The sequence below is a fragment of the Pseudomonas sp. HMSC063H08 genome, from assembly GCF_001813645.1.
GTDB lineage: Bacteria > Pseudomonadota > Gammaproteobacteria > Pseudomonadales > Pseudomonadaceae > Pseudomonas > Pseudomonas aeruginosa.
Genome location: NZ_KV813635.1, coordinates 135,709 through 190,395 on the forward strand (window position 1 = coordinate 135,709; position 54,687 = coordinate 190,395).

The 54,687-nt window shown below is 68.3% G+C and carries 53 protein-coding genes and 1 pseudogene (2 of these 54 cut by a window edge); 27 read left to right on the plus strand and 27 right to left on the minus strand.

Annotated elements, in window-relative coordinates; genetic code table 11:
* Positions 1–354 carry the final stretch of a 1,4-alpha-glucan branching protein GlgB gene (glgB, locus tag HMPREF2924_RS33390; protein WP_003132151.1) on the plus strand. 1,845 nt of this gene lie to the left of the window's left edge, so only the last 354 of its 2,199 coding nucleotides appear in the window; its start codon lies beyond the left edge, outside the window; its stop codon occupies positions 352–354.
* 1 nt (position 355) lies between these two features.
* Here glgB and HMPREF2924_RS33395 read toward each other — a convergent pair whose 3' ends face one another.
* The 12 genes from HMPREF2924_RS33395 to glgA all read right to left on the minus strand — a co-directional run bounded on the left by HMPREF2924_RS33395 (position 356) and on the right by glgA (position 16,633).
* Positions 356–1,351: a lysylphosphatidylglycerol synthase domain-containing protein gene (locus HMPREF2924_RS33395; protein ID WP_003132150.1), complete on the minus strand. Its 996-nt coding sequence runs from the start codon at positions 1,349–1,351 to the stop codon at positions 356–358.
* Positions 1,348–2,553 carry a cardiolipin synthase ClsB gene (clsB, locus tag HMPREF2924_RS33400; protein ID WP_003132149.1) on the minus strand — a complete coding sequence of 402 codons (1,206 nt, stop codon included), beginning with the start codon at positions 2,551–2,553 and terminating at the stop codon, positions 1,348–1,350. The genes HMPREF2924_RS33395 and clsB overlap by 4 nt, the downstream gene beginning before the upstream one ends.
* Positions 2,550–3,287: an endonuclease/exonuclease/phosphatase family protein gene (locus HMPREF2924_RS33405; protein ID WP_003113649.1), complete on the minus strand. Its 738-nt coding sequence runs from the start codon at positions 3,285–3,287 to the stop codon at positions 2,550–2,552. Before HMPREF2924_RS33405 ends, clsB begins: the two co-directional genes overlap by 4 nt.
* The gene (locus tag HMPREF2924_RS33410) at positions 3,284–4,222 is read right to left on the minus strand and encodes a DUF72 domain-containing protein (RefSeq protein ID WP_003132148.1); all 939 of its coding nucleotides are present in this window, start codon (positions 4,220–4,222) and stop codon (positions 3,284–3,286) included. The genes HMPREF2924_RS33405 and HMPREF2924_RS33410 overlap by 4 nt, the downstream gene beginning before the upstream one ends.
* Before the next feature lie 3 nt (positions 4,223–4,225).
* Positions 4,226–5,473 (minus strand): zinc-dependent alcohol dehydrogenase, encoded by a 1,248-nt coding sequence (locus HMPREF2924_RS33415; RefSeq protein WP_003088939.1) that lies wholly within the window; start codon positions 5,471–5,473, stop codon positions 4,226–4,228.
* Between the two features lie 66 nt (positions 5,474–5,539).
* Positions 5,540–5,956: a CBS domain-containing protein gene (locus tag HMPREF2924_RS33420; protein ID WP_003088942.1), complete on the minus strand. Its 417-nt coding sequence runs from the start codon at positions 5,954–5,956 to the stop codon at positions 5,540–5,542.
* 99 nt (positions 5,957–6,055) lie between these two features.
* Positions 6,056–8,206, minus strand: coding sequence for a glycogen debranching protein GlgX (gene glgX / locus HMPREF2924_RS33425; RefSeq protein ID WP_003132147.1), 2,151 nt, complete (start codon positions 8,204–8,206; stop codon positions 6,056–6,058).
* Between the two features lie 12 nt (positions 8,207–8,218).
* Positions 8,219–8,524, minus strand: a complete 306-nt coding sequence (locus HMPREF2924_RS33430) for a DUF2934 domain-containing protein (protein WP_003132146.1) — start codon at positions 8,522–8,524, stop codon at positions 8,219–8,221.
* Entirely contained in the window at positions 8,521–11,301 is a 2,781-nt protein-coding gene (locus HMPREF2924_RS33435; RefSeq protein ID WP_023094743.1) for a malto-oligosyltrehalose synthase, read from the minus strand. The genes HMPREF2924_RS33430 and HMPREF2924_RS33435 overlap by 4 nt, the downstream gene beginning before the upstream one ends.
* On the minus strand, positions 11,294–13,348 hold the full coding sequence (gene malQ, locus HMPREF2924_RS33440; protein ID WP_003132141.1) for a 4-alpha-glucanotransferase: 2,055 nt from the start codon (positions 13,346–13,348) through the stop codon (positions 11,294–11,296). The genes HMPREF2924_RS33435 and malQ overlap by 8 nt, the downstream gene beginning before the upstream one ends.
* Positions 13,341–15,092, minus strand: a complete 1,752-nt coding sequence (gene treZ, locus HMPREF2924_RS33445) for a malto-oligosyltrehalose trehalohydrolase (protein WP_003132140.1) — start codon at positions 15,090–15,092, stop codon at positions 13,341–13,343. The genes malQ and treZ overlap by 8 nt, the downstream gene beginning before the upstream one ends.
* Positions 15,092–16,633 carry a glycogen synthase GlgA gene (gene glgA / locus HMPREF2924_RS33450; protein WP_009877798.1) on the minus strand — a complete coding sequence of 514 codons (1,542 nt, stop codon included), beginning with the start codon at positions 16,631–16,633 and terminating at the stop codon, positions 15,092–15,094. Before glgA ends, treZ begins: the two co-directional genes overlap by 1 nt.
* A gap of 367 nt (positions 16,634–17,000) precedes the next feature.
* On the opposite strand from glgA, the gene HMPREF2924_RS33455 reads away from it, so the two are divergent.
* From HMPREF2924_RS33455 to HMPREF2924_RS33490, 8 genes are all read left to right on the plus strand, one after another.
* Positions 17,001–17,366 carry a DUF3509 domain-containing protein gene (locus tag HMPREF2924_RS33455; protein WP_003110773.1) on the plus strand — a complete coding sequence of 122 codons (366 nt, stop codon included), beginning with the start codon at positions 17,001–17,003 and terminating at the stop codon, positions 17,364–17,366.
* Between the two features lie 328 nt (positions 17,367–17,694).
* On the plus strand, positions 17,695–18,792 hold the full coding sequence (locus HMPREF2924_RS33460; RefSeq protein ID WP_003132135.1) for a DUF3182 family protein: 1,098 nt from the start codon (positions 17,695–17,697) through the stop codon (positions 18,790–18,792).
* Positions 18,789–19,565: an alpha/beta hydrolase family protein gene (locus HMPREF2924_RS33465; protein WP_003110771.1), complete on the plus strand. Its 777-nt coding sequence runs from the start codon at positions 18,789–18,791 to the stop codon at positions 19,563–19,565. The genes HMPREF2924_RS33460 and HMPREF2924_RS33465 overlap by 4 nt, the downstream gene beginning before the upstream one ends.
* A 125-nt stretch (positions 19,566–19,690) precedes the next feature.
* A complete protein-coding gene (locus HMPREF2924_RS33470; RefSeq protein ID WP_003088965.1) occupies positions 19,691–20,143 on the plus strand; it encodes a ferritin-like domain-containing protein in 453 nt (150 codons plus the stop codon).
* Positions 20,144–20,344: 201 nt separating this feature from the next.
* The gene (locus HMPREF2924_RS33475; RefSeq protein ID WP_003088967.1) at positions 20,345–20,815 is read left to right on the plus strand and encodes a hemerythrin domain-containing protein; all 471 of its coding nucleotides are present in this window, start codon (positions 20,345–20,347) and stop codon (positions 20,813–20,815) included.
* 3 nt (positions 20,816–20,818) lie between these two features.
* On the plus strand, positions 20,819–21,895 hold the full coding sequence (locus tag HMPREF2924_RS33480) for a M42 family metallopeptidase (RefSeq protein WP_003088971.1): 1,077 nt from the start codon (positions 20,819–20,821) through the stop codon (positions 21,893–21,895).
* A gap of 26 nt (positions 21,896–21,921) precedes the next feature.
* Positions 21,922–22,272 (plus strand): YgaP family membrane protein, encoded by a 351-nt coding sequence (locus tag HMPREF2924_RS33485; RefSeq protein ID WP_003088973.1) that lies wholly within the window; start codon positions 21,922–21,924, stop codon positions 22,270–22,272.
* Between the two features lie 55 nt (positions 22,273–22,327).
* On the plus strand, positions 22,328–22,549 hold the full coding sequence (locus HMPREF2924_RS33490) for a hypothetical protein (protein ID WP_003088976.1): 222 nt from the start codon (positions 22,328–22,330) through the stop codon (positions 22,547–22,549).
* 30 nt (positions 22,550–22,579) lie between these two features.
* On the opposite strand, the gene HMPREF2924_RS33495 is transcribed toward HMPREF2924_RS33490, so the two are convergent.
* From HMPREF2924_RS33495 to HMPREF2924_RS33505, 3 genes are all read right to left on the minus strand, one after another.
* Positions 22,580–22,888, minus strand: coding sequence for a hypothetical protein (locus HMPREF2924_RS33495; protein WP_003132124.1), 309 nt, complete (start codon positions 22,886–22,888; stop codon positions 22,580–22,582).
* Positions 22,889–23,172: 284 nt separating this feature from the next.
* On the minus strand, positions 23,173–23,520 hold the full coding sequence (locus tag HMPREF2924_RS33500) for a hypothetical protein (protein ID WP_003110770.1): 348 nt from the start codon (positions 23,518–23,520) through the stop codon (positions 23,173–23,175).
* Positions 23,521–23,532: 12 nt separating this feature from the next.
* Positions 23,533–24,123, minus strand: a complete 591-nt coding sequence (locus HMPREF2924_RS33505; protein WP_003088985.1) for an NAD(P)-dependent oxidoreductase — start codon at positions 24,121–24,123, stop codon at positions 23,533–23,535.
* A 229-nt stretch (positions 24,124–24,352) separates the two neighbouring features.
* Here HMPREF2924_RS33505 and HMPREF2924_RS33510 point away from each other — a divergent pair, with 229 nt between their 5' ends.
* Positions 24,353–26,305: a hybrid sensor histidine kinase/response regulator gene (locus HMPREF2924_RS33510; RefSeq protein WP_016254172.1), complete on the plus strand. Its 1,953-nt coding sequence runs from the start codon at positions 24,353–24,355 to the stop codon at positions 26,303–26,305.
* Positions 26,306–26,308: 3 nt separating this feature from the next.
* On the opposite strand, the gene HMPREF2924_RS33515 is transcribed toward HMPREF2924_RS33510, so the two are convergent.
* On the minus strand, positions 26,309–26,917 hold the full coding sequence (locus HMPREF2924_RS33515; RefSeq protein WP_003110768.1) for a Yip1 family protein: 609 nt from the start codon (positions 26,915–26,917) through the stop codon (positions 26,309–26,311).
* A gap of 161 nt (positions 26,918–27,078) precedes the next feature.
* Between HMPREF2924_RS33515 and HMPREF2924_RS33520 the strand changes: the two genes are divergently transcribed.
* Positions 27,079–27,300: a hypothetical protein gene (locus tag HMPREF2924_RS33520; protein ID WP_023094741.1), complete on the plus strand. Its 222-nt coding sequence runs from the start codon at positions 27,079–27,081 to the stop codon at positions 27,298–27,300.
* On the opposite strand, the gene HMPREF2924_RS33525 is transcribed toward HMPREF2924_RS33520, so the two are convergent.
* Positions 27,284–28,234, minus strand: coding sequence for a methyltransferase (locus tag HMPREF2924_RS33525; protein WP_003132117.1), 951 nt, complete (start codon positions 28,232–28,234; stop codon positions 27,284–27,286). The two genes, HMPREF2924_RS33520 and HMPREF2924_RS33525, sit on opposite strands and share 17 nt — an antisense overlap.
* The gene (locus tag HMPREF2924_RS33530; RefSeq protein WP_003132115.1) at positions 28,218–29,594 is read right to left on the minus strand and encodes an iron-containing redox enzyme family protein; all 1,377 of its coding nucleotides are present in this window, start codon (positions 29,592–29,594) and stop codon (positions 28,218–28,220) included. The genes HMPREF2924_RS33525 and HMPREF2924_RS33530 overlap by 17 nt, the downstream gene beginning before the upstream one ends.
* Positions 29,595–29,779: 185 nt before the next feature.
* Here HMPREF2924_RS33530 and HMPREF2924_RS33535 point away from each other — a divergent pair, with 185 nt between their 5' ends.
* The 3 genes from HMPREF2924_RS33535 to HMPREF2924_RS33545 all read left to right on the plus strand — a co-directional run bounded on the left by HMPREF2924_RS33535 (position 29,780) and on the right by HMPREF2924_RS33545 (position 32,155).
* Positions 29,780–30,994 (plus strand): carboxylate-amine ligase, encoded by a 1,215-nt coding sequence (locus HMPREF2924_RS33535; protein ID WP_003132111.1) that lies wholly within the window; start codon positions 29,780–29,782, stop codon positions 30,992–30,994.
* Between the two features lie 27 nt (positions 30,995–31,021).
* Complete coding sequence (locus HMPREF2924_RS33540; protein WP_003089012.1) at positions 31,022–31,444, plus strand: low affinity iron permease family protein; 423 nt, start codon at positions 31,022–31,024, stop codon at positions 31,442–31,444.
* Between the two features lie 156 nt (positions 31,445–31,600).
* Positions 31,601–32,155 carry a ClpP family protease gene (locus HMPREF2924_RS33545; RefSeq protein ID WP_003089015.1) on the plus strand — a complete coding sequence of 185 codons (555 nt, stop codon included), beginning with the start codon at positions 31,601–31,603 and terminating at the stop codon, positions 32,153–32,155.
* A gap of 105 nt (positions 32,156–32,260) precedes the next feature.
* Here the strand turns inward: HMPREF2924_RS33545 and exoY are convergent.
* Positions 32,261–33,384, minus strand: a pseudogene (exoY, locus tag HMPREF2924_RS33550) (type III secretion system adenylate cyclase effector ExoY).
* 381 nt (positions 33,385–33,765) lie between these two features.
* On the opposite strand from exoY, the gene hcnA reads away from it, so the two are divergent.
* The 9 genes from hcnA (at position 33,766) to HMPREF2924_RS33595 (ending at position 42,548) form a co-directional block, all read left to right on the plus strand.
* Positions 33,766–34,080, plus strand: a complete 315-nt coding sequence (gene hcnA / locus HMPREF2924_RS33555) for a cyanide-forming glycine dehydrogenase subunit HcnA (protein WP_003132108.1) — start codon at positions 33,766–33,768, stop codon at positions 34,078–34,080.
* A complete protein-coding gene (gene hcnB / locus HMPREF2924_RS33560; protein ID WP_003089027.1) occupies positions 34,077–35,471 on the plus strand; it encodes a cyanide-forming glycine dehydrogenase subunit HcnB in 1,395 nt (464 codons plus the stop codon). The genes hcnA and hcnB overlap by 4 nt, the downstream gene beginning before the upstream one ends.
* Before the next feature lie 2 nt (positions 35,472–35,473).
* Positions 35,474–36,727, plus strand: coding sequence for a cyanide-forming glycine dehydrogenase subunit HcnC (gene hcnC, locus HMPREF2924_RS33565; protein WP_003132105.1), 1,254 nt, complete (start codon positions 35,474–35,476; stop codon positions 36,725–36,727).
* Positions 36,728–36,879: 152 nt separating this feature from the next.
* Positions 36,880–37,464, plus strand: coding sequence for a TetR/AcrR family transcriptional regulator (locus HMPREF2924_RS33570; RefSeq protein ID WP_003132102.1), 585 nt, complete (start codon positions 36,880–36,882; stop codon positions 37,462–37,464).
* Positions 37,465–37,594: 130 nt separating this feature from the next.
* Positions 37,595–38,632, plus strand: coding sequence for an NADP-dependent oxidoreductase (locus HMPREF2924_RS33575; protein ID WP_003132100.1), 1,038 nt, complete (start codon positions 37,595–37,597; stop codon positions 38,630–38,632).
* The gene (locus HMPREF2924_RS33580; protein ID WP_003089035.1) at positions 38,629–38,973 is read left to right on the plus strand and encodes a putative quinol monooxygenase; all 345 of its coding nucleotides are present in this window, start codon (positions 38,629–38,631) and stop codon (positions 38,971–38,973) included. Before HMPREF2924_RS33575 ends, HMPREF2924_RS33580 begins: the two co-directional genes overlap by 4 nt.
* Before the next feature lie 5 nt (positions 38,974–38,978).
* The gene (locus tag HMPREF2924_RS33585; protein WP_003089038.1) at positions 38,979–39,854 is read left to right on the plus strand and encodes an NAD(P)-dependent oxidoreductase; all 876 of its coding nucleotides are present in this window, start codon (positions 38,979–38,981) and stop codon (positions 39,852–39,854) included.
* Between the two features lie 88 nt (positions 39,855–39,942).
* A complete protein-coding gene (locus HMPREF2924_RS33590) occupies positions 39,943–41,538 on the plus strand; it encodes an EAL domain-containing protein (RefSeq protein ID WP_003132096.1) in 1,596 nt (531 codons plus the stop codon).
* A gap of 125 nt (positions 41,539–41,663) precedes the next feature.
* A complete protein-coding gene (locus tag HMPREF2924_RS33595) occupies positions 41,664–42,548 on the plus strand; it encodes a DUF1911 domain-containing protein (RefSeq protein WP_003132094.1) in 885 nt (294 codons plus the stop codon).
* Between the two features lie 15 nt (positions 42,549–42,563).
* Here the strand turns inward: HMPREF2924_RS33595 and HMPREF2924_RS33600 are convergent, their stop codons facing one another.
* The 8 genes from HMPREF2924_RS33600 to HMPREF2924_RS33635 form a co-directional block, all read right to left on the minus strand.
* A complete protein-coding gene (locus HMPREF2924_RS33600; protein WP_003113694.1) occupies positions 42,564–43,241 on the minus strand; it encodes an amino acid ABC transporter permease in 678 nt (225 codons plus the stop codon).
* 1 nt (position 43,242) lies between these two features.
* Positions 43,243–43,959 (minus strand): amino acid ABC transporter permease, encoded by a 717-nt coding sequence (locus HMPREF2924_RS33605; protein ID WP_003089046.1) that lies wholly within the window; start codon positions 43,957–43,959, stop codon positions 43,243–43,245.
* An 80-nt stretch (positions 43,960–44,039) separates the two neighbouring features.
* Entirely contained in the window at positions 44,040–44,846 is an 807-nt protein-coding gene (locus tag HMPREF2924_RS33610) for an ABC transporter substrate-binding protein (RefSeq protein ID WP_003124678.1), read from the minus strand.
* A 297-nt stretch (positions 44,847–45,143) separates the two neighbouring features.
* Entirely contained in the window at positions 45,144–45,620 is a 477-nt protein-coding gene (locus HMPREF2924_RS33615; protein WP_003132071.1) for a hypothetical protein, read from the minus strand.
* 81 nt (positions 45,621–45,701) lie between these two features.
* Positions 45,702–46,649, minus strand: a complete 948-nt coding sequence (locus HMPREF2924_RS33620; protein WP_003089050.1) for a LysR family transcriptional regulator — start codon at positions 46,647–46,649, stop codon at positions 45,702–45,704.
* A 67-nt stretch (positions 46,650–46,716) separates the two neighbouring features.
* The gene (locus HMPREF2924_RS33625) at positions 46,717–48,237 is read right to left on the minus strand and encodes a tripartite tricarboxylate transporter permease (protein ID WP_003089051.1); all 1,521 of its coding nucleotides are present in this window, start codon (positions 48,235–48,237) and stop codon (positions 46,717–46,719) included.
* Entirely contained in the window at positions 48,234–48,764 is a 531-nt protein-coding gene (locus HMPREF2924_RS33630) for a tripartite tricarboxylate transporter TctB family protein (RefSeq protein WP_003110999.1), read from the minus strand. Before HMPREF2924_RS33630 ends, HMPREF2924_RS33625 begins: the two co-directional genes overlap by 4 nt.
* Positions 48,765–48,791: 27 nt before the next feature.
* Positions 48,792–49,805: a Bug family tripartite tricarboxylate transporter substrate binding protein gene (locus tag HMPREF2924_RS33635; protein WP_003111000.1), complete on the minus strand. Its 1,014-nt coding sequence runs from the start codon at positions 49,803–49,805 to the stop codon at positions 48,792–48,794.
* 266 nt (positions 49,806–50,071) lie between these two features.
* Here HMPREF2924_RS33635 and HMPREF2924_RS33640 point away from each other — a divergent pair, with 266 nt between their 5' ends.
* The 4 genes from HMPREF2924_RS33640 to HMPREF2924_RS33655 form a co-directional block, all read left to right on the plus strand.
* Positions 50,072–51,397 carry an MFS transporter gene (locus tag HMPREF2924_RS33640; RefSeq protein WP_003132068.1) on the plus strand — a complete coding sequence of 442 codons (1,326 nt, stop codon included), beginning with the start codon at positions 50,072–50,074 and terminating at the stop codon, positions 51,395–51,397.
* Positions 51,390–52,349, plus strand: a complete 960-nt coding sequence (locus tag HMPREF2924_RS33645; RefSeq protein ID WP_003113699.1) for an amidohydrolase family protein — start codon at positions 51,390–51,392, stop codon at positions 52,347–52,349. Before HMPREF2924_RS33640 ends, HMPREF2924_RS33645 begins: the two co-directional genes overlap by 8 nt.
* Entirely contained in the window at positions 52,346–53,359 is a 1,014-nt protein-coding gene (locus HMPREF2924_RS33650) for a 4-hydroxythreonine-4-phosphate dehydrogenase PdxA (protein WP_003123450.1), read from the plus strand. Before HMPREF2924_RS33645 ends, HMPREF2924_RS33650 begins: the two co-directional genes overlap by 4 nt.
* Positions 53,360–53,531: 172 nt before the next feature.
* Positions 53,532–54,687: the 5' portion of an OprD family porin gene (locus HMPREF2924_RS33655; RefSeq protein ID WP_003132065.1), read on the plus strand. 95 nt of this gene lie beyond the right edge of the window; only the first 1,156 of its 1,251 coding nucleotides appear in the window; its start codon is at positions 53,532–53,534; its stop codon lies off the right edge, out of view.

A 54,687-nucleotide genomic window follows, 5' to 3' on the forward strand; every position in this document is an offset into this window, starting at 1 on the left:
CGCGAACTCCCCGCACTGCATGCGCGCGACGGCGAGGCGCTCGGCTTCGAATGGCTGATCGGCGACGACCAGGCGAACAGTGTCTACGCCTGGCTGCGCCACGCGGCCGGCGAGCCATCGCTGCTGGCGGTACACAATTTCACCCCGGTGCCGCGCCAGGGCTATCGGATCGGCGTAGCGCAAGGCGGCGACTGGGACGTGCTGCTCAATAGCGACGCCCAGGCGTTCGCCGGTTCCGGCTCAGGCAGCCAGGGCCGCGTCTCCAGCGAGTCGTGCGGCGCCCATGGCCAGGCGCAGTCGCTGCTGCTCGACCTGCCGCCGCTGGGCACGCTGCTGCTGCGTCCGGCCGGCTGATTCAGGCCTGGCCCTGGCGCAGGCGGCGCTGTTTGCGGCGCAGGCGGATCGCCCGGCGCTCCAACAGCAGGTAGACCACGCAGGCCAGCGCCAGGGGTAGGAGGAAATACAGCACCCGGTAGCCGATCAACGCGGCCAGCAGCACGCCCTGGGACAGGCGCCCCTGGAGCAGGGCGATGAACACCGCTTCGAGCACCCCGAGCCCGGCCGGGATATGGGTGATGACCCCGGCGATGCTGCTGATCAGGAGGATCGCCAGGACGCTCGGGTAATCCACGCCGTGCGGCAGCAGGCTGTACAGCAGCAGCGCCATCAGCGACCAGTTGCTCGCTCCGAGCAGGCCTTGAAGGGCCGCCAGCCGCCAGGACGGCAGGGTCAGCCGATGCTCGCGCCAGCCCCAGGCGCGGCGTCGGGCGAAACGGCAGGCCAGCAGGTAGCCGGCGGCCAGCGCCAGGAGCAGCGCGCCGATCAGGCGCAGGCCGTCGCTGCCGAGCTTCCAGCCCGGCGGCAAGGCCGGCAGGCCGCAGCTGAACAGGATGCCGGCGAGCAGCAGGTAGCCGAACCAATTGGTCACCAGGCTGAAGGTGAGGATCCGGGTGATGTCGGCGATGCCCAGGCCGAGCCGGCTGTACAGGCGATAGCGCAGCGCCACGGCGCCGACCCAGGAACTCAGGTTGAGGTTGAACGCATTGCACACGAAGGCCACGGTGAAGACCCGCCGCTTGGGCAGCGAGTGGCCGATGTAGTAGCGGCTGAGCAGGTCGAAACTGCTGAACACCGTATAGCCGGCGGCCGCCAGCAGCAGTCCGAGGAACAGGGTCGCGGGGCGATACTCGCCGAGGGCGTGGCGGACTTCCTGCCAGTCGAGATTCTTCACCAGGAGGAACAGCAGCACCGGGACCAGCACGAAGAACGCCAGGGTCAGCAGCCTGCGCAGCCAGCGCCAGTGAGCGCGGCGTGGCGCCGCCGAGGCAGTTGCGTGACCGCCGCCGTTCATGGGTTGCCCCGCTGGCCCTGGCGTTCCTGCCAGCGCCGCGACGGACGCGGCTCCAGCGATTTCAGGCGCGGCAGATGGGCGGGTACCCAACCGGCGATGGCCGGGAAATGCCGGGAAAAGTGGAAGCCGAGGAAGATCAGCGGCGCCCGCCACCAGTAACCGCGCCTGGCGTGGCGGCGGCTGATGCGCCGGCAGTGGCGGCGCGCCAGTTCGCGCAGGTGCTGGTAGAGCTGGCCGTTGAAGGCGACGTCGTGGATCACCAGGTTGGCCTCCAGGTTCAGCGACAGGCTGAGGGGATCGAGATTGCTCGAACCGATGGTCGACCAGTCGTCGTCGATCACCGCGACCTTGCCGTGCAGCGGACGCTGGCAGTATTCGTGGATACGCACGCCCTCGCGCAGCAGGTAGTCGTAGAGCAGCCGGCTGCACAGGCGCACCAGCGGCATGTCCGGCATGCCCTGTAGTACCAGGTCGACGCGCACGCCGCGGCGCGCCGCATCGCGCAGCTCGCGAAGCAGGCGGTAGCCGGGGAAGAAATAGGCGTTGGCGATCAGCAGGCGCCGCCGCGCCTGGCGGATCGCTTGCAGGTACTCGCGCTCGATGTCGTCGCTGGACTGGTCGTTGTCGCGGATCACCAGGCGCACCCGCGCCGGCTGCCCGGCGCCCGACGGCCGCAACGGCGGGTAGTCGGCGTCCGGTTCGAGCAACGCCAGGCAGGCCTGGCGGATATCGCGCACCACCGGACCCTCGACGCGCACCGCGTAGTCCTGCTTGGCCATGTTGCCGCGACGCACCAGGTGGTCCTCGCCGTAGTTGATGCCGCCGACGAAGGCCTGCTGGCGATCGATCACCACCAGCTTGCGGTGCAACCGGCGAAACAGGTTGGTACGCATGCCGAGCAGGCGCGGGCGCGGGTCGAACAGGTGCACGCGAACCCCGGCGGCGGTCAGCCTGGCCAGGTAGTCCGGGCTGAGCGAGGCGGTGCCGTAGCCGTCCACCGTGACCTGTACCTCGACACCGCGCTCGGCGGCGGCGCTGAGGGCTTCCTGCAACTGCCGGCCGACCTCGTCCTCGAAGATGATGAAGGTTTCCAGGAGGATCTCCCGGCGCGCCTCGGCGATGCACTGGAACAGGCGCGGAAAGTACTCTTCGCCGTTGATCAGCAGTTCTACGCGGTTGCCGTCGCGCCAGGGGAAGTTCATGGCTCCACCTCCACCGCCAGCGGCAGGTGGTCGGACAGGTGCGACCAGGGCCGCCGCGAGAGGATGCGCGGCTGGCGCCCGCGGGCATTGCGCAGGTAGATGCGGTCCAGCGGCAGCACCGGCCAGCGCGCCGGGAAGCTGCGCGCCGGCCGGCCCTGGGCGCCGACGAAGACTTCGCGCAGGCCGCAACCAGCGAGCAGGCGGTCGGCGCGCTGGCGCCAGTCGTTGAAGTCGCCGGCGACCACCACCGGCTCGCGCTCCGGCAGGCCCGCCACCAGCTCGCAGAGCAGTTGCAACTGGCGCTGGCGCTGCGCCTCGCGCAATCCCAGGTGCACGCAGACCGCGTGCAGCGGACGGCCGATGTCGATCACCGCATGCAACAGGCCGCGTTCCTCGTTGCCCGCCACCGAGACGTCGAGGTTGCGGTGGGCGAGGATCGGATGCTTGGAGAGCACGGCATTGCCATGGTGGCCTTCGGGATACACCGCGTTGCGCCCGTAGGCGAACTGCGGCCACATGCTGTCGGCCAGATACTCGTATTGCGGCGCCGGCGGCCAGGACGGCAGGCGCGCGGCGTGCAGGCTATGGGAGCCGAGGACCTCCTGGAGGAACACCAGGTCGGCACCGACGCTGCGCACCGCTTCGCGCAACTCCGGCAGGATGAAGCGCCGATTGAACGGGTTGAAACCCTTGTGGGTGTTCACCGTCAGCACCTGCAGGCGCGGCAGGATCATGCGGCACTCTCCCGCAGGTCATCGGGCAACTGTCCGGGCACCGTGCGCAGGCTGCCGTCGAGTTCCAGCAGCTGCAGGAGGCGCCGGGCGTCGTAAGGTGCGCGCACCTTGACGTCGTTGTCGAAGTAGCAGTACAGGTCGCGCGCCGTCGCCTTCGCCGGTGCGTCCTGGCTGGCCCGGCGCAGGTCGTCGGCCTGGCCGCCGCCGGCCCAGGCGTGGATCCGTGCCTGCCACTGGCCCAGGGCCGCTTCCGAGTAGCCGCTGCGGTACAGCTCCTTGTCGCCATGCAGGCGCAGGTAGAGGAAGTCCGCGCAGACGTCGCCGAGCAGCGGCCACTTGCCGGCGGTATCGGCCACCACCAGGGCCACCCGGTATTCGCGCAGCAGCTCGATGAACGTCGGGTCGACGAAGCTCTCATGGCGGATTTCCACGGCATGCCGCAGGCGCTGCGCCGGATCGCCGTCGAGGTAGCCCTCGCGGTGCAGGCGCGCGGCGCTGTGCCGGGCGAGCTTCTGCGCGGCGGCGCCGTCGCGCGGCAGGCGGGCGAGGAAATCGGCGAACAGCTCGCGGTCGAAGCGCATGCTCGGCGGGAACTGCCAGAGGAACGGGCCGAGGCGCTGGCGCAGGGCGAGGGGGCCGGAGGCGAAGAAGTTCGCCAGCGGCTCGTCGATCTCGCGCAGGCGCCGCACGTGGGTGATGTAACGCGGGGCCTTGACGCTGAAAACGAAGTCCTCGGGGGTGTCCTCGGCCCAGCCGCGGAAGCGCTCGGGCGTCTGCAGGGCGTAGAAGGTGCCGTTGATCTCGATGCTGTTCACCGCCCGCGAGGCGAAGCGCAGTTCGTCCTTCTGGCGCAGCCCCTCGGGATAGAAGTCACCTCTCCAGGGGGCGTAGCGCCAGCCGGAAATGCCGATGCGCAGGCGTGCCGGTGCGCTCATGCATCACCCCCGGGCGCCGCTTTCCGGCGTCGGCCGGCGCGCCAGTTCGTCCACCGCGCGTTCGTCGAGGCGTTCCTCGCTGCCCTCGACCTGGCGCTTCTGCGGCACCAGTTCGACCTTGATCCAGCCGGTCTCGCGGCGGTCGAAGGCTTCGAAGGCCTCGATGGCGTCGCCGATCGGCTTCACCTGGGTGAGGATCTTCGCCGGGTCGATGCGTCCGCTGAGCACATGTTCGAGCAGCAGCGGAATGTACTTGCGGTGGTGGCAGTTGCCCATGCGGATGGTCAGGTTGCGGTTCATCGCCAGGCCGATGGGAAACTGCCGCGAGTCTTCGGCGTAGACGCCGATGATCGACAGGGTGCCGGCCTTGGCCAGGCCCTGCACCGCCCACTCCAGGGCCTGTGCGGGGGCGTTGCCGGGACTCCAGCTGGTGCCCTCCTGGCGCGGCGCCGGGGTGGCGGTGCCATGGCTGTGCTCGGCGTCCACGCCGACGGCGTCGATGGCGCGGTCCACGCCGATCCCGGCGGTCAGCCAGCGCAGGGCCTGGACCGGATCCTCGCGCTCGAAGTCGATCACTTCGGCGCCTTGCTGGCGGGCCATGTGCAGGCGGTCCGGGTGGCGGTCGATGGCGAACACCCGGGCGGCGCCGAGGAGCAACGCGCTGGCGATGGCGAACTGGCCGACCGGACCGCAGCCGAACACGGCGACGGTGTTGCCGGGGGCGATACCGGCCAGTTCGGCGCCGAAGTAACCGGTGGGGAAGATGTCCGACAGGAGTATCGCCTGGTCGTCGCTGATGCTGCTGGGCAGGCGGATCAGGCCGATGTTGGCATAGGGAATCCGCGCTTTCTCGGCTTGCAGCCCATGGAAGCCGCCGTTGGCCCGGGGACCGCCGAAGAACGCGGTGCCGGCCTGGCTGCCGCCGGGGTTGGCGACGTCGCACTGGGCGTAGTAGCCGGCTCGGCAATACACGCAATTGCCGCAGGCGATGGTCGAGGGAATCACCACCCGGTCGCCGACCTGCAGGTTGCGCACTTCGTCGCCGAGCGCCTCGACGATGCCCACGCCCTCATGGCCGAGGATGGTTCCCGGACGCATGCCGCCGACGCTGCCACGGACGAAGTGCAGGTCGGTGCCGCAGATCGCCGAGGCGGTCAGCCGCACGATGGCGTCGGTGGGTTCCTGCAGGCGCGGCTCCGCCACGTCTTCCAGGCGGATGTCGCCGATGTCATGGAATACCACGGCTTTCATGGCGTTCTCCCGGTTGGGGCCCGGCCTCGGCCGGAACGGCAAAGGCGGGCCGGGTGGAAGAAAGGCTCAGTAGTGGGCCTGGGCGACGCCCTGCAGGACGGTGGCGCTGGAGGCCTGGTCGCGGCAGCTGGCGATGTTGCCCAGGGAAACCACGCCGACCAGCCGCTTCTCGCGGTTGAGCACCGGCAGGCGGCGCATCTGGATGTCGGCCATGTTGCGGGCCACGTGCTGGACGTCTTCGTCTTCGAAGCAATAGTGGATGTCGCCGCTCATGATGCGGCCCAGCGGGGTATCCCCGGACAGGCCGCCGGCCACCGCGCGGATGGCGATGTCGCGATCGGTGATCATCCCGACCAGGCGGTCGCCTTCGCCGACCAGCAGGGCGCCGCTGTCGATCCTCGCCATGGTGGCGGCCGCCTCGCGGATGCTCTGCTGCGGGTCGGCGACCTGGACGTTGCGGGTCATGATGTCGCTGATCTTCATGCTGTCCTCCTGTGTAGGGTGGATGTGCGGGCGCCGCGTGCGGCACCTACAGGTTCCGACTGGAGGTGCCGGGGGCGGTTCAGCTTTTTTCCCCGCCGTTCATCCTTCCGCTCCGGCGCCCGGCGGTTGTAGCTCGAACAGCAGGAAACTGCGGCCGCCGACCAGGAACTCGCTGGCGAACGGGTAGCGTTCGCCGAGCGGGTCCTCCGGCCGCTGGGTATCCAGCAGGCAGGACCAGCCGCTGCCTTCGGCCACCTCGGGAAGACGGAAGGACACCGCGTCGTGGTAGGCATTGAGGATCAGCAGCAGGGTGGCATCCTCACCGCTGCGCAGGATCCCGGTGGGTTGCGCGCGGCCATCGAGGAGCACGCCGAGACAGCGGGCGTGCTCGTCGTGCCAGTGTTCCTCGGTCATCTCCTCGCCGCCGGGCGCCAGCCAGGTGACGTCCTTGACCCCCAGCGCCTCGTTGTACTCGCCGACCAGGAAGCGCCCCCTGCGCAGGATCGGATAGCGTTGGCGCAGGGCCAGCAGGCGCTGGGTGAAGGCCAGCAGCGAACGGCCCTCGTCGTCCAGCCGCCAGTCGATCCAGCCCAGTTCGTTGTCCTGGCAATAGACATTGTTGTTGCCCTGCTGGGTGCGGCTGAACTCGTCGCCGGCGACCAGCATCGGGGTGCCCTGGGACAGCAGCAGGGTGGACAGCAGGTTGCGCATCTGGCGCAGGCGCAGGGCGCGGATCTCCGGGTCGTCGGTGGGGCCCTCGCAGCCGTGGTTCCAGGACAGGTTGTGGTCGCTGCCGTCGGCGTTGTTCTCGCCGTTGGCCTCGTTGTGCTTGTGATCGTAGGAAACCACGTCGCGCAGGGTGAAACCGTCGTGGGCGGTGACGAAGTTCACCGACGCGTAGGGCCGCCGTCCACGCTGGTCGTAGAGATCGCCGGAGGCGGTTAGGCGCCGCGCCAGTTCCGGCAGCATGCCGTCGTCGCCGCGCCAGTAGGCACGCACGCAATCGCGGAAACGGTCGTTCCATTCCGCCCAGCCGGGCGGGAAGCCGCCTACCTGGTAGCCGCCGGGGCCGCAATCCCAGGGTTCGGCGATCAGCTTGCACTTGCTCAGCACCGGGTCCTGGCGGCAGGCGACGAGGAAGCCGTGGCGCTCGTCGAAACCGTCCGGATGGCGGCCGAGGATGGTCGCCAGGTCGAAGCGGAAGCCGTCCACGCGCATCTCCGTGGCCCAGTAGCGCAGCGAGTCGGTGACCATCTGCAACACGCAGGGGTGGCTGAGGTCGAGGGTGTTGCCGGTGCCGGAATCGTTGATGTAGTAGCGGCGCTGGTCGGGCATCAGGCGGTAGTACGAGGCGTTGTCGATGCCGCGCATGCACAGGGTCGGACCCAGCTCGTTGCCTTCCGCGGTGTGGTTGTAGACCACGTCGAGGATCAGCTCCAGTCCGGCGTCGTGGAGGTGCGCGACCATCTCCTTGAACTCGTTGACCTGGCCGCTGGCGAGGTAGGCCGGGTGCGGGGCGAAGAAGGCGATGCTGTTGTAGCCCCAGTAGTTGCTCATGCCGTTTTCCAGCAGGTGCTTGTCGTCGACGAAGCCGTGGATCGGCAGCAGCTCGACGCTGGTCACCCCGAGCCGGCGGATGTGCGCCAGCAGGTCGGCGTTCATCAGTCCGGCGAAGGTCCCGCGAACCGCCTCCGGAACCTGCGGATGGCGCATGCTGAGGCCGCGCAGGTGGGCTTCGTAGATCACCGTGCGGTCCCAGGGGACGCGTACCGGCGGGCGCTCGGCCCAGGTGAAGGCCGGATCGATGACCTTCGACTTGGGCACGAAGGGCGCGCTGTCGCGCTCGTCGAAGCTGAGGTCGGCGTCGGCCGAGCCGATGGTGTAGCCGAACAGCGCCTCAGACCAGCGCAGGCGGCCGACCAACTGCTTGGCGTAGGGATCGAGGAGCAATTTGTTGGGATTGAAGCGGTGGCCGGCATCCGGCTCGTAGGGACCGTGCACCCGGTAGCCGTAGATCTGCCCCGGGTGGGCGTCGGGCAGGTAGCCGTGCCAGATCTCGTCGGTGTACTCGGGCAATTCGATGCGCTCGATCTCCTTTTCCCCGCGCGCGTCGAACAGGCACAGCTCGACCTTGGTCGCGTGGGCCGAGAACAGCGCGAAATTGACGCCGAGGCCGTCCCAGGTGGCGCCAAGGGGGAAGGGGTGCCCTTCGCTGATCCGCGAAGGGGCGGGGCTACGCTTTCTGCTCATGCACTGGACTCCTCATTCGCCCGCTTCGGGCTTGCGGCGGCTGCGCGGCTTGGCCGCCGCCGGTTCTTCGCTGGCGGGCCGCGCCGGGGACGTGGCCCTCGGCTTGCGCGGCTTGGCGGCCGGCGCTTGCAGCAGGGCCGGGGTTTCCTTGGCGGCCTTGGCCCGACCGCGGGTCTTCTTCGGTGCCGCCGCGGCGGCTTCCGCTTCGGCCAGTTGCCGGGCCATGGCCCAGTGGCGTTCGGCCTGGCCGTCGGGGCAGCCCTCGGATTCCCAGATCTGGTAGGCGAACTCTCGTATGCGTTTTTCGTCGGCGCTCATGGGGTCTCCTCCTGGGCGAGGCGGTAAAGCAGGTTGACGGGAAAGTCGGCGAGCACTTCGGACAGGCTCAGGTGCCCGTCGCTGGGCAGCGGCATGGTGGAAAACAGGCCGCTGTAGGTGCATTCGGAGAGACTCGGCGGCAGCAGCAGGCAGGTGTCGCCCCAGGCCTCGGCCGGCACCTGCGGCTGCGTGGCGTGGCCGAGCAGGGCGCAGGCCAGGCGCGGGACCACCACCAGCAGGCAACCGTGACGACTGCGCCGGGCGAAGGCCAGGACCCGCTCGGCATGCTCGCCGCTGACCTCCAGGGGCAGGTAGTCGCCGTCGCGGAACAGGCCCGGCTGCATCCGCCGCAGCCCCAGCACGCGGGCGATCAGGGTCTGCTTGATGCGACCGTCGCGCCAGTGCTCCAGCAGTTCCGGGAAGGGCGTCGGCGCGGCCAGGGCGGCGGCGTGCCGGGCGAAGTCCACCGGCCTCCGGTTGTCCGGGTCGACCAGGCTGAAGTCCCAGTCCTCGCGCCCCTGGTAGAGATCGGGGATACCCGGGCAGGTCAGGCGCAGCAGGCATTGGGCGAGGCCATTCAGGGCCCCGGCCGGCATCAGTCGCGCCGCCGCGTTGCCCAGCGACTGGCGCAGGGCCTGGGCCGGTGGCGCGCGCAGGAGTTGTTCCAGATAGTCGGCGCAGGCGCGCTCGTAGTCTTCGTCGGGCGCGGTCCAGCGCGTGCGCAGCTTGGCTTCGCGCAAGGCCTTGCATTGCCATTCGCGCATCCGCGCGAGGAACGCTTGGTCCAGGGCGGCGCCGTCGCAAGGCGCGTCGAGCGGCCAACTGCCGAGCAGGGCCTGGAACAGGATCAGCTCGTCGCCGGGACTCGGCGCCGGCCCCTCGGCGAGGTCGCGGCGTAACGGCGTGGCCAGGCTTTGCCAGTGCTCGACGTTACGCGCGAACCAGGGCGCCAGTTCACTGAGCGCCGCAAGACGGGCGCGGGCGTCCTCGCCGCGCTTGTGGTCATGGCTGGCGGTGGCCAGCAGGGCCCGCGGGCTGGCCAGGCGCCTGGCTTCGCAGGCGGCATGGAATTCCTCGGCGGAAGCGGCGAAGCGCTGCGGGTCGAAGCCGACGTCGTTGCGCGAGAGCAGGGCCGCCGAGCGATAGCAGGCGGTATCCTCCACGGCCTTGGCGGCGGTCGGCGAACTCAACTGCTGGAAGCGCGCCAGCAACTCGCCGCGCAGGCGCCGCAGCGGACCGGGCGGCAGCTCGCGCAGCGGCTGCCCGCCGAGCCAGCGTTCGAGATGGTCGAGGACCGCCCGGTCGGCTTCGTCGAGATCCTCGCGGGCCGCCTCTGCGGCATAGCGGAACACCTCGCGATCCTGCACCGAGCGACCGCAGGCCCCGGCGTAGGTACGGTAGACCGGAAAGCGCGCGAGCAACTGGAACAGCGCGCGGCGGATACCGCCCAGGGTCAGGTCGCGGCTGGCCAGGTCGGCCCGCGCCACCCGCAAAAGACCCTGGGCGAGGTTCTCCAGGTCACCGGCGAGGCTTCCCGCCAGGACCAGTTGGCGAGCCTGGTAGACCTCGTCGAGAAACGCCTCCGGGCGTCCGCTGACCCGCTGCCAGAGTTCGCGCAACGGTCGTTCGCCGCGCGGATCGTGCTGCAACAGGCTGACCTGGTTCATGAAGTCGTAGCCGGTGGTGCCGTCGCACAGCCAATCCTCGGGCAGGCGCTCCTCGCCACCGAGGATCTTCTCAACGTACAGCAGCATCGGCGCGCCGCCGCGACGGGCGCGGATCCGCTCGCTGCGGCGGCGCAGGCGTCGGCAATAGCCGCGCGGATCGGCCAGGCCGTCGACGTGATCGATGCGCAGGCCATCGAGCAGACCGTCCTCGAGCAACTGGAAGACCTTGCCGTGCACGGCCTCGAACACCTCGCCGCGCTCGACCCGCAGGCCGACCAGTTCGCTGATGTCGAAGAAACGGCGCCAGTTGATGTCGTCCGCCGCGGTGCGCCAGCTGGCCAGGCGGTAGTGCTGCGCCTCGAGCAGGCGGTGCAGGCGTTGGCGAGCCTCCTCGTGGCGTTCCTGGAGCTTGCCCAGCGTGCGCTCCAGGGCGGCGCGCGGAGCGCTCTCGGCGAGCGCAGCCGCCAGTCGACGCTGCATCTCGCGCAAGGCCTCGCGGTCCTGCCGGCACTCGCGGAAACCGCCGGCCAGGTCTGACAGGCGCGGCTCGCCGCTGTCTTCCAGCAGCTCCGGGTAGCTGCCCGGCCAGAGGGGGAAGCGCTGCTCGCCGTGGCTCGCCAGCAGGCGGCCGGCCTCGCGGTCCAGGCTCAGGCCGATCTCCCCGGCAGCCAGGACCTCGCCGTAGTCGCTGCGCAGGAACGGCAGCAGCACCTGGCCGCGCAACGCGGCGTCGTGGGATTCCCACTGGATGTCGAAGAAACTCGCGTAGGGACTCTCGCGCCCCCATTCGAGCACGTCCTGCCACCAGGGATTGGCGCCGCCGCCGATGCCCATGTGGTTCGGCACTATGTCCATGAGCAGGCCCATGCCGCGTTGCCGCAGCCCCTGGATCAGGCGCAGCAGCGCCGGCTCGCCGCCCAGTTCCGGATTGATCCGGGTCGGGTCGACCACGTCGTAGCCGTGGCTGGAGCCGGGCCGCGCGCGGAACAGCGGCGAGGCGTAGAGATGGCTGATGCCCAGGTCGGCGAAATAATCCAGCCAGGGCAGGGCATCGTCGAGGGTGAAGCCGGCGTGGAATTGCAGGCGCAGGGTAGCGCGGGGCTCAATCATGGGCGGCCTCCTCGGCATCCCGGCGGCTGCGTTCGAGCAGGCGCAGGCGCCGGTCGACCTGCGGCGTTCCGAGCATCTGCGCGGCGTTTTCCGGCCAGCGCCGCCGCCAGTTCGGGTGGGCGTCGCCGGGGCCGGGCAGGTTCGGCTGCTCCAGGCTGCCCAGGGCGTCCTCCAGGGGCAGTAGCACCAACGGCGCGGGGGTTGCCCCGACATAGCCGATGCAGGCGTCCAGCGGCACTTCGGCGGCGGGGTCGGGATCGACCGGCGGTTCGAGGCTGGCGGCCAGCGCCCGGCGCTCCTCGGCGCGCAGTTCCAGGTCGGCCGCGCATTCCTCGGCGCTGCGGTGTCCGGCGCGGCCGCGCCAGTGGATGTCCTGGCCCCGCCACCAGCCGGACAGGCTCGGCAGGTCGTGGGTGCTGGTGGTGGCCATGGCGTCCGCCGGCCATTGCGCCGGGGGCACGAAGCGTTCGCCGCGCCGCTCGAAGAGCAGCACGCGGGTACCCAGCACCTGGCGGCGTGCCAGTTCCTCGCGCAGGCCTTCGGGCACGGTGCCGAGGTCCTCGCCGATGACCAGCGCCGAGGCGCGGCTGGCCTCCAGCGCCAGCAGGCGCAGCAGCTCGCGCTGCGGGTAGCGCAGGTAGGCGCCGGCGTGGGGCGGCTGGCCGCGCGGGATCAGCCAGAGACGTTGCAGGCCCATCACATGGTCGATGCGTAGCCCTCCGGGCCAGGCCAGGTTGGCCCGCAGCATCTCGCGGAATGCCCGGTAGCCGTGGCGGCGCAGGCCTTCGGGATTGAACGCGGAAACGCCCCAGTCCTGTCCGGACTGGTTGAGGATGTCCGGCGGCGCGCCGACATTCACTTCGGCGAGCAGCTCTTCCTGCCGCGACCAGGCCTGGCTGCCGCCGCCATCGGCGCCCACCGCCAGGTCGGCGACCAGACCGATGGCCATCCCGGCCTCGCGCGCCTGACGCTGGGCATGTTGCAGGCAACGTTGGGTCAGCCACTGGCCGAAGGCGCGGAAGTCCACTTCCTCGGCGTGATCGGCGCAGAACGCGGCCACCGCCGGCTCGCCGGGGCGGCGCAGCGGCTCCGGCCAGCGTCGCCAGTCGGGGCCGGCGCCCAGGTGCGCCTGCAGGGTCTCGAAGCGGCAGTGGTGCAGCAGCGCCTCGCCGGCTTCGCGGCGGAATTCGGCGAGGTCGTGGCGCAAGGGACTGGCGCGCTCGATGAAGTCGCGGTGGAGTTGGCGCAGCAGGCGCATGCGCAGGTCCGCCGCCGCTGTCCAGTCGATCAGCTCCAGGCTCTCCAGGCGGGCCATCTCCGCGGCCAGGCCGGCGCGACGGATCGCCTGTTCCACCGCCGCCGCGCCGAGAATGGTCGCTGGCGCGGCGTGCAGGACATTGAAGAACAGCCGGCTGGACGGCGAGTAGGGGCTGTAGGCATGTCCGTTGGCCTCGGCGAGGGCGTGCAGCGGGCTGATCGCCAGCGCGTCGGCGCCATGCCGCGCGGCGCTGCGCAGCAGGTCCTCGAGGGCAGCGCTGTCGCCCAGGCCGCCGTCGCCGGGGCGGCGCAGGGCATAGACCTGGGCGGCCAGACCCCAGCGACGCGAGCGACCCGGGGCGAGGCTGGCCAGGGACGGACAGCTCGGCGGCGCCATCGCCACCGCCCATTCCCGCTGCTCCAGCGACAGCTGCGCATAGCCACTGCGGGCCTGCGCCGGCAGGCGGCCTTCGGCGTCCAGGCGCAGGGCGATCCGCGTGCCGTCCTCGTAGACCAGTTCGCCCGGGGTGCCGGCGGGGCCGAGCGCTTGCTCCAGCGGCTGGCCGCATTCGCCGACCAGCAGTCCGAGGTTGGCGCTGTCCTCGCGCAGCCGGGCCAGCGCGGCCAGGCTCTGTTCGATCTGTTGCGGACTCTGCGCCGGATAGCCGAGTGCTTCCAGCAGGCCGCGCTGGACCTCCGGGTCGACCCGCTGCGGCCGTCCGTTGGCGTCCTGCCAGTCGAGTTGCAGGCCCACGGCGGCGGCCAGTTCGGCCAGGCGTGCGTCACTCATGGGCGGGCTCCAGGCTGACCGCGATGCTGCGGGGACTTAGGCGGCCGCGGCGATACTCGGCACAGGCGAGGTTGTCGAGGAACAGCACCTGGGTGGCGGCCGCCGGCGGCTCGACTTCCGCTTCGAGCGGAGAAGGGTTGAAGTCGATTCGCCAGTCACTGCCGTCACCGAGTCGCCAGCGCGCCGACAGCGCGGCGCCGGCGATGGTGGTCACGCCCAGCGAACGGGCGCCGCGCAGGCGCGGGATCAGGTGTTCGTGACGGATTTCCAGCAGTTGCCGGTAGAAGCCGCGCCAGGCCGGGTCGCAATCGGCCAGGCCGGGACGCGAGCGCTCGAAGGTCTCCACCGCGTTGGGATCGGGGAGCGAAGCCAGGGTGGCGCCGTCGCCGAAGCGGCCGAACTCGCCGAACTCCTTGCGTCGTCCCTCGCGGACCGCGTCCGCCAGTTCGCCCTGGTGATCGGTGAAATACAGGAACGGTTCGCGCGCGGCGCATTCCTCGCCCATGAACAGCAGCGGGATCATCGGCGCGAGCAGTTGCAGCGCTATCGCCAGGCGCAACGCCTGGGGTTCGGCGAGAACGCTGAGACGCTCGCCGAAGGCGCGGTTGCCGACCTGGTCGTGGTTTTGCAGGAACAGCACGAAGGCGTCCGGCGCCAGGTCGGCACTCGGTTCGCCGCGCGGCCGGCCGTGGCGGTTGGCTTCGCCCTGGTAGACGAAGCCTTCGGCCAGGCAGCGCGCCAGGCACCGCAGCGGCTCGGGGTAGTCCTGGTAGTAGCCGTCGTTCTCGCCGGTGAGCAGGACGTGCAGCGCATGGTGGCCATCGTCGTTCCACTGTGCGTCGTAGCCCTGGCGCAGCAGGCTGGCGCGGTTGTCGTCGTTCTCCAGGACCAGGTGCAGATGGCGCTCGGGGCCGGCGGCGCCGCGCAGGCGGCGGGCCATCTCGACGAGGAACGCGCTATCGGGAATCGCGTGCACGGCATCGAAGCGCAGGCCGTCGATGCGATAGTCGAGCAGCCACATCAGGGCGTTTTCATAGAAGAACTCGCGGACTTCGCCGCGACGGAAATCGATGGCCTGGCCCCAGGGCGTCTGCCGGTCGTCGCGAAAGAACGCAGCGGCGTACTGGGCGAGGTAGTTGCCGTCCGGGCCGAAGTGGTTGTAGATCACGTCGACGAAGACCATCAGGCCCATGCCGTGTGCGCTGTCGATCAGATGCTTGAGCTGCTCGGGCGTGCCGTAGGCCGACGCCGGGGCGAACGGCAGCACGCCGTCGTAGCCCCAGTTGCGGCGACCGGGAAACTCGCCCAGCGGCATCAGCTCCACGGCGGTCACGCCCAGTTCCACCAAGCGCGGAAGGAAGCGCTCGACCTCGGCGTAGGAGCCGAACAGGCCGACGTGCAGCTCGTAGATCACCGCTTCGTGCCAGGGCCGCCCGCGCCACTCGTCGACGCGCCAGGCGTAGGCGTCATGGTCCAGCACCTGGCTGTGGCCATGCACGCCGTCGGGCTGGAACTGCGAGGCCGGGTCCGGCACCCCGGGGCGGCCATCGATGCGGTAGCGGTAGCGGGTGCCGGGCGGACAGGGCAGGGTCGCCTCGAACCAGCCGCTGTCGCTGCCTTCCAGCGGCCAGTCGCGGCCGTCGGCGGTCTCGACCCGGACCTCGCGGGCGTCCGGAGCCCAGAGGCCGAAGCAGGTTCGGCCGTTGCCTTGGAACTGGGCGCCGAAGCGGCGCCGGATCGCCATCATTGGCGTACCCCGCGCAGGGCCGGAGCGGTATTCCTCAACAGGCGCCGGTACAGGCGGTTGTAAGGCTCCACCGAGTCGCTCCAGAACATCGGCGCGGCCATCGCCTTGCAGCGCATGGCGTTGAGCAGCGAGGGACAGTGGTAGACGTTGATCGCGCGCATCACCGCGTCGAGGTAGCTCTGCGCGGTTTCCTCACGGAACAGGAAGCCGGTGACCCCGTCGACGATGGTATCGGCGAGGCCGCCGGTGCAGCGCGCGATCGGCAGCGAGCCGAAACATTGCGCATAGAGCTGACTGAGCCCGCAGGGCTCGTAGCGCGAGGGCATGAGCAGGAAGTCGCTGCCGGCGTAGATACGGCGGGCCTCGGTCTCGTCGAAACCGATATGCACGCCGACCTGGCCGGGATGACGCCGGGCGAGCTCGAGCATGGCCTTCTCCAGGTTCGGCTCGCCACGGCCGATGCTGACCAGGCGGCCGCCGGCCTGGAGCAGGGCATCGCTGATCTCCAGGGTCAGGTCGATGCCTTTCTGCTGCACCAGGCGCGAGACCACCGCGAACAGCGGCCCCTTGCCCGGCTCCAGGCCGAAACGCTCCTCCACGTAGCGCGTGTTGGCGCGCTTGCCGGCCCATTGGCGGGCGCTGAAGCCGGCCACCAGGTGTGGATCGCAGTGCGGCTGCCAGCTATCGTCGATACCGTTGACGATGCCGCTGAGCTGACGCTTCTCGACCTTGCACTTGAGGATGCCGTGCAGGCCGCAGCCGTATTCCGGGGTAGTGATTTCCTGGGCGTAGGTCTCGCTCACCGTGGTGATGTGGTGGGCATGGGCGATGCCGGCCTTGAGGAACGACAGGCGCCCGTGGAATTCCATGCTTTCGTGGCTCAGCGCTTCGTCGGGAAGACCCAGCTCGGCGCTGCATTGCAGGTCGCAGAGGCCCTGGTAGGCGAGGTTGTGGATGGTGAACAGGCTCGGCGTGCGCACGCCGTTCCAGGCCATGTAGGCCGGGGTCAGCGCCGACGGCCAGTCATTGGCGTGCACCAGGCCCGGCTGCCAGCCCTGGGCGCCGCGGCCGCCGGCGATCTCGGCGGCGGCCAGGCACAGGCGGGCGAAGCGCAGGTGGTTGTCCGGCCAGTCATTGCCCTGGTCGTCCATGTATGGCGTGCCCTCGCGCTCGTAGAGCAGCGGGCAGAGCACCAGCATGACTTCCAGGCCGTCGTCGAGGGTCACCAGGCCGATCTCGCAGGGCGGGATCGCCGCCCGGCCGGGCAGGCTGCCGATGATCCGCAGGTCGCGGCAGCGCTCCAGCACCTGGCGGTAGCCGGGCAGCAGGACCCGCACCGAATGCTCGCGCTTGAGGACCCGCGGCAGCGCGGCGGAAAAGTCGCCGAGTCCGCCGACCTTGACGAAGTCGCTTAGCTCGGCGGTGACGAAGAGTATCCGATCCCTCTGTTGCGGCGGGTCCTGCGGGTGCAGCAGCGACGGAAAAGCGGTCAGTACCGCGGGTTCTTCCAGGCAAGCGCCTGCAACAGAATGTCCCATGTCATCCTCCGGTCGTACGTTGTCCTTGGCGTTGGTCGGTCGGACTCCGTCGCGCCGTGGCATGGGCGAAGTCCTTGCTAGGGGTGACCGGAGGGGAGCGGCGGAAGTTTAGTTTTTTTTACCGGCGGCTCGGCTTGCGAGAGGCCTCGCCAGGGGGTTGCAGGCGAGACGACGGGCGCGGCGGGTTGCCGAATGCAAGGCTTGCCGGGGGTTTTCTTGCAAAGTGCAAATATCAATTCGCCGGCTTGTTTTTCAACTTATTGATTTATAAGAATTTTATTTTCCAGAGAAATTGGTACGCCTTCTGCTCGACAGAGATACGCCTGATTACCGGCGTCAAAGAATCTGATGAGACAGGAGGCCAGCAATGCTAGAGACCGATGAAAACCTGGTTGAGTACCTGGAAGAGCATTTCAAGGATGTGCGCGTCAGTTGCCAACCTCGGCCTGACGGCGCGTTGCTGGTGACCTTGCGTAACGACCAGGGCAAGCGCCTGGTGAGCCGGGCGATCTCCGGCCAGGAGCAGAGCAACCCGCTGTTGCTGAACCAGGTGCTGGAGCGCATCCGCCGGGACCTGATCATCGACCAGGGGCCGCTGCAGATCCGCGACAGCGACTATTTCCGCAAGCGTATCGACCTGCTCACGTTCCGCGATAGCGACAACCAGCATCTCACCCACCGCAAGGTCCTGGTCGCCGGCGGCAAGCTGCGCACCATGAGCCTGGCTCGCTGAGCCGGCTGTTTCAGCGCCGGGGCGGCCAGGCGCCGACCCGGCCTTCCGACGCATGGTCCGAACCAAATCCGCTCTCGTACCCTCCATCTAGAACTCATACCAACGATGGAGGCGGACATGCGTTTTTCCATTTCTGCATCATCGGGTGCGCCAGCGACGAGTCCACGCAACCCATCCGGGGACCCGGACGAATACCCGGTTCCTGACCACGAAAGCCACGTCCCCCAGGAGTTCCCGGAAGAAGTTCCGATGGAACGGCCCGACGAAGAGTCCCTCTCGCCCATACCGGAGCCCTGAACGCCGGGTCTCCATCCAGGAGGAGCGGAACATGAGCGCAGACCCTCGGCAGAGACTGGTGGTGGCCCATAGCGTCGATCCCGCGGCCGCCGAACATGAAGTGCAGGGCAACCTGGCCCTGGCGCGCTGGCTGGCGGAAGTCCAGAAGCTGGAGTTCGGCGGCCGCTACGAACCCGAATTGCACCAGCGAGGCCCCCTCTACCTGGTCCCGACCCGCACCCTGGTCGGCAGGGAGACCGCCGTGCGCCTGGGCGTGAACAGTGACGAAGATCTGCTCGGCGGTTTCGTCGAGCACGCGTTCATCGCCGGCAAGGCCATCGTCCATCCGCTGCCGCGCGGCGGCGTGGCGCCGGAAGGCTGGAACCCGCTGTTCGCGGAGAAGGTCCGCGACGTCGTGCTCAACGGCGTCAGCGTCTTCAGCCTGGCCGACGCACACCGCGCCGGCGCCCGCCTGCTCGCCGAAGGACCGGTGCGGGCCAAGCTGGCGGAGGCCTGTGGCGGCCTCGGCCAGTACGTGGCGCACGACCTCGACGAACTGGACGGCTGGCTCGGCGGGCTGGAGGAGCGCCAGTTGGCGCAGGGCCTGGTACTGGAAGCCAACCTGGACGGGGTCGTTACCCATAGCGTCGGCCAGCTCCGGGTCAACGGCTTCCTGCTGAGCTACCACGGTCAGCAGCACCAGACCCGCAACGCGCGCGGCGAACTGGTCTACGCCGGCTCTGACTTGCTGGTGGCGCGCGGTGGCTATGCCGAGCTGCTGACCCTGGACCTGGCCCGCGAGGTGCGCCAGGCCATCGAGTACGCGCGGATCTTCGACACCGCCGCGGCGATCTTCTTCCCCGGCTGCTTCGCCTCGCGGCGCAACTACGACATTGCCCAGGGCCGGGACGGCAACGGTCGGGAGCGCTTCGGCGTGCTCGAGCAGTCCTGGCGGGTCGGCGGCGCGAGCAGCGCCGAGATCGCCGCGCTGGAGGCCTTCCGCGCCGACCCGGGACTGCCCGCGGTGCGCGCCGCGTCGTTCGAGATCCACGAAGACAAGCGCCTGCCGGACAACAGCCGGGTGATCTACCGCGGTCCCGACGAACACGGCGACTTCCTGCTCAAATATGCGATGACGGGGGAGGCATGACGGCGAACAGCGAACGCATCCGCATCGGGGTCGGCGACGACCGGATCGAAGGCACCTTCCTCAGCCCCCGGGCGAAGGTCCCCGGCGTGCTCTTCGTGCACGGCTGGGGCGGCAGCCAGCAGCGCGACCTGAAGCGCGCCCAGGGCATCGCCGGGCTCGGCTGCGTGTGCCTGACCTTCGACCTGCGCGGCCACGGCGCGGAAAGCGGGCGCCAGGCGCTGGTGACGCGCGAGGACAACCTGCAGGACCTGCTCGCCGCCTACGACCGGCTGGTGGCCCACCCGGCCATCGACAGCCAGGCGATCGCGGTGGTCGGCACCAGCTATGGCGGCTACCTGGCGGCGATCCTCAGCCAGTTGCGCGCGGTGCGCTGGCTGGCCTTGCGGGTACCGGCGATCTACCGCGACGAGGACTGGCTGACGCCCAAGCTGCTGCTCGACCGCGAGGACCTCATCGAGTACCGCGGCAGCCTGATCCCGGCCGCCAGCAACCGAGCCCTGCAGGCCTGCGCGGGATTCCGCGGCGATGTGCTGCTGGTGGAGTCGGAGTTCGACAGCTATGTGCCGCACTCGACCATCATGAGTTTCCGCGCCGCCTTCCAGCAGACCCATTCGCTGACCCACCGGATCATCGACCACGCCGACCATGCGCTCAGCAGCGAGGCGGCGCAGGACGCCTATACCTCGATCCTGGTGGACTGGATCACCGAGATGGTGGTCGGCGAACGTCTCAGCATCACCCCGGCCTACGCCACCATCCATCCGGCTTTCTGAACGCTCCGCGACGGCGGGCCTCCCACCTTCCGTGGGCGCTGGTTGCTGCCCACGTCCCGTGCCGGCAGGCGCCGGCGTCGACAGACGCGAGAACTCCCGGACAGCTCCGGGCCAAGGAGAGCGAAATGAACCAGACCAACCTCGACGACACCCTCGACGTACTCAACGACCTGCTGCAAACCAGCAAGGATGGCGAGGCCGGCTTCCAGGCCTGCGCCGAAGACCTGCGCGATCCGCAGTTGAAGGCGGCGATGCTGGAGCAGAGCCGCGACTGCGCCGCGGCTGCCGACGAGCTGGAGCGGATCGTCCTGGAACTGGGTGGCAAACCCAAGGACAGCACCAGTTTCGCCGGTGACCTGCATCGGCGCTGGGTCGACCTGAAGTCACTGGTCACCGGCAAGGACGAAGAGGCGGTGCTCAACGAATGCGAGCGCGGCGAGGATGTCGCCAAGCAGCGTTACCAGGCGGCGCTGGAAAAACCGCTGCCGGCGGAGATCCACCAGGTGATCGAGCGCCAGTACCAGGGCGTGCTCCGTCACCACGACCGGGTCCGCGCCCTGCGCGACGCCCGCGCCTGAGGCCCGGTGCCGCGAGGGGAATGCCATGAGGCGGTCCCGGGCCTTGCTGCGCGACGGCCAGGAACCGCGCTCATTGCGGATCTCCGCGTTTCCGCTGATCGAGGCGACCGCCCGTCCTCGTGACTGAACTCGGCGGAGGAGCGCGCGCTCAGCCAGAGAGAGTGCCGGAGCACTCGGATAACAAACCGATGAGGAGCGACCATGAACGCCATCGAATTGCTGGTCCATGACCACGAGACCGTGAAGAAACTGCTCAATGAACTCAGCGAGACCACCGAACGGGCGCTGAAGAAGCGCAGCGAGCTGCTGGGCAGACTGGAGCTGGAACTGGTGCTGCACACCGCCATCGAGGAAGACATCCTCTATCCGGCGATCAGGGACAGCGGCGGCAAGGAAGAGCTGAAGATGTACTACGAGGCCAAGGAGGAACACCGCACGGTGGACTCCCTGGTCCTTCCCGACCTCAAGCGCACCCGCCCGGACACCGTGCAGTTCGCCGGCCGGGTCAAGGTGCTCAAGGAACTCCTGGAGCACCACATCGAGGAGGAGGAGGGCGAGCTGTTCCCGCGCGCCCGGCAATTGCTCGACGCCGCCGCCCTCAAGCAACTCGGCCAGGCCATGCAGCAGCACAAGAAAGAGCTGAAGGCGCGCCTGGAAAAACGGGCGGCCTGAGGCATGCGCGAAGAAGACCGCGCCTTGCTCGAGGAACTCCTGCTGGCACGTGGCCCCGGTGGCCAGGAAGACGAGGTCAGGGCCATCTGCCAGCGGGAACTCGAGGGCTGTTGCGACGAGGTCGGCAGCGATGCCGCCGGCAACCTGGTCGCGCGCATCAGCCCGCCGCACCTGCCGCGCGAGCAGGCGCGGCGGGCCGCGGTGCGGCTGCTCGCGCACCTCGACGAGATCGCCATGATCGTCAAGCGCGTCGAGGCCGACGGTACCCTGCGCGTAGTGGCGCTCGGCGGCGCCCAGCCGGTGAGCTTCGGCGTCTGTCCGGTACAGATCCTGGCCGGCGAGGCGGTACTCGACGGCGTGCTGTCCTACGGCAGCATGCATGCTACCGGCGAGTCGCCGCAGGGCTCCGACGTGCTCTCGGGCGCGGTGCACTGGCGCGACGTACACGTGGTCACCCGGCGCAGCGCCGAGGAACTGGCGAATCTGGGCGTGCGACCGGGTACCCGCGTGGTGCTCAACCGTCTGTGGCGGCGCCCGTTGTACTTCCAGGATTGCGTCGCCGCGCACTTCCTCGACGACCGCGCACCGCTGCTCGCCGTGCTCGGCGTGGCTCGCGAGATCGCCCGGCGCCGCGACGAGTTGCACGGCGACCTCTACCTGGTGCTCACCACCATGGAGGAGGAGAGTAACGCCGGCGCGCTGTTCGCCGCGCGCCGACTGCCGGGCGACATCAGCATCGCGGTGGAAGTCGGCCCAACGGTAGCCGAATACGGCACCCGGCTGTGCCGCGACCCGATCGTCAACAGCGGCGACTCCAAGGGTTATTACAGCCGCCATGTCACCGACCGCCTGTTGCGGGCCGCCGAACGCTGCCAGTACCAGCCGCAGGCGGCGCTGCTGGTGGACTTCGCCTCGGACGCCAGCGCCCTGCTGAGCCACGGCGAGGCCGCGCAGGTCGGCTGCATCGGCATTCCGACCGAGAACACCCACGGTTTCGAGATCGTCCTGGAAGAGGGCATCGAGGCTTGCCGGCGGACGCTGGTCGAGTTCCTCGTGCAACCGCCGGACGACGAAGCCTGACCGATAACCGAAGCAAGGAGAATTCCATGAACGAATACCTGCCGACTTCGACGGCCAATGGCCTGCCGCACAACCTGCAGCGCGGCGAGCGACTCGCTTCCATCGGCGCCGGACTGGTCCTGGCCGGCTTCGGCCTGGCCCGCGGTGGCTTGCCCGGCGCCTGCAAGGCGGTCGCCGGCGGCCTGCTGGTCAGCCGCGGGTTGAGTGGGCATTGCCATGTCAAGGGCCTGCTCAATGAACCGCGGGAAGAGTTGCAGTTGCTGCGCGAAGAGGTGCAGCACCTGACCCGCCGCCTGCAGCGCCTGCAGGAGCGCCAGCGCGACGACTCGCGGCAGGACGCTGCGCTGGACGCCGAGCTGCCGCCGAACCTGCCGTGATAGCCATGGGCCCTGCGCCTGGCGCAGGGCCCACCGAAGAGAGGAGGGCGAGACGATGGCCAGCCAGCTGTTCCTGATCAGCTACATCCTCGACGACCAGCCGATGACCTGCGAATTGCACAGCGAGGCGGAAACCCTCAGCCGCGAGGAGGCCCGCCGCCACTTGGAGGCACTGCATCGACCGCACGACGCCGAGGCGATCAGCGATATCCAGGTCAGCAAGGTGGAACGTACCCATGAACCGGGCACCACGCCGGGACACTACCAGCAGCCCTGACGGCGGGAGGGAAAAAGAAGGGGGAGGGGCTCAGCCGGTGCCGGTCTGGAGTTCCGCCTCGAACTCGCCGAAGCGCCTGATTTCCTCGCGCAGGTTGAGGATGAAGGCGCTGAGGTCGCTGAAGCTGCTGCTCTTCAGGAAGTCACTGTTGGGCACGATGTAGAGCGCGCCGTGGGGACCACCCACGCGGCAACTGATGGTCACCGTGAAGTCGGGGTTCAGTTGGCACTGGCAGTCGTGGTCGCGCAGTTCCTCCTCGAGGATCTTCTTCAGGTACAGGTAGGAAAGGTTCATCTGGCCAGCTCTCCCCGGTTTGCGCAACGCAAGAAAAAAATCCACTCCGTCCCTGGAGCGGGATTAGCCTGAATCAGAGAGAAACCGTCGATACATGCCAACGGTACGGATAACTATAGGTGCCGCGAGGCCGAAATGCCGGCAACATCCAGAATCTGCGGGATAAGCTGCATCCCGCATGGCGCGCGGGATGCAGAATGCAAGAGATCGTGCAGAACGCTGATGCCGGAATGCAATCATCGCGGGTGAAAAGCCCGTTCGGCACTCCTTATAAGCATCTGGAGAATTCGCAACGCCATCGGGTTATATGTGTTTTCTCGATATCTCCGCTACGAACCTCGCCGATTCACCGGCGAAGAAGCCGATCTTTTTTGCCGGGTTTCCCGCATCGCCCGCCGCAATCCCCTTGCCACCCCGTAACCGAGCAGGCAGCCGAGCAGGGTAGCGCCGACCTGCAAGACCAACCCCAGGGCATTGGCCAGGCTCGGCGAGCGTGCGAGTACGCCGGCTTCGGGCCAGAACGCCAGCCATACCGCGACGAAGGCGAGCACCAGGTCGTACCAGGCGCCGCTGACCCCGCCCGGGCGGTAGCCGCGAACGAAAACGATGAAGGCGCTGAAGGCCAGGGCCAGCAGCAAGGTGCCGAAGGCCTGGCTGAGGGTATCGGGGCCGGACATGGCGGGTTCTCCTCAGGGCGCCAGGCGCAGGCACTGGCGCTTGTGCAGGCCGAGACGGACTTCGTCGAGCAGCGCTTCGGCGCAGGCGAATACCCTGGCGGCCTCCACTTCCGCGACGTCGCCGGCGCGGCTGAAATCGTCGATGCGCAGGCCGGCGGGCAGGCTCGGGACCTCCACCAGCGTCCAGTCCAGGCCGCTGACCGTGAGGCTGCGCTCGAGCCCGGCACCCAGTTGCTCCTCGCCGGCGTCGCGCGGCGCCACCAGCCATTGCCAATGGCCAAGCAGGAACAGGCGCGGTACCTCGGCGCGCAGGGCGCCATCGATCAGCGCGGCGCAGATCGGCGGCAAGGCTTCGGCGGCGTAGTCGGACAACGGCGCGAACAGCAGGTCGAGACCGGCAGCCGCCTGGCTGACCTCGATCGACGACGCCAGGCTGGCTGGCTTGCAGCGCAGCCCGGGGCGCGCCTGCAGGCTGTTGAGATCGGCTTGCAAGGCGCTGACTTCGATCTGTCGCTGCAAGGCGGCGGCGATCAGCGCCTGGCTCAGGCTGTCGTGGGGATGGAATATCCCCAGCTTCAGGGTTGCGGTTTCCAGATTGCGCATGGGAACTCCGGGGTCGGTGCGGTGGAAAGGAGATGTCCCTACCTGCATATCGAAAGCCATACTCCGCACAAGGTTCCGGCGAATGGAATTCGCCGGCCGCGCCGGGGTCTTCCGAAAGGTCGGCCAAGTTCCTGGGGCGAGCCAGCGAGCGGCCGGAAGACGTTCTTCGTACTACCTTGCTGGGTGTGCCTTGCAGCCCGGGTCGAGCAGCCGACGAGTGAACACGTCCATGAAAACCACAAGAAAACCGAAAGTCCCCTTGAACCAGGCCACGCGCAACCGCCTGCTCGACGAAGCGGTCGACGACTACGCGATCCACACGCTGGACAGCGCTGGCCGTATCGCCAGCTGGAGCGCCGGCGCGGCGCGCCTGTTCGGCCACGACGCGAGCGAGATCCTCGGCTGCGACTACGCCTGCTTTCATACCCGCAAGGACCGCGACGCCGGCGTTCCGCAACAGGCGCTGCGCCAGGCGGATGCCGAGGGCCGCTTCGAGACCGAGGGCTGGCGGGTGCGCAGCAACGGCAAGCGCTTCTGGGCGCAGGTGGTGATCGACGCCATCCGCGACAGCCAGGGCCAGTTGCTCGGCTTCGCCCAGCTGATCCACGACCTCAGCGAAGGGCGCGCGGCCAAGGAGGCGCTGCGGCGCAGCCAGGAGCAGTTCCGCCTGCTGGTGCAGAGCGTTACCGACTACGCCATCTACATGCTCGACCACCGCGGGCGGATCACCAACTGGAACCTCGGCGCCCAGCGGATCAAGGGCTACCTGCCGGAAGAGGTGATCGGCCGGCACTTCTCCTGCTTCTACACCCCCGAAGACCGCGAGGCCGGCGAACCGGCCCGCGGCCTGGCCGCCGCCGAACGCGAAGGGCGTTTCGAGAAGGAGGGCTGGCGGGTGCGCAAGGACGGCAGTCGCTTCTGGGCCAACGTGGTGATCGATCCGATCCGCGACAGCGATGGCCGGCTGATCGGCTTCGCCAAGGTAACCCGTGACATCACCCACCGGATCGAAGCCGAACGCGAACTGGAACGGGCCCGCCAGGAACTCTTCCAGGCCCAGAAGATGGAGTCCCTGGGGCACCTCACCGGCGGCGTGGCCCACGACTTCAACAACCTGCTGACGGTGATCATCGGCAGCCTCGGGCTGCTGAAGAAACGCCTGCCCGGCGACCAGCGCACCGCCGACCTCTTGCAGAACGCCCTGGAGGCCGCCCAGCGCGGCGCCAACCTGACCCAGCGGATGCTTTCCTTCGCCCGCAAGCAGCGTCTCGATCCGCAGCCCTGCGCGATCCCCGACCTGCTGCGCGGGATGACCGACCTGCTGATCCATTCCCTGGGACCGAGCGTATCGATCGAGACGCGCTTTCCCCTGGATCTCGACCTCGGCCTGACCGACGCCAACCAGCTCGAACTGTCCATCATCAACCTTGCCACCAACGCCCGCGACGCCATGCCCAACGGCGGGCGCATCGTCTTTTCCGCGAGCAACCAGCGGGTGCCGGCGGACAATCCCCATCGCCTCGCACCGGGCAACTATATCTGCCTGAGCATCAGCGACACCGGCAGCGGCATGGACGAGGAAACCCTGCGCCGTGCGGTGGAACCCTTCTACACCACCAAGGGGGTGGGGCGTGGCACCGGGCTGGGCCTGTCGATCGTCGACGGCCTCGCCGAGCAGCTCGGCGGCCGGCTCACCCTGGAGAGCCAGCCGGGCGTCGGCACCACCGCGAACATCTGGATACCCGCCGTCCCGCGAACCCCGGAAAGCGCCCGTACGGGCAATGGCGCGACGCCGCAGGCGCCCAGCGAAAGCGAGCGGGTGCGCTTGTCCTGTCGAGTACTGGTGGTGGACGACGACCCGCTGGTGTTGAACAACACCGCGGCGATGCTGGAGGACCTCGGTTGCTCGGTACTCAAGGCCGACTCCGGCAGCCTGGCCCTGGAGATTCTCACGGCGACGCCGGAACTGGACATCCTCCTGACCGACCAGGCGATGCCACGGATGAACGGCAGCCAGTTGGTGGAGCGGGTCATGGCCCAGGGCCGGCCGCTGAAGATGGCCCTGGCCACCGGCTTCGCGGAAAAGATCGAAGGCGCGGCGGCACAGTTGCCCAAGCTGGCCAAGCCCTTCGGCCAGGAAGAGTTGTACCTGTTCCTGACCGGCACGCTGAAGGCCGGCTGAGCCTCAGCGCAGGTACTCGCCGCTGCCGGCCAGGCTTTGCCCCCAGAACTCGATGAAGATGAAGGCGGTGGTCAGCAGGGTCAGGAAGCCGACGCCGAGGATGCAGAAGGCGTAGAACAATGTCTGCCGCTCCTGCATGCGCATGAACAGCGGCAGGCCGGTGAACAGCAGGCGTACCGAGTAGGCGCAGGCAGCCGCCGCGGCCAGCAGCAGGAGGACCCGCCAGGGCACCAGGGCGACGATCCCGGCGAGCATCAAGGGCACGGCGATCGCCGTGGTGAAGGTCAGGCTGCCCGGTACGCTGGGGCGCGACGGCGTGCGGAACAGCACCCAGCGTACGAAGAAGCCCATGATCACCACGCCGGCGACGAAGCCCAGGTAACACATCGTCGCCAGCAGCAGGGCGCTGCCGCTGGAGAGGTGTTGCACGCTGTCGTTGCCCGGCAGCGACCAGCCGACCTGGGTCGTGCCGATGAACAGGCAGGCCGCCGGCAGCAGCGGCAACAGCAACAGCGGAACGAGGAAGGCGAAAGGGTGATGGTCGTAGTCCTGGCGCAGACGAGGCCAGGCATTGGTGGGACTGATCAGTAGCCGAGCCATTTCGCGGGTCATGACGGGCACCTCTTTTCTGTGGCGTTCAGGAGTCTGGACCGGCCCGGCGCGAGGGGGTTCAGGTGGCGTGCCGGGCGGTCCGCGACCACCCATCCAGGGCCTTGAACCGGAAGACGCGGGGAGCGCCGAAAGACAAACGTCCCTGTCTTCCGGAGGAGGCCATGACCACCTACGAAATCCAGCACATGCGCGGCTGGCGGCGTTTCGCCCGCACCGTGCGCGCCGCCAGCCGGGCCGAGGCGGAACGCCTGTGCCTGCCCTGGGAGTGGGTGGATGGCGAGGTCCTCGCGGTGATTCCGGCCGAGGCCGAGGTGGCCGAGCACTGGCAGCGCCTGAACGAGGACCTGGTGGAAGGCCTGGAGCGCCTCAGGCGCGACGAGTGACCCGCAGGCCGACCACGGCGATCCGCTCGGCTTCGCGGTAGGCGGGGCTGTCCAACTCTTCGGCGAACACGTCCGGGTCCAGTTCCTGGTAGTCCCACTCCCACTCCCGAGACGCCAGGCGTTCGCGGATGCGGGCGAGGAACGGATCGCCGCCTTCGACCATCGCCACGCCGGTATACAGCAGCAGGCTGCCGCCGGCTTCCAGGCGCTCGAGGGCGGCATCGACGATTGCCAGCGAGAGCCCGGCGCCGAGCATCCCGCCACCATGCCGGTAGGCGCGCTCCGAGGCATCCAGGAGATAGGGCGGGTTGGCCACGATCAGGTCGAAGCGACCGGGCGCCTGGCTCAGCAGGTCGCTACGCGCCAGGGTCAGGTTACCGACCCCCGCCAGCGCCGCGTTGACCCGCGCCAGGTCGAGCGCCGCCGGATTGATATCCAGCCCGTGTACTTCGGCGTCCGGGCAGGCCATGGCGATGCGGATCGCGCCGGGGCCGGCGCCGCAGCCGATATCCGCCGCACGGCGGATGCGTGCCGGATCGGACGATGCCAGGTGGCTGCGGATCAGCCGGTCGAAGCGGTAGGTGTCGGGTCCGAAGAACACCGCGTCGGCGGCCAGGGTAGGGAAGGCCGAATGGACGAACAGTTGCTCGCCGAGGCTGGAGACGCGCACCTGGCTGCGCCAGCCGTCCGCCTCGCGGCGGATCAGGTCGGCGCCGGCAAGAAGGGTCAGCCAGTCGGCCGGCAGGCTTTCCCCGGCGAATGCCCGGCTCCAGCCGAAGATGCCGGCCAGGTCCCGGGCCATGCGGTTTTCCGGGCGGGCGTTGACGCGCTCATGGGTAGCCGGGGTGACGGTGACGAAACGGTAGTCCTGGCCTCGCAACCAGTTGCCGAGGCTGACCAGGACGTCCAGGCGCGGATCATTCAGGCTGGGCATGGGCGGCCCTCCAGCGCTGGCTGAACATCCGCGTGGCAAGGAGACCGGCGGGTCCGTGGTGGAGGTGCGGGGCCATCAGTTCGAGAAGGCGTGCGACGCCCTGCTCGGGGGATAGCCGCAGCAGCTCGCGTCGCAGCGCGACCTGCTCGGCGTCCACGTCGCTGCCCGCCGTCGCCGGCTCCGCCAGCGGCGCAAGCGGGTCCCTGTCCGCCGGAGCGGGGGCTTGCCAGTCGCCAGCGATCCAGTCGTACAGCAACTGCCGCTCGTAGGGAGTGAAGACTCCGAACATCGCCGCCCGGTCGCCCTCGATCAGGTTCCAGAAACGGCTGCCGCGCGGATCGGCATGGCGCCGGATCCAGCCCTCTTCCTCCAGGCAGGCGAGAAACGCCGGGAACCGCCCGGGCACCGCCAGCCACTGGTTCACCGTGCGCCCGCCGATCCGGCAACGATCCGAATGCATGCCGGCGGCGTAGGGGCGCTTGCGCTCGAACATGGCCAGCAATTCTTCCTCGAGATCGAAGCCGTCGATCACCTGCTCGGTGCTCAGGCCGACCTCGTTCAGGCGGTAGCCGTTCCTCACCCGTTCGAGGAAGGCCGCGCGCCCGCCAAGCTGCGGCAGGTTGTCGTAGAGCGCGCGCAGGGCCTTGCGCGCATGTCCGCTGGCGGCGTTGTCGATGGTCACGTGCAACTGGAAGTAGTAGGAGTCGAAGCCCAGCTCGCGCAGCTCCTGAGTGGTGATCAACAGGTGCAGCGGCGGTTGCTCGTAGCCGAGGTTGTAGCCGATCACTTCGGGCAGGTAGTCCGTGGCGAGGTGGCCGAGGGCGAGTTGCTGGGTGCCCTGCAGGTAGTGCAGGTCGCTGAGGCCTTCGACTTCCTCGCTGCCGATGCTGGCCAGCAGGCGCCGGTAGAGCAGGACGTGGTTGCGTGCCGGGACGCCGTCGCCGAGTTCTTCGAGGAAGGTCTCCAGCAGCGGCCGCAGGCGTTCCTCGCCATGATGCGGCAACAGCCCATAGAGCCAGGCGCCATCGACCAGCTTGGTCGGGGCCACGCTGCGAATGAAGTGCATCGCCTGGGAGGGAACCTGGAAGTAGCGTCGCCCTTCGCCGCGCCGACGTGCCCGGAGGTATTCGGCATGCGCCTCGGCGGTGCGCCGGGCCCCGGCATCGAGCCAGGCCGGCCAATCGGCGGGGTCCTCCGGCAGGTCGTCGTCATGGGTGGCGGCCAGGCTCAATTGCTGGTCGAGGAACTCGCCGGCGGCTTCGAGGTGCTCGCGGGGCTCGTCGAGCAGGGCGTGGTACAGGTCGCGGACCCTGGGCGAAGGGCTTGCACTGGAGGCAGGGAGGGGCGAAGACAGGCTCATGTCGCGTTCCTTGTCGTGGGTTTGCGGGGGCGGCCGGGGCGACCACACATATGGGTGCGAGTGATCCCAGGGGAAAAAGGTTTCACTGGCAGGATCGGTGGCGCGCCGGGGAACCTCACGGCGGAAAAAACGAACCTCGACGGCACTCCGGCGTCTTCCCGAGACAAACCCCGGGAGCTGCGCCGATGACCCACGACCTGGCCGCCAGCGGCCTTCGCTTCGGCATCGAGGAAGAATTCTTCCTGCTCGATGCCTCCGACCTGGACATCGTCCGCTCCGCACCCGCCGGATTCGTCGCGGCCTGCCGTGACACGCTCGGCGAGCATTTCGCCGAGGAGATGTTCGAATGCCAGGTCGAGGTGGCCAGCCCGGTGTTCTCCACCCTGGCCGAGGCCGCGCGCTTCCACGGTCAGGCCCGGCAACGCCTGGCGCATCTGGCCATGGAATTCGGCCTGCGCTCGCTCTGCGTCGGCACCCACCCCTTCGCCGACTGGCGGCGGGCGCGAAGCAACCCGGCGGCGCACTTCGCCCGCCTGTTCGAGGACCAGGGGCGGGTGGCCCGGCGCAGCCTGGTCTGCGGCCTGCACGTGCATGTGGAGATACCGCCGAGCCACGACCGCATGGCCGTGCTCCAGCGCGTGTTGCCGTGGCTGCCGCTGCTGCTGGCGTTGAGCGCATCCTCGCCGTTCCGCGGCGGCCGGCGCAGCGGTCTGGCGAGCTATCGACGGGCACTCTGCGGCGAGTGGCCGAGGATGAACATTCCTCCGGCCTTGCCCGACGAGGACGCCTATCGCCGCCACCTGGCGCTGCTGCGCGAGGCCGGCTGCATCCGCGAGGATGGCCAGGTCTGGTGGATGATCCGGCCGTCTTCCCATGTGCCGACCCTGGAGCTGCGTATCTGCGACGCCTGCCCGCGCCTGGCCGACGCGCTGAGCCTGGCCGGGCTGTTCAGGGCGCTGGTGGGCGAAGCGCTGGGCGCGGGCCCGCGTGCGTTGCCGGTCGCGCGCGACGCCTGCCTGGAGGAAAACTATTGGCAGGCGCTGCGTTACGGTTGCGCCGGCCGCTATCTCGTCGACGGCCGCTGCGTAGGTGCCGGGGACTGGCTGGAAATGGCCTGGCGACAGTGCCGGCCGCAGGCCCGCCAGGGCAACGAATGGGCCTACGAGCATGCCCGTGGATTGCTCGGAGAGACCTCCGCCAGTCGCCAGTTGCGGCGCTACCAGACATTGCGCGCAGCGGGCCAGGAACGGCACGTGGCGCTGCGCCGGCTGGTGGAAGAACTGCTGGAGGAGAATCTCCAGCCGGCCTTGGCCGGTCCGGCCGGCAAGCGCGCCCACGAAGGCGGCCGGTCATTCCGTCCGGCCGCTGGAGCGCCGATGTCAATCCGCGGTCAGGAGTAGGGAGAACGTCACAGGGGGTTCGCCACCATGAGCTTTTCCCGATTCGCCCAACGCCTGTCCAACTGGAGCGGCCGGCCGCCGACCTTCGTCATCGCCCTCGGATTGATCCTGGCATGGGCGATCAGCGGGCCGTTCTTCGACTTCAACGATACCTGGCAACTGGTGATCAATACCTCGACCACCATCGTTACCTTCCTCATGGTCTTCCTCATCCAGAACACCCAGAACCGCGATACCGATGCGCTGCACATCAAGATCGACGAACTGCTGCGCAGCACCCGGCGCGCCCACAACGCGCTGCTCGGACTCGACGACCTGGACGCCGACACCTTGCGCGAACTGCGTGAGCGCTACCAGCGGATGGGTGAGCGGGATGGAGATACGCCGCAGGGCGTAGCCAGCGAAGAAGCCCGCGAATGCGCCTGCGAGGAACGACAGCGCGACGCCTGAAGCCTCCCTGCGTAAGGCAGCCGCGTGCTCATCGTGCCTGGTTCCTGGCCGGCACTGCCATTCGTCGCGCCGATGGCTCGCGGCGCAGGCGCGACAATCCTCTGTAGGGAAACCCGTGCAGACCGTCGAGGAACCGATACGGAAAGAGAGGCGAGCATGTCCAAGCAGCACATCATCCATTTCACCGGGCCGATCAATTCGTCCACCTGCGGCAATCTGATCAACACTTGCGCCAAGGTCCTGCAACAGGAGGCCGAGGAGTTGCGGATCAACATCGCCACCATGGGCGGGGAATGCAGCTACGGCTTTACCCTGTACAACTTCCTGCGCGCGCTGCCGGTGCCGATACATACCCACAACCTGGGTACCGTCGAGTCGATGGGCAACATCCTGTTCCTCGCCGGCGAGCGACGCAGCGCCAGTGCCCACAGCAAGTTCCTGTTCCATCCTTTCCACTGGACCCTGCATGGCGCGGTGGACCATGCGCGGATGGCGGAATATGCGATGAGCCTCGACTACGACCTGGAGCTTTACGCCCGGATCGTCGCCGAGAACACCCGTGATGCGCCGGAACGCCTGGACATCCCGAGCTACCTGATGGCCTATCCGCGCATCCTCGGTCCGGAAGACGCCCTGGCTTGCGGACTGATCCATACGGTGGACGATTCGCCTATACCCGCTTCCGCCTGCCAGTGGAGTATCCATTCCTAGCTTCCCCGCGCCGCCCAGCATATTCCGGCAAGCGGAAGGCCTTGGACAGGCGGCAGGATGCCCATGCCGCCGGGGAAAGCGGGCTTTGCCAACGACCTTCGCGCATCAGACCTTACGTTGGAAAAGTCGAGCGCCTCCTGGAAGCTGGGCCGCAGCGGCACGTTCCAGTCGGGATGGGCGGTGAAGTGATAGCCGTTGCCCTTGATGCACTCGACCAGCAAGGAAAAGCTCTTCCGATCCGCCACCACGCAGACCTCATCGAAGCGAACGGACTCTTCTCCGAGCCGATGCTCCATGGCCCGGGGAAGGTAGAAGGTGGCCGGGAAGTTGTCACCCATATGGGAGCCTGGGTTGCCCGCATCGTCGCTGTGGTGAAACATCTCCCTGTGCTCCCCCCGGCCCAGGCAGTCATTGAGGGCGTCCACCAGTTGCCGCGTGCGCGGAGTGATGTTTCCCCTGGCCATATCCTCCCTGCCATAGAATCCGTCCTCGCTCAGGGGATCCTTTGCACCGAGAGGGGTGTATTTGACCGCGGTATTCCTTCTTGCATCGAGACCACCACTGCCATGCGCCTCGATCGAGGGCGCTACCAGGAAGAGGTCATAATCGGCGGTCATCGCCAGCCCGCAAGCCGGGCTGGCCAGTACCTGCACCGCTTCCGACCGCCCCAGGCGGCTGATCCTGTAGAGACCGTCCGGCTGCTGGCGGGCCTCGAACTCATAGCGCTTGCCGCTGGGGCCCTGCGCAGTCAGGAGGCGAACCGGCCCGACACCGTCTGCCACCAGGCCGAAATTCCGCACCAGCTCCGCAAGGCGTTGCTGAGAGATCCGCAGGTCGGTCTGGGTATAGGCTCCGCCATCCATTCCCTTCGCTACAGCCAGGTTCAGCTTGCGTATTTCCGCCGTGTCGCGGTTTTCCCGCTTGCTGAGATGCTGGTCGACACAGATGAACCCCGCCTGCGGACCCCAGTTCGAGCTTTTCCCCTTCACCGAGAAGCCCTTGGTCGGGAAACCCTCTTCGATCAGCGTAGTGACGATTCTTTCAACCGGGCGAATGCCAAAGACGGTATTCGTCTGCCTGGCCACCGCCTGCATGCGCAAGGCATGTTCGACGGGAACCCCCACCCCCTGCGCATCGAACAGGTCCTGTAGAGCCCGTGCCTGCATATCCGCAGGGCGCAGTTGTGCCGTTGCGTTAGAAACCACCTGACGATGACCGTCGATACGCATGGTTCGTTTTCCCGCATATGCCAAAGAAGGAGTCGAGAATAAGAATCCGGGCAGCGGCGAGATATCAGAAAACGCGGACAAATTTTTTGTTTTCCGCACGCTGCCCGCGCGAGCGCTAGGTAGATGATTGCGACGCCGGGAAGAAACTTCGAATTCCCCGCGCGCAATTCAGGGAGAACCACATGGGGCCTCCACGGGTGAGCCGGCTTTGCTGCTTGGCACCCTGGGGTAGGCGCGGGTTCGACTTTTCCGCGCGAACGCCTGCACCCCACCTACCAGAATTGGCAGGGGAAGATACCCACCTGTCATGGATCAATGTCCGCGCCCGGCCCGACTCCTAGTGTCGCCGGCTCCCGACTCTCTCTCACGGATGAAAGGGCAATGCACCTTCTTGAACGTCAACACGATATCCAGCCCCTCTCGCGGGCAGACATGACCATCCACCTCAATGGCCAGCCCGTCGCGGCGGCTGCCGGTGAGACCGTGCTCAACGTGCTCAATGCCGTGGGCCTGCGCCGGCTCGCGCGCAACGACCATGGCCAGGCCAGCGGCGCCTTCTGCGGCATGGGCGTATGCCACTGCTGCCTGGTCGCCATTGACGGCCGGCCCAAGCGCCGCGCCTGCCAGACCGTCGTCCGGCCGGGCATGCGGGTGGAAACCGAATGCAACCGCTTCGACCGGGAGGAACGGCCATGAACCTGCGCCCGGTGATCGTCGGCGGCGGCTCGGCCGGCATGGCCGCAGCCATCGAGCTGGCCAGGCGCGGGGTCCCCTGCGTCCTCTTCGACGAGGCCTCGCGTCCCGGCGGGGTGGTCTATCGCGGCCCCTTGCGGGCCGGCGTCGATCCGGCCTACCTCGGCGCGCGCTACACCCGGATGCTGGAAAAACTGCGGCGCGATTTCTCCGCCTGCGCCGGGCACATCGACCTGCGCCTGAACAGCCGCGTGGTCGGCGGCGACGGCCAGCGCCTGATGGTCCTCGACGAGGCGGAACGGCTGCACGAGGTGGAGTATTCGCACCTGCTCCTGGCCACCGGCTGCCATGAGCGCAGCGTGCCGTTCCCCGGCTGGACCCTGCCCGGGGTGATGCTCCTCGGCGGCCTGCAATTGCAGATCAAGAGCGGCGTGGTGAAGCCCCTGGGCGATACCCTGATCGCCGGCAGCGGCCCGCTGCTGCCACTGGTGGCCTGCCAGCTGCATGCGGCCGGGGTACGTGTCGCCGGGGTCTACGAGGCCTGCGCGTTCGGCCGCATGGCCAGGGAAAGCCTGGCGCTGCTGAACAAGCCGCAACTGTTCCTCGACGGCCTGAGCATGCTCGGCTATCTCAAGCTCAACGGCATTCCGCTGCACTATGGCTGGGGCGTGGTGGAGGCCAGCGGCGAGGGGGAACTGACGGAAGTGACGGTAGCGCCCTACGACGAAGAGTGGCGGCCCGACCTGGAAAACGCGCGACCGGTGAAGGCCAGCACCCTGGCGGTCGGCTATGGCTTCATCCCGCGCACCCAGCTCAGCCAGCAGTTGGGCCTGGAGCACGGCTTCAGCGACGACGGATACCTGCGCGCGGAATGCAACGTCTGGCAGCAGAGCAGCCAACCGCACATCCACCTGGCCGGCGACATGGCGGGTATCCGCGGCGGCGAGGCGGCGATGATCGGCGGGCGCATCGCGGCCTTGTCGATCCTCCTGCAACGCGAGGCCATCGCGCCCGCCGAGGCCATCGAACGCCGAGAATCCCATCTCGCCCGCCTGGAGGCGATCAAGCGCTTCCGCGCCGGAGTCGAGCGCTACACCCAGCGCGGCGCCCGCCAGGTCGAACTGGCGCGGGCCGATACGGTTATCTGCCGCTGCGAACAGGTCACCCGCGGCGACATCGAGCGCGCGCTCGAACAGGGCGTGCAGGACATCGCCGGGCTGAAGATGCGCACCCGCGCCGGCATGGGCGACTGCCAGGGGCGGATGTGCATCGGCTACTGCAGCGATCGCCTGCGCCGCGCCACCGGACGCCACGACGTCGGCTGGCTGCGACCGCGTTTCCCGATCGATCCGATCCCGTTTTCCGCATTCCAGAACCTCGGTACGGAAGCCTGAACATGAACAGAACCTATGACATCGTGATTGCCGGCGGCGGCGTGATCGGCGCGTCCTGCGCCTACCAACTGTCCAGGCGCGGCAACCTGCGCATCGCCGTGGTCGACGACAAGCGACCGGGCAACGCCACCCGCGCCTCGGCCGGCGGCCTCTGGGCCATCGGCGAATCGGTGGGGCTGGGCTGCGGGGTGATCTTCTTCCGCATGATGTCCTCCCGCAACCGGCGCGAGGCCCAGGGCGCGGCGGTGGCGGTGGACGCGAGCACGCCGCACATCCTGCCGCCGGCGTTCTTCGACCTCGCCCTGCAATCCAACGCGCTGTACCCGGAACTGCATCGGGAACTGATCGAACGCCACGGGATGGACTTCAAGTTCGAGCGCACCGGCCTGAAATACGTGATCCAGGACGACGAGGATCGCCAGTACGCCGAGCACATCGTGGCGCAGATCCCGCATCTGGCCGAGCAGGTACGCTGGCTGGACCGCGAAGAACTGCGTCGTGCCGAGCCGGCGGTCAGCCACGCGGCCCATGGCGCGCTGGAATTCCTCTGCGACCACCAGGTCAGCCCGTTCCGCCTGGCCGACGCCTACCTGGAGGCGGCGCGCCAGAACGGCGTCGAGCTGTTGCTGGGAACCAACGTCACCGGCGTGCTGCGCCAGGGCCGGCGGATCAGCGGAGTGCGCACGGACAATGCCGGGGTGCTGCATTGCCGGACCCTGATCAACGCCGCCGGCGCCTGGGCCGCCGAACTCAGCGAAATGGCCACCGGCCGGCGCATCCCGGTGAAGCCGGTGAAGGGCCAGATCGTCCTCACCGAGCGCATGCCGCGACTGCTGAACGGTTGCCTGACCACCAGCGACTGCTACATGGCGCAGAAGGACAACGGCGAGATACTGATCGGCAGCACCACCGAGGACAAGGGCTTCGACGTCAGCAACACCTTCCCGGAAATCGCCGGCCTGGTGCAGGGCGCGGTGCGTTGCGTGCCGGAGCTGCAACAGGTCAACCTCAAGCGCACCTGGGCCGGCCTGCGCCCGGGCTCGCCGGACGAACTGCCGATTCTCGGTCCGGTGGCGGAGGTGGAGGGCTACCTGAACGCCTGCGGGCATTTCCGCACCGGCATCCTCACCTCGGCGATCACCGGGGTGCTGCTCGACCGGCTGGTCCACGAAGAGACGCTGCCGCTGGACATCGCGCCGTTCCTCGCCGCGCGCTTCCAGCCGGAGCCTGCCGCCGTGGCGGTCGCGGCCTGCTAGGTCCGCGAGGGGTAAATCCGCGGAGCGGGGCGGGCGCCGGACCGGCGTCCGTTCCGCACGGTTCCCGACAGCGGCGCAGTTGCCGTCGGCGCTATACTCATGGCTTCGAATTATTTCTAGACGACTGGTCTAATTCAGGCTACCGTGCGTCCATGAAACCCAGCTACGACGACACCCGCCAGCATCTGCTCGATACCGGATACCGGATCATGGCGGTCAAAGGCTTCTCCGGCGTCGGCCTCAACGAAATCCTGCAGACCGCGGGCGTTCCCAAGGGCTCGTTCTACCATTACTTCAAATCCAAGGAACAGTTCGGCCAGGCCCTGCTGGAGGACTACTTCCGCGTCTACCTGGCGGACATGGACCAGCGCTTCGCCGCGCCAGGGCTGAATGCCCGCGAACGGCTGATGAGCTACTGGCAGAAGTGGCTGGACAATGCCTGCCCGCCCTGCGACGAGCAGCGCTGCCTGGTGGTCAAGCTCAGCGCCGAGGTGGCGGACCTTTCGGAAAGCATGCGCATCACCCTGCGCGACGGCTCCGACGGGATCATCGAACGCCTGGTCGGCTGCCTCGGGCAGGGCCGCGACGACGGCTCCCTCGCGCCCTGCGATGCCCGGCACATGGCCAGCGCGCTGTACCAGTTGTGGCTCGGCGCGAGCTTGCTGAGCAAGCTACACCGCAGCCCGGGACCGCTGGAAACAGCCATGCAGACCACCCGCAGCCTGCTGGAAATCTGAGGTTCCGCCAGGAAATACCCGCCCCGCAAGAGGCGGGTATTTTTTCGACCCGTCAGTAGTTGACTGGTCTAATTTGCCCGGCGCACGGTATGAACCGTTCGCCACATGCGTCAGACAGAGGAGTCTGGATATGTCCCAATCCACGCAGGTCAACCGCCGCATCGTCCTCGCCTCGCGCCCCCACGGCGCCCCGACCCGGGATAACTTCCGCATCGAGCAGGTTCCGCTTCCTGAGCCCGGCGCGGGCCAGGTGCTGCTGCGCACCGTCTACCTGTCGCTCGATCCCTACATGCGCGGACGGATGAGCGACGCGCCGTCCTACGCGCCGCCGGTGGAACTCGGCGCGGTCATGGTCGGCGGCACGGTCAGCCGGGTGGAAGCCTCGAACCATCCCGGGTTCAAGGTCGGCGACTGGGTACTCTCGGCCAACGGCTGGCAGGACTACGCGCTTTCCGACGGCAGCGGCCTGGCGCGCCTGGGCGAGTCGCCGGAGCATCCGTCCTACGCCCTGGGCCTGCTCGGCATGCCCGGCTTCACCGCCTACATGGGCCTGCTCGACATCGGCAAGCCCCAGGCCGGCGAGACCCTGGTGGTGGGCGCCGCCACCGGGCCGGTCGGCGCCACCGTCGGACAGATCGGCAAGCTCAAGGGCTGCCGGGTGGTCGGCGTCGCCGGCGGTGCGGAAAAATGCCGCCACGCCGTGCAGGTGCTCGGCTTCGATGCCTGCCTCGACCACCATGCCGCGGACTTCGCCGAACGACTGGCCGAGGCCTGCCCGGACGGCATCGACATCTATTACGAGAACGTCGGCGGCAAGGTCTTCGACGCCGTCTTTCCGCTGCTCAACGCCAAGGCCCGGATCCCGGTCTGCGGCATCGTCGCCCACTACAACGACACCGACCTGCCGCCCGGGCCGGACCGCTTGCCGGCGCTGATGGGCACGATCCTGCGCAAGCGCATCAAGGTGCAGGGCTTCATCATCTTCGACGACTACGGCCATCGCTACGATGAATTCCAGCGCGACATGTCGAAGTGGTTCGCCGACGGCCTCATCCAGTACCGCGAAGAGCGGGTCGACGGCCTGGAGAATGCCCCCGAGGCCTTCTTCGGCCTGCTCCAGGGACGCAATTTCGGCAAGCTGGTGGTGCGCGTCGGAGCCGACGCATGAACCAGGCGATCCGCGTGGTAGCGCTGTTGCAGGCGCGCGAGGGCAGGGCGGCGGAGGTCGAGCGGCTGCTGCTGGCCTGCGTGCAGCCGTCGCGGGCCGAGGACGGCTGTCTGTCCTACGTCCTGCACCGGAGCCTCGACGAGGCCGGGCGCTTCGTCTTCGTCGAACGCTGGGCCGACCGCGACGCCATCGAGCGGCACCGACGGATGCCGCACTACAGGGCGATGGCCGATGCCGTCGCCGATCTCCTGGCGGACCGCCAGGTGTTCCTTCTCGAGGAACTGCCAGCGGCCAGCCTGTCTCCGGTAGATCCGGAACCTACAAGACCCCACGAGGAGTGAAACGGATGAAAGTCGGATTTCTGGGCCTGGGCGGCATGGGCGCCGCCATGGCCACCCGCCTGGTGCAGGCGGGGCTCGAAGTGACGCTGTGGAACCGTTCCGCGGCGGCCTGCGAGCCGCTGGTGGCGCTGGGCGCGACCAGGGCGGAGGAGGTCGGCGAGCTGTTCGGCCTCGACGTGGTCATCAGCATGCTGGCGGACGACCAGGCGATTCGCGCCGTGCTGCTCGACAGCGGTGCGCTCGAACGGGCGAGGCCGGGTCTCATCCACCTGAGCATGTCGACCCTGTCGCTCGATTGCGTCGAGGCGCTCGACCAGGCACACCAGCGCCAGGGCATCGCGTTCGTCGCCGCGCCGGTGTTCGGCCGCACCGACGTGGCCGAGGCCGGCAAGCTGAACATCGTCGTCGGCGGTCCGGAGGAAGCCATCGAGCAAGTCAAGGCACTGCTGGAAATTATGGGACAGAAGACATGGTTTTTCGGAAAAGACCCGCGCAGCGCAATGGCGGTGAAGATCTCTGGTAACTTCATGATCGCCAGCGCCATCGAAAGCATGGGCGAAAGCGTCGCCCTGGTGAAGCGCCTGGGCGTCGAGCCCGGCCGGTTCATGGAACTCATGTCCTCGACGCTTTTCGATGCGCCTGTCTATCGCAACTACGGCCCGCAGATCGTCGAGCAGCGTTTCACCCCGGCCAGGTTCCGCCTGGTCCTCGGGTTGAAGGACGTCGACCTGGCGCTGTCCGCCGGCAAGCGCCACAACGTGCCGCTGCCGCTGGCCAGCCTGTTGCACGACGTGTTGCTCGAAGCCATCGCCCATGGCGACGGGGAATCGGACTGGACGGCGCTGGCGAAGGTAGCGTTGTCACGATCGGGACAAATCTGAAAAGGTTCTGCGCACGGCCCGGCAGGGCCCGTGAAGCTGTTCGGCAATCTGGCGTGCTTTCCATGAACTCTTTTGACGGGAAGAAGGTATGTCCGAGCGTGAAACGGCTGCCGCGGGCCGGATCAACTGGCGGCGGATCCTGCCGATACTGCTCACCACGTCGTTGGTGGGCGGTGTCTGCGGGATCTTCGTGATCAACGAACTGGATCGCCAGCACGACGGGGCGCACCTGGCGTCCTACACCGAAATGGCCCTGGAGCGGGCGCTGGAGATTTCCTCCGCGGCCGAGCAGATGCTCCACGAGATGAACGCCGGCGGCCCCGCGGCCTGCAGCGACCAGGACCTGGAGGCGCTGCGCTCCATCGTGCTCGAATCGCGCTTCATGAGCGACGTCGGCCGGGTCAGCGGCAATCGCATCGTCTGTACCGGCGTCCGCGGCCGGCTACGATCGCCGTGGGGGCTGGCTGCGCCCGACCGGATCGACGCCAGAGGCACCCGCTTCTGGTCGGAGGGCATGCCCTTGCCCCTGCAGATGCTGCCTTCCGGCCTGGTCGGGCGCGGCAACGCCATCCTCTTCATCGCCCCGCATGCCTACTTCGATGTCGACCACCCGGACCCGGGCATCTCGGCGGCGGCCGTCAGCCGCGGCGGCGACTACATCTACCACCGTTTCGCCTGGGACGACGACCAGCCCCTCGAGGCGCTCGGCCGGCCCGGCTGGCCGCGCTTCATCGGCGCCCGGCAGATAAGCCTGTGCGACCCGACGCAGGACATCTGCGTGGTCTCCCTTCTCCGTGAACGCGGCCTGCTTGGCACCGAGCCCGGACGCGCGGCCATGGCCGCGGCGCTCGGCGGCGGGCTGTTGTTCGGCGTCATGCTGCTGCTCAGCTACCTGTTCGGCTTCCTCAACGACGAAAAACTGCCGGCCAGGCTGCTGCGCGCGTTGAAGCGCGAGGCCCTGGAGGTGCACTACCAGCCCATCGTGCGCCTGGCCAGCGGCCGCTGCGCCGGGGTCGAGGCCCTGGCGCGCTGGACCGATAGCAGCCTGGGGCGGGTTTCCCCGGATGTCTTCATCGGCGCCCTGGAGGAGAGCGGCGACATCGAACTGCTGACCCGTTTCGTCTTCCGCCGCGCCCTGAAGCAGCTCGGGCCGTTGCTGAGGGAGCAGCGGAGCTTCTACGTCAGTGTCAACGTCACCGGCAAGGACATCGCCGACCCCGGTTTCATCGATTTCGCCATGCGCCAGATGGCCAGGGAAAGCGTGCGCCCGGAACAGGTCGCGCTGGAACTGACCGAGCGCACCACCGAGGCCCAGGGCTGCCTGCTGGCCGGGATGAACCGCCTGCGCGAACTCGGCCTGAAGATCTACGTGGACGATTTCGGCACCGGTCATTCGAACCTGGTCTACCTGGCCAACCTGCCGGTCGACGCGATCAAGATCGACAAGGTCTTCACCCAGTCCATCGGCGACAGCAGCGCCGTCGAACTGATCTTCGACAAGCTCTGCTCGATGGCCGAGCACCTGGAGATCGGCGTGGTCGTCGAAGGGATCGAGACACAGGCCCAGGCCGACCACGTGCTGCGCCGCTCGCCCGAGGCCCTCGGCCAGGGCTGGCATTTCGGCAAGGCACTGCCGCTGGAGGCCTTCCTCGGCTACTACCGGAACCAGCCGACGGGCCGCTAGGGCGGGCCTTTCGCAGGGGCGTCGCGCTGCGCTAGCATCGGCCGTCCATACCGGACGCGGCCTGGACGGCCGCACTCCGGATCGCACGGATCGGCCGGAAACGGCCGCGATCACCACAGGCCGCCATGCACGCATTCCCCTTCACCCTGGACAACCGACTCGCCGAAGCCCTGCCGCTATGGCGCAACCTGGCCCGCACCGACCGGGCGCCGCGAAGGAACATCGACCTCGCCGACTGGAAAGCCGACTGGCGCGAACTGATCGCCGCGCTCGACAGGTTTTCCCGGAGCCACGGCTATCGCCAGCCATTCGCCGCGCAAGGGCACGCAGCCCTGGAAAACGCCTGGGCCTGGGGCCAGGCCGCGGAAAACGCCAGTACGCTGCTGCTCAAGGCCATCGACCGGGGCCTGGCCGGCGCCGAACTGCGTTCCATCTACCTGGAGACCGCCGCGCTGTGGCTGGACTACAGCCGGCTGCTCGGCGCCGCCCGCGACAGCCTGCGCGAGCAGGGCGAGGTCGACTTCGAGACGGCGCCGGCCCTGGCGCCGCGCACCGGCCAGTACCCGTTCGCGCTGCAACTGCTCGCCATGGGCGTGCTGCTCGACGCCCAGGAGCTAATCCCGGCCCTGGTCGAGGAGGTCCTGCAATTCGATACCGACCGCCTGCTCGACTATCTCGGCGCGGCCGCCCTCGGCCTGACTTCCGCCAGCGAGGAAACCTTCCATCCACGGCCGTTCGGGCAGTTGCGGGCGTTCTTCGAAGAGGCGGACGGCAGCGACGCCCAGGCGCTGGCGCCTTACCTGCAAAGCCAGTACCGGGAGTTCTTCCAGCTTTCCCCCAAGGCGCAGAAGAAGACCCGCCGCCTGACCGGCCCCTACGCCTGGGGCTGGTGGGCCATGGAGGTGTCGGCGCTGGGCGTGCTCTACGGCTGGGACGATGGCGTCCTGCGCGCCTCGCCGCATTACCTCGGCGACCTGGTCGACTACGCGCGGGCGCGCGGCGACGCCTGAGCCACCGGCCGCCGCTCAGGCCCGCCGGCGGCGGGCGAGGAACGCGGCGGCCAGGTCGAGGCTGGTGCAGAGCAGGAAGTAGAGCAGGGCGACGAACAGGAAGATCTCCGTCGGGTGGACCATCACCCGGTTGCTCACCTGGGTGGCGACGAAGGACAGTTCGCCGACGCCGATCACGTAGGCCAGGGAAGTGTCCTTGATCAGCGACACCCACTGGTTGAGGAAGGATGGCAGCATCACCGGCAGCGCCTGCGGCAGGATCACCAGGCGCAATACCTGCCACGGCCGCAGTCCGAGCGCGCGGGCGGCCGCCCACTGCCCGGCGGGGAGGCTGTGGATGCCGGCGTACACCGAGTGGGCGAGGTAGGCGCCGCCGATCAGCGACAGCGCGCAGACCACGGTGGCCAGCGCCGGTACGTCGACATGGAAGACGATCGGCAGCAGGAAGTAGGTCCAGAAGATCAGCATCAGCACCGGGATCGCGCGGAAGAAGCCGAGCAGCGCCACCAGCAGCAGGCGCGGCTTGCCGGGCAGCACCGCGAGGGCCACGCCGAGGACCAGGCCGAGCACCGCCGAAGCCAGTCCGGAGAGCGACGCCAGCAGCAGGGTCAGCGCCGCTCCGCCGAGCGGGCCGTCCGGGTAGGCGCCGAGCAGCAGGTAGGACAGGTTGTCCGAGATGACCGAGAAATCCATCTCAGGCACCTCCCTGGCGGTAGCGGCGGGTCTGCTGCAACGCCTGGCCGAAAGCTTCGATCAGGGCGATGGCGCCGATGTAGAGAAGGGTGGCGATGCCGAAGGCCTGGAAGGTCTTGAAGGTCTCGGTTTCCACCTGGCGCGAAGCGTAGGACAGCTCGGCCAGGCCGATGGCCATCGCCAGCGAGGAGTTCTTCAGCGCATTCATGTACTGCCCGAGCAGCGGCGGCAGGGCCGTGCGCAGGGCCTGCGGCAGCACCACCACGCGCCATACCTGGCGCTGGGTCAGCCCCAGGGCGAGGCCGGCGGCGCGCTGCTCGGGGCGTACCGAGGCGATGCCGGCGCGGAACTCCTCGGCGACGAAAGCCGAGGTATAGAGGGTCAGCCCCCAGGCACCGGCGAGGAACTCGAAGGACGGCCAGTCGAGCAAGGGCGTCTCGTGCGGCGTGTTCAGCCAGCTCACCAGCGCTTCCGGCAGCAGCGCGGGAACGCCGAAGTACCAGAAGAACAACTGCACCAGCAGCGGGGTATTGCGGAACAGCGCCAGGTAGGCGCGCGCCGGCCAGGACAGCAGGCGCCGGCGCGACAGCCGGGCGATGGCCAGGGGGGCGCCGATCAGGGTGGCGAGCAGGCAACTGAGCAGGGCAAGACCGAGGGTCAGCAGGAAGCCGTCGAGCAACCAGCGCAGGTACTGCGGGGCGAGAAGTTCGCCGAACATGTGCGGGATTCCGTCGGGTAGAACGAAAAACGCGCCTCAGCGAAGTGAGGCGCGCGGGTCGTGCGGGCGAAGCGGGCCGCTCAGCTCTTGTCGCCGATCTTGTACAGGCGCGCCAGCGGGGTCTTGGTCTGCGGACCGAACCAGGTGTCGTAGATCTTCTGCGCCTGACCGTCCTGCTCCAGCTCGCGCAGGCTCTTGTCGACGAACTCGGTCAGGGACTTCTCGCCCTTGGGAATACCGACGCCGATCAGGTCGTTGGAAATGGTGAAGGGCGGCACTTCGTACTTGTCGCGGTCGGGCACGTTGGCCAGCAGGCCGATCAGCTTCGGACCGTCCTGGGTGATGGCCTGGACCTGGCCGTTGCGCAGGGCGGTGAAAGCGAAGGGCGTGTCGTCGTAGGCGATGACCTTGGCGCCGGGGAACTTCTCGCGCAGCACGCCTTCGTTGACCGTGCCCTTGTCCACGCCGACCCGCCACTTGTTGAGGACTTCCGGCGAGGTCAGGGTGCCTTTCTTGACGATGAACTGCTGGCCGGAGGAGAAGTAGGGGATGCTGAAGTCCACCTGCTGCGCACGCTCCGGGGTGATGGTGAAGTTGGCCAGGACCAGGTCGACCTTGTTCGCCGTCAGCAGCGGGATGCGGTTGGCCGGGTTGGTCGGCAGCACTTGCAGCCGGACGCCCAGCTTGTCGGCCAGGGCCTTGGCATAGTCGACGTCGAGGCCTTCGATCTGCTTGCTCTTGGCGTCGACGAAGCCGAACGGCGGGTTGCTGTCGAAGGACGCGACGCGCAATACGCCGGCCTTGCGGATGTCCTCCAGGCGGTCGGCCTGGGCCAGGCCGGAGATCAGGGCGAGGGCGAGGGCGGTGATGGCGGGGAGTTTCTTCATGAAAGTTCCAGCTCCTTGTCGGCCGCGATCGACGATCAGGGCCTTGCAATGTGGGGCGGACATTCCGGATGGGAATGCCGCCATGTCGGCCCGGGGGTATCCCGTGGCGAAGGGAGTTTGGCAGGGGCCAAGGGTCGGGAGAAAAGAATGAATCGATCTATCTTATTTCCAGACGAAATAAGAGGTATGAAAACAAGGATTCAAAGAAATAAAAACGATAGCGTAACGCCATGGTCCGCAGGGCTTCCGCGTCGGGGTTTCGTCGTCGAGAAGGAAGGCCGGGGCCCGGCGGCCCCGTCAGCGGCTGTCCCGGCAGTCGATCACGCTGGCGTCGGTGATGATGTCCCGGCTGTCGGTGTACAGGGTGATGCTGCAGAAATAGTCGAGGATGGTCTCGTTCTCGTAGTAGCCGGTCTTGCGATAGACCGCCTCGCTGCTCACCGGCGCCATGCCGGCGACCCCCTGGCCACCGACGCCGACCCAGGTCTCGCGCTGGCCGACGTACTCGGTGCCGGTCTGTATGAAGACCTTGTCCGGCCCCATGTGGGTCCGCACGCGGTTCCAGGCGTAGAAGCCGCCGCTACCGTAGGACGAAGGGCCGAGGCCCTGGTCGGGCTTGCCGAACAGTTCGAAGGCCTTGCCGGCGGGCTGGCCGATGAGCTTCTGCGCGGCGACCTTGACCTCGTTGTCGCGATTCCCCGACTGACCGAGGGACGCGCAGGCGCTGAGGCCGAGGACGAGCAGGGCGAGACCGAAGGGCTTGATCGAGGGCATGGCATTCACTCCGTTGAAATGCCCGAGGATGTTAGAGGTCCAGCCGGCTCGCGGCTATTAGCTCATTTGTGCTAGTGCCGCTCACTTCGCCAGGTGCCGCGCCTGTTCGGCATGTACGCTGGCCATGAAGGTCTGCATGGCCGAGGAGTGGACCCGGTTGCGTCGGGTGATCAGGCCGTAGGGCGGCAGGCGCGGCTCCAGCTGGATCGGCAGGATCGCCAGCAGGTGCTTGCCCGGGTAGTCCTCGATCACCGAGCGTGGAGTGATGCCGATCATGTCGGTCTGTTGCAGCAGGGAGAGCAGGGTCATGATCGAGGTGGTCTCGACGATACTGCTCGGCAGGTCGATGCGCGCATTGTGGAAGGCCTGGTTGACGATCCCGCGCATCGGGCTGGGGTGCTGCTGCAACACCCAGGTCAGCTCCTGCAACTCGCCCCAGTCCAGCTTGCGTGCCTGCGACAACGGGTTCTGCGCGCCGACCACCACGCAGAGCTCTTCCTCGCCGAGGCTGTCGAACACCAGGTCGTCGGTGCGCGCGCCGCTGGGGATGCGTCCGAGCACCACGTCCAGCTGGTCCTGTTGCAGGGCCTGGACCAGCACGTCGCTGGTGTCCACCTGGATGCTCATCGACAGCCGTGGATGACTCTGCTTCAGGGTGGCGATGGTGCGCGTCAGCAGGCTCGAGGCCAGCGCCGGGATCGCTCCGACGGTGACCCGGCCGAGGTTGCCGGATTCCAGGGCAACCAGTTCCTCGCGCATCCCGGACAGCTCGGCGAAGATCATCCGCGAGTAATAGATCAGCGTCTCGCCGAAAGGCGTCGCGCGCATGCCGCGCGGCAAACGCTCGAACAACTCGACGCCGAGCAGGTCTTCGGCCTCGTGGAGCATCTTGGTCGCCGCCGGCTGGGTCATGCCGATCTCGTCGGCGGCGCGGCGCAGCGAGCCGAGTTCCTCCAGGGCCAGCATCAGGCGCAACTGGCGCAGGCGCAGGCGGCTGTGGATGATGCTGGCGTCGGGAATCCGGGACATGGCGTATCTCGCTGGCGGCGGGGAGACCCAGGGTGACAAGAAATCCACCCCGCCGCCAGACGCAGGCTCAGGCGGCATGCCGGAGACTCCGCCGGCCACGCCGGAACAGCGCCCCGGCGCAACGCGCCAGCAACGGCCAGAGCAGCATCGCCAGCGCCGCGCCGGTCAGGCTGGCCACCAGCGGGTTGGACCAGAACACCGAGAGTTGCCCGTCGGAGAACAGCATCGACTGGCGGAACGCGTCCTCGGCCTTGTCGCCGAGCACCGCAGCGAGCACCAGCGGGGCGATGGGGTAGCCGAGTTTCTTGAACAGGTAGCCGAGCGCGCCGAACAGCAGCATCAGGACCACGTCGAGCATGGCGTTGTGCACCGAGTAGGCGCCGATGGCGCAGACCATGACGATGATCGGCGCGACGATGGCGAACGGAATCCGCAGGATCGAGGCGAACAGCGGTACGGTCGCCAGTACCACGATCAGGCTGACCACGTTGCCCAGGTACATGCTGGCGATCAGGCCCCAGACGAAGTCGTGCTGTTCGACGAACAGCGTCGGCCCGGGATGCAGCCCCCAGATCATCAGGCCACCGAGCATCACCGCGGCGGTCGCCGAGCCGGGGATGCCGAGCGTCAGCATCGGCAGCAGGGCGCTGGTGCCGGCGCTGTGGTCGGCAGTCTCCGGAGCGATCACGCCTTCCACCTCGCCCTTGCCGAAGTTCTCGCGGTTCTTCGAGAAGCGCCGCGCCAGGCTGTAGCTCATGAACGAGGCGGCGGTGGGGCCGCCCGGAGTGACGCCCATCCAGCAGCCGACCAGCGCGCTGCGCAGCCAGGTCAGCCAGTAGCGCGGCAGCCTGGCCCAGGTACGCAGGATCACCATCGGCGTGATGCGTGCGCGCTCGCCGCGAAACACCAGGCCTTCCTCCACCGTGCAGAGGATCTCGCCGATGCCGAACAGGCCGATCACCGCCACCTCGAAACTCAGCCCGGAAAGCAGCCAGGGCTGGTCGAAGGTCAAGCGCAGGTCGCCGGACACGGTATCCATGCCCACGGCGGCCATGGCGAAGCCGATGGTCATCGCCACCAGGGTCTTCAGTGGCGGGTTGCGGCTCATGCCGATGAAGGTGCAGAACGCCAGCAGGTAGACGGCGAAGAACTCGGGCGAGCTGAACGCCAGGGCGAAGCGAGCGATATGGGTGGACAGGAAGGTCAGCAGCAGCACGCCGACCAGCGCCCCGAGGAGCGCCGAGGTGAAGGCGGCGGTCAGCGCTTCGCCGGCCTGGCCGTTGCGCGCCATCGGGTAGCCGTCGAAGGTGGTGGCCACCGACGAGGGCTCGCCGGGGATGTTGAACAGGATCGAGGTGATCGAGCCGCCGAACAACGCGCCCCAGTACATGCAGGAAAGCAGGATGATCGCCGACACCGGCGACATGCTGAAGGTCAGCGGCAGCAGCAGCGCCACCCCGTTCGGCGCACCGAGGCCCGGCAGCACGCCGACCAGGATGCCGAGCAGCACGCCGATCACCATCAGGCCGAGGTGATGGGCGCTGAGGACCAGGCTCATGCCCTGCATCAGGGAATCGAATTCGCTCATGGCCTGGCGCTCCCGACGAAGGCCGCGAGGTCGGCCAGTATTCCGGCATCCAGCGGCACCTTGAACCAGACGGCGAAGACCAGGTAGCTGGCCAGCGCCGCGCCGCAGGACAGCGTGACGATCAGCGGCACGCCGTAGGGTTTGTCGCGGCTGCGGTCGCGCCACATGAACCAGGCGATGAACAACGCGGAGGCGAGGTAGATCCCGGCGAACGGCATGGCCGCCACGTAGGCGGCGATCGGCAGGAACACCGCAAGCACCCGGCGAAAGGCCGCGCGGGCGACGAACGAGGTACCCAGCGCCCGCCAGCGGCACAGGGCCATGAGCAGGTTGCCGAGGCTGGCGGCGCTCAGCAGCAGGCCGATGTAGAAGGGGAAATAGCCGGCCTCGGGGCCGCTGTCGCCCCAGCCGATGCCGATATCCTGGCTGCCGTACATGACGATCGCGCCGAGCGCGGCGGTGAACAGCGCCAGGCCGATCTCCACCCAGCGGGTGGCGACCAGCGGCGCATTGGATGAGCTGGACATGTTCGTCTCCTGGTCGCGCTACGCGGGTTACTGGCGAAGCCAGCCGGCTTCCTGGAACAGCGGGATGACGCGCTGGCGGTCCTTCTCGATGTAGCTCACCAGGTCCTCGCCAGCGAGGAAGGTCGGCGCCAGCGCCGAGCGTTCGACATAGTCCCTGAACTCGGCGGTCTGGCTGACCTTGCGCATCAACTCGACGTAGAAGGCGCGCTGCTCGTCGCTGACTCCGCCGGGCAGGAACACGGTGCGCGGGAAGCGGTACTGGTCGATGCCCAGGCCCTGTTCGTGGCAGGTGGGGATGTCCGCCCAGGACTGCTCGGCAGCGACCTTGGCGGTGTAGATCATGCGCTCGTGGCTGAACACGCAGAGCGGCCGGACCTGGCCGCCGCGCCACTGGCTGAGGCTTTCCGCCGGGTTGTTGAGGTTGGCGGCGATGTGCCTGCCGGCCAACTGGATGGACGCCTCGCTGCCGCTCTTGAAGGGGATGTAGGTCAGCTTGCCGCCGACCTGCTTGCCGAGCAGCAGGCTTAGAGTCTGGTCGACGTCCTTCGACTGGCTGCCGCCGAAGCGCATGCCTGCCGCGTCCTTCTTCAGATCGGCGAGGAACGCCGCGGCGTCCGCCCACGGCGCCGCCTGGTAGGTCCAGAGGATGAAGTCGTCCTCGGCCACCGCCGCCACCGGCGTCAGGTCGGTCCATTGGTAGCCCAGCCGGGCCACCAACGGCAGCAGGTAGACATTGTTGGTGCCGATCACCAGCTTGTGCGCGTTGCCCTTGGCCAGCTTCAGGTCGAGGAAGGCTTCGGCGCCGTTGCCGCCGCCCTTGTTCAGCACCACGGTGTTGACGTCGAGCAGCTTGTTCTGGCTGATCGCCGACTGGACCAGGCGGGCGAGTTGGTCGGTGCCGCCTCCGGGACCGCCGGCGACGACGATCTCCAGGTTCTCTTCGGGTTTCCAGGCAGCCGCCAGGGCGGGCAGGGCGGTGCAGCAGAGCAGGGCGCAAGCGGCCAGGAAGGAGGGGACGGAGCGCGCATATGCGGTACGCATGGAGGACCTCTGGTTGTCATTGTTGTTATGGGTAGAGCGGAGTGTGCGAAGCGCACCGATAAGCGTCCACTCAAAATAAGGCATACACCGATAGCCTGGGGTTATGAGTGGAAGCGGATGTCGGACATCTGGAGCGATAACCGTAGGAAATGGCCGTATGAGCAGCTTTGATTAGACGGTTATCGATGGAAAGCCGGATAGTGGGCCTGCCGGACCTGCCAACCCAGTTCCGCAGCACAAGAACAACAATAAAAGAGGTACGACCCATGGCTCAGGCACAGACTGCCGTGCTCCAGGCTGATCCTGCCCAGGACAAGGCCACTGCCGCAAAACCCAGCAACGTCCGCTGGCGCATCTTCGCCATCGTCTTCGCCCTGACGGTGATCAACCTGGTCGACCGGGTCTCGCTGTCCATCGCCATGCCCACCATCGCCGGTGAATTCCAGCTCACGCCGAGCACGCAGGGGCTGATCCTCAGCAGCTTCTTCTGGGCCTACGCGCTGTTGCAGATTCCCGGCGGCTGGCTGATCGACCGCTACGGCCCGCGCCGGGTGATCGGCTGGTCCACCGGCCTCTGGGGAGCCTTCCAGACCCTCGCGGCCTTCGCCAGCGGCGGCCTGTCGCTGATGTTCGCCCGGGTCGCCCTGGGCGCGGCGGAAGCGCCGCTGTTCCCCTCCGGCGGCAAGCTCAACTCGCTGTGGCTGGGCTCCAGCGAACGCAGCCGCGGCGCCGTGCTGATGGACTGCGGAGGGCCGCTTGGCGTCGCTCTCGGCGGACTGGTCATCGCCTACCTGATCGCCGTGCTCGGCTCCTGGCGCAGCGCCTTCTTCATCGCCGGCATCGCCACCCTGGCCATGGCCTGGCTGGCCTGGCACTACCTGCGCGACGACCCGGCCGAGCATCCCGGGGTCAACGCCGCCGAGCTGGACCGGATCAACGCCGACCGCACCACCCCGCTCGCCGAAGCGGACTGCCAGGCCGGCGGAAGACTGGGCATCGCCGGCCGCTCCCTGGTCGGTATCGTCCTCGGCCGCGCCAGTTGGGCCATGGTGTTCTTCGGCCTGCTGACCTGGGGTCCTAGCTACCTGGCGCAGGCGCGCGGCTTCGATATCAAGGGTATCGGCGCCGCGACCTTCGTCATCTTCCTCTGCGGCGCCGTCGGTTCCCTGGTCGGCGGCTTCCTCTGCGACCTGCTGATCCGCAAGGGCGTGCGCCGCGGCCTGGCGGCCAAGGGCCTGCTGACGGTCTCGGGCCTCGCGGCGCTGGTCGCCTTCCTGCTGTTGCCGAGCCTGGAAGATGCCTATGCCGCCGTGACCCTGCTGGCGCTGACCGCCTTCTTCCTGATGTGGGGCAGCCTGTACTGGAGCTTTCCGGCCTTGCTCGCCGCTCCGGCCCGGGTCGGCCTGGTCGGCGGGGTGATGAACATGGCCGGCAGCCTCGGCGGCATCGCCGTGCCGATCCTGGTCGGGCTGCTGCTGCAACACCTGGGCGGATATGCCGCGGTGCTGGGCTTCTTCGCCCTCTGCTCGGCAGCCTTCATCGCCGGCACCCTGCTGATTTCCCTGGACAAGACCGAGGCAAAGCATGGCTGAGCTGTACGACGGGCCGATCGTCGACGCCCATCATCATTTCTGGGACCCGCAGGCGAACTACCACCCCTGGCTCGCGGAGGACGCCAAGATTCCGTTCCGCTACGGCGACTACAGCGCGATCAAGCGCCGCTACCTGCCGGCGGACTACTTCGGCGACGTCGGCGCACACCGGGTGGTCGAGACGGTCTACGTGGAAACCGAGTGGGACCCGCGCGATCCGCTCGGCGAAACCCGCTTCGTGCATCACCTCGCCGAACGCCATGGCGCGCCCCACGCGGTGGTGGCGCAGGCCTGGCTGGACGCGCCGGACGCCGCCGAGGTGCTGGCGGCGCAGGCGGGCTTCGCACGGGTCCGCAGCGTCCGCCACAAGCCCGGCGGTCCGCAACGCCCGCAACAGGTCGGCGAGCTGCGCAGCCTGATGAGCGACGAGCGCTGGCGTCGCGGCTATGCCGAGCTGGCCCGGCACGGCCTGCACTTCGACCTGCAGACACCCTGGTGGAACCTCGCCGAGGCCGCATGCCTGGCGCGCGACTTCCCCGATACGCTGATCGTGCTCAACCACGCCGGCCTGCCGTCCGATCGCAGCGAGGAGGGGCTGGCCGCCTGGCAACGGGCCATGGCGCGCTTCGCCGAATGCCCCAACGTGGCGTTGAAGATCTCCGGCATCGGCCAGGCCGGCCGGCGCTGGAGCGTCGAGGACAACGCCTGGATCGTCCGCGAAAGCATCGCCCTGTTCGGCGTCGAGCGGGCGATGTTCGCCAGTAACTTCCCGGTGGACAGCCTGTGCGGCTCGTTCGACGACATCTATGGCGGTTTCAAACGCATCGTCGCCGACCTGCCGTACGCCGACCAGGAACGGCTTTTCCATAGCAACGCGCGGCGCATCTACCGCACCGTACCCGACACCGTGCGCCTGCAGCAGGCGTCGCCCGACCCGAGGACTTCCCCATGAACGCTCCATCCCTACCGCGACTGGCCATGGTCCTGGGCGATCCGGCCGGCATCGGCCCGGAACTGATCGCCCGCCTGCTGGCCGACACCGAGGTGCGCGAGAAGGCGCACATCGTGCTGATCGCCGACGAAGCGGAAATGCGCCGCGGCATGCGCATCGCCGGCTGCGAATTCCCCTACCGACGCATCGACGCGCTGGAGACCCTGGATTTCGCCGACGCCACGCCACTGCTGCATCCCTGGCTCAGCCAGGGCGGGGACGAGTTCCCACGCAGCGAAGCGAGCGCCGTCGGTGGCCGCTACAGCCTGGAAACCCTCGCGCTGGCCCTCGAACTGACCCGCAGCGGCAGGACCGACGCGATCCTCTTCGGCCCGCTGAACAAGACCTCGCTGCACATGGCCGGCATGGACCACAGCGACGAGTTGCACTGGTTCGCCGAGCGCCTGGGGTTCGGCGGCCCGTTCTGCGAGTTCAACGTCCTCGACGACCTCTGGACCTCGCGGGTGACCTCCCACGTAGCCCTGGCCGAGGTGCCGGGCCTGCTCAGCCAGGAGCGGGTAGGGGAGGCGATCCGCCTGATCGACGACGCGCTGCGCCGCAGCGGCCTGGCGCGGCCGCGCATCGGCGTCTGCGGACTGAACCCGCACAACGGCGACAACGGCAGCTTCGGCCGCGAGGAGCTGGACATCATCGCTCCGGCGGTGCAGAAGGCGCGCGAACAGGGGATCGCCGCCGACGGCCCGTATCCCGCCGACACCATTTTCCTCAAAGTGCAGGGCGACGCCCGTGCCTTCGACGCGGTGGTGACCATGTACCACGACCAGGGGCAGATCGCGATCAAGCTGATGGGCTTCTCCCGCGGCGTGACCGTCCAGGGCGGCCTGCCGATCCCCATCGCTACGCCGGCCCACGGTACCGCCTTCGATATCGCCGGGCAGGGAAGGGCCGACGTCGGCGCCACCCGCCAGGCGTTCGAGATCGCCTGCCGGATGGGCAGGCGCAAAGCCTGATCGCCTGCATGCGACGCGACAACCAGAGCGCCGCCCCTTCGTAACGCGCTCCCTGGCGCCTCCCTGTACCGTCGCGGCGGGGCAGGAGGCGTCGCACCTTCGACGAGAGACACATCGCCTGGAGCCGCAGCGCTCCACGGCTCGCTTCGGCCTGGGAAAAGGAAAAACAACAATGACCCGTTCCGCTCCGAACCTGCTGAAATCCGCCTCGCTCGCCCCGGTCCTGCTGGCCGGCCTGCCGTCGCTCGCCGGCGCCGAGGGCTTTATCGAAGACGCCAGCGTCAGCCTCGGCCTGCGCAATCTCTATTTCAATCGCGACTTCCGCCAGCCCGGCGCGGCGCAGTCGAAACAGGAGGAGTGGGCCCAAGGCTTTCTCCTACAGGCAAAATCCGGCTATACCCAGGGCACCCTGGGCCTCGGCGTCGAGCTGATCGGCCAGCTCGGCCTGAAGCTCGACAGCAGCCCTGATCGTGCCGGCTCCGGGCTGCTGCCACGCCACGCCGACGGACGCGCAGCGGACGACTACGCGCGACTGGGCGTGGCGCCGAAGCTGAAGCTGTCGAATACCGAGCTGAAGCTCGGCGAACTGCTGCCGGAACTGCCAATCCTCCTGCGCAACGACGGCCGCCTGCTGCCACAGACCTTCCAGGGCGGCATGCTGACCTCCAGGGAAATCGCCGGCCTGACCCTGCACGGCGGGCAGATGCGTTCGCTCAGCCAGCGCAACTCCAGCGACCACCAGGACCTCTCGGTGGATGGGCGCGGCGGGGTGTTCTCCGACCGTTTCGACTACCTGGGCGCGGAGTACCGCTTCAATGCCGAGCGCAGCCAGGTCGGGCTGTGGCAGGCGCGACTGCAAGACATCTACCGGCAGGACTACTACAGCTTGAGCCACAAGCAGAGCTTCGGCGGCTGGCGCCTGGGCGCCAGCGTCGGGCTCTTCGACACGCGCGACGAAGGTGCCGCGAAGCTCGGTGATCTGGAGAATCGCGCGCTGACCGGTTTCTTCAGCGCGACCCGCGGCCGCCACAGCCTCGGCGCCGGCTACCAGCGCATGTACGGCGACGACGGGATGCTCTACATCGCCGGCACCAGCACGCCGTTGGTCAACGACATCCAGGTGCGCAACTTCACCAGCGCCGGCGAGCGCTCCTGGCAACTGCGCTACGACTACGACTTCGTCGCCCTGGGCATTCCCGGGCTGACCGCCATGGCCCGCTACGCCAGCGGCGCCCATGCCCGGACGAAGGCGATGGACGACGGCCGCGCCTGGGAACGCGACGTGGACGTCGCCTACGTGATCCAGAGCGGCCCGCTGAAGAACCTCG

Bases quoted from the DNA above. Each gene is read 5' to 3' on its own strand.
- HMPREF2924_RS33585 (WP_003089038.1), top strand. From the start codon at position 38,979: ATGAAAGTCGGATTTCTGGGCCTGGGCGGCATGGGCGCCGCCATGGCC.
- HMPREF2924_RS33595 (WP_003132094.1), top strand. From the start codon at position 41,664: ATGCACGCATTCCCCTTCACCCTGGACAACCGACTCGCCGAAGCCCTG.
- HMPREF2924_RS33435 (WP_023094743.1), bottom strand. From the start codon at position 11,301: ATGATTGAGCCCCGCGCTACCCTGCGCCTGCAATTCCACGCCGGCTTC.
- HMPREF2924_RS33475 (WP_003088967.1), top strand. From the start codon at position 20,345: ATGAACGCCATCGAATTGCTGGTCCATGACCACGAGACCGTGAAGAAA.
- HMPREF2924_RS33405 (WP_003113649.1), bottom strand. From the start codon at position 3,287: ATGATCCTGCCGCGCCTGCAGGTGCTGACGGTGAACACCCACAAGGGT.
- HMPREF2924_RS33575 (WP_003132100.1), top strand. From the start codon at position 37,595: ATGTCCCAATCCACGCAGGTCAACCGCCGCATCGTCCTCGCCTCGCGC.
- HMPREF2924_RS33640 (WP_003132068.1), top strand. From the start codon at position 50,072: ATGGCTCAGGCACAGACTGCCGTGCTCCAGGCTGATCCTGCCCAGGAC.
- HMPREF2924_RS33620 (WP_003089050.1), bottom strand. From the start codon at position 46,649: ATGTCCCGGATTCCCGACGCCAGCATCATCCACAGCCGCCTGCGCCTG.
- HMPREF2924_RS33520 (WP_023094741.1), top strand. From the start codon at position 27,079: ATGACCACCTACGAAATCCAGCACATGCGCGGCTGGCGGCGTTTCGCC.
- HMPREF2924_RS33590 (WP_003132096.1), top strand. From the start codon at position 39,943: ATGTCCGAGCGTGAAACGGCTGCCGCGGGCCGGATCAACTGGCGGCGG.
- HMPREF2924_RS33525 (WP_003132117.1), bottom strand. From the start codon at position 28,234: ATGCCCAGCCTGAATGATCCGCGCCTGGACGTCCTGGTCAGCCTCGGC.
- HMPREF2924_RS33420 (WP_003088942.1), bottom strand. From the start codon at position 5,956: ATGAAGATCAGCGACATCATGACCCGCAACGTCCAGGTCGCCGACCCG.
- HMPREF2924_RS33540 (WP_003089012.1), top strand. From the start codon at position 31,022: ATGAGCTTTTCCCGATTCGCCCAACGCCTGTCCAACTGGAGCGGCCGG.
- HMPREF2924_RS33635 (WP_003111000.1), bottom strand. From the start codon at position 49,805: ATGCGTACCGCATATGCGCGCTCCGTCCCCTCCTTCCTGGCCGCTTGC.
- HMPREF2924_RS33600 (WP_003113694.1), bottom strand. From the start codon at position 43,241: ATGGATTTCTCGGTCATCTCGGACAACCTGTCCTACCTGCTGCTCGGC.
- HMPREF2924_RS33650 (WP_003123450.1), top strand. From the start codon at position 52,346: ATGAACGCTCCATCCCTACCGCGACTGGCCATGGTCCTGGGCGATCCG.
- HMPREF2924_RS33510 (WP_016254172.1), top strand. From the start codon at position 24,353: ATGAAAACCACAAGAAAACCGAAAGTCCCCTTGAACCAGGCCACGCGC.
- glgA (WP_009877798.1), bottom strand. From the start codon at position 16,633: ATGGGACATTCTGTTGCAGGCGCTTGCCTGGAAGAACCCGCGGTACTG.
- HMPREF2924_RS33570 (WP_003132102.1), top strand. From the start codon at position 36,880: ATGAAACCCAGCTACGACGACACCCGCCAGCATCTGCTCGATACCGGA.
- HMPREF2924_RS33530 (WP_003132115.1), bottom strand. From the start codon at position 29,594: ATGAGCCTGTCTTCGCCCCTCCCTGCCTCCAGTGCAAGCCCTTCGCCC.
- HMPREF2924_RS33610 (WP_003124678.1), bottom strand. From the start codon at position 44,846: ATGAAGAAACTCCCCGCCATCACCGCCCTCGCCCTCGCCCTGATCTCC.
- HMPREF2924_RS33630 (WP_003110999.1), bottom strand. From the start codon at position 48,764: ATGTCCAGCTCATCCAATGCGCCGCTGGTCGCCACCCGCTGGGTGGAG.
- HMPREF2924_RS33410 (WP_003132148.1), bottom strand. From the start codon at position 4,222: ATGAGCGCACCGGCACGCCTGCGCATCGGCATTTCCGGCTGGCGCTAC.
- HMPREF2924_RS33615 (WP_003132071.1), bottom strand. From the start codon at position 45,620: ATGCCCTCGATCAAGCCCTTCGGTCTCGCCCTGCTCGTCCTCGGCCTC.
- HMPREF2924_RS33415 (WP_003088939.1), bottom strand. From the start codon at position 5,473: ATGAAAGCCGTGGTATTCCATGACATCGGCGACATCCGCCTGGAAGAC.
- hcnB (WP_003089027.1), top strand. From the start codon at position 34,077: ATGAACCTGCGCCCGGTGATCGTCGGCGGCGGCTCGGCCGGCATGGCC.
- HMPREF2924_RS33490 (WP_003088976.1), top strand. From the start codon at position 22,328: ATGGCCAGCCAGCTGTTCCTGATCAGCTACATCCTCGACGACCAGCCG.
- hcnC (WP_003132105.1), top strand. From the start codon at position 35,474: ATGAACAGAACCTATGACATCGTGATTGCCGGCGGCGGCGTGATCGGC.
- HMPREF2924_RS33460 (WP_003132135.1), top strand. From the start codon at position 17,695: ATGAGCGCAGACCCTCGGCAGAGACTGGTGGTGGCCCATAGCGTCGAT.
- clsB (WP_003132149.1), bottom strand. From the start codon at position 2,553: ATGAACTTCCCCTGGCGCGACGGCAACCGCGTAGAACTGCTGATCAAC.
- hcnA (WP_003132108.1), top strand. From the start codon at position 33,766: ATGCACCTTCTTGAACGTCAACACGATATCCAGCCCCTCTCGCGGGCA.
- HMPREF2924_RS33545 (WP_003089015.1), top strand. From the start codon at position 31,601: ATGTCCAAGCAGCACATCATCCATTTCACCGGGCCGATCAATTCGTCC.
- HMPREF2924_RS33395 (WP_003132150.1), bottom strand. From the start codon at position 1,351: ATGAACGGCGGCGGTCACGCAACTGCCTCGGCGGCGCCACGCCGCGCT.
- HMPREF2924_RS33605 (WP_003089046.1), bottom strand. From the start codon at position 43,959: ATGTTCGGCGAACTTCTCGCCCCGCAGTACCTGCGCTGGTTGCTCGAC.
- HMPREF2924_RS33455 (WP_003110773.1), top strand. From the start codon at position 17,001: ATGCTAGAGACCGATGAAAACCTGGTTGAGTACCTGGAAGAGCATTTC.
- HMPREF2924_RS33500 (WP_003110770.1), bottom strand. From the start codon at position 23,520: ATGTCCGGCCCCGATACCCTCAGCCAGGCCTTCGGCACCTTGCTGCTG.
- glgX (WP_003132147.1), bottom strand. From the start codon at position 8,206: ATGAGCAGAAAGCGTAGCCCCGCCCCTTCGCGGATCAGCGAAGGGCAC.
- HMPREF2924_RS33465 (WP_003110771.1), top strand. From the start codon at position 18,789: ATGACGGCGAACAGCGAACGCATCCGCATCGGGGTCGGCGACGACCGG.
- HMPREF2924_RS33645 (WP_003113699.1), top strand. From the start codon at position 51,390: ATGGCTGAGCTGTACGACGGGCCGATCGTCGACGCCCATCATCATTTC.
- HMPREF2924_RS33505 (WP_003088985.1), bottom strand. From the start codon at position 24,123: ATGCGCAATCTGGAAACCGCAACCCTGAAGCTGGGGATATTCCATCCC.
- HMPREF2924_RS33485 (WP_003088973.1), top strand. From the start codon at position 21,922: ATGAACGAATACCTGCCGACTTCGACGGCCAATGGCCTGCCGCACAAC.
- HMPREF2924_RS33535 (WP_003132111.1), top strand. From the start codon at position 29,780: ATGACCCACGACCTGGCCGCCAGCGGCCTTCGCTTCGGCATCGAGGAA.
- HMPREF2924_RS33580 (WP_003089035.1), top strand. From the start codon at position 38,629: ATGAACCAGGCGATCCGCGTGGTAGCGCTGTTGCAGGCGCGCGAGGGC.
- HMPREF2924_RS33470 (WP_003088965.1), top strand. From the start codon at position 19,691: ATGAACCAGACCAACCTCGACGACACCCTCGACGTACTCAACGACCTG.
- HMPREF2924_RS33515 (WP_003110768.1), bottom strand. From the start codon at position 26,917: ATGACCCGCGAAATGGCTCGGCTACTGATCAGTCCCACCAATGCCTGG.
- HMPREF2924_RS33480 (WP_003088971.1), top strand. From the start codon at position 20,819: ATGCGCGAAGAAGACCGCGCCTTGCTCGAGGAACTCCTGCTGGCACGT.
- HMPREF2924_RS33625 (WP_003089051.1), bottom strand. From the start codon at position 48,237: ATGAGCGAATTCGATTCCCTGATGCAGGGCATGAGCCTGGTCCTCAGC.
- HMPREF2924_RS33430 (WP_003132146.1), bottom strand. From the start codon at position 8,524: ATGAGCGCCGACGAAAAACGCATACGAGAGTTCGCCTACCAGATCTGG.
- malQ (WP_003132141.1), bottom strand. From the start codon at position 13,348: ATGAGTGACGCACGCCTGGCCGAACTGGCCGCCGCCGTGGGCCTGCAA.
- treZ (WP_003132140.1), bottom strand. From the start codon at position 15,092: ATGGCGATCCGGCGCCGCTTCGGCGCCCAGTTCCAAGGCAACGGCCGA.